Annotated in this window: 63 protein-coding genes (1 of these 63 running past the window's edge); 18 read left to right on the forward strand and 45 right to left on the reverse strand. The window is 61.2% G+C overall.

From position 1 onward, the window contains the following. From rpsD to rpsJ, 26 genes are all read right to left on the reverse strand, one after another. Positions 1-605, reverse strand: partial view of a 30S ribosomal protein S4 gene (gene rpsD / locus ACT5M9_RS10605; protein ID WP_010672568.1) — the 5' portion only. 16 nt of this gene lie to the left of the window's left edge; only the first 605 of its 621 coding nucleotides appear in the window; the start codon lies at positions 603-605; its stop codon lies off the left edge, out of view. Positions 606-645: 40 nt separating this feature from the next. After that, positions 646-1,035, reverse strand: coding sequence for a 30S ribosomal protein S11 (rpsK, locus tag ACT5M9_RS10610; protein WP_005319702.1), 390 nt, complete (start codon positions 1,033-1,035; stop codon positions 646-648). Between the two features lie 14 nt (positions 1,036-1,049). After that, the gene (gene rpsM, locus ACT5M9_RS10615) at positions 1,050-1,406 is read right to left on the reverse strand and encodes a 30S ribosomal protein S13 (protein ID WP_005307991.1); all 357 of its coding nucleotides are present in this window, start codon (positions 1,404-1,406) and stop codon (positions 1,050-1,052) included. A gap of 139 nt (positions 1,407-1,545) precedes the next feature. Then, the gene (gene rpmJ, locus ACT5M9_RS10620; RefSeq protein WP_005319705.1) at positions 1,546-1,659 is read right to left on the reverse strand and encodes a 50S ribosomal protein L36; all 114 of its coding nucleotides are present in this window, start codon (positions 1,657-1,659) and stop codon (positions 1,546-1,548) included. 27 nt (positions 1,660-1,686) lie between these two features. Then, positions 1,687-3,015 carry a preprotein translocase subunit SecY gene (secY, locus tag ACT5M9_RS10625; protein ID WP_349920653.1) on the reverse strand — a complete coding sequence of 443 codons (1,329 nt, stop codon included), beginning with the start codon at positions 3,013-3,015 and terminating at the stop codon, positions 1,687-1,689. A gap of 8 nt (positions 3,016-3,023) precedes the next feature. Continuing rightward, positions 3,024-3,461 (reverse strand): 50S ribosomal protein L15, encoded by a 438-nt coding sequence (rplO, locus tag ACT5M9_RS10630; RefSeq protein ID WP_005307987.1) that lies wholly within the window; start codon positions 3,459-3,461, stop codon positions 3,024-3,026. A 2-nt stretch (positions 3,462-3,463) separates the two neighbouring features. Next, the gene (rpmD, locus tag ACT5M9_RS10635; protein ID WP_005307985.1) at positions 3,464-3,643 is read right to left on the reverse strand and encodes a 50S ribosomal protein L30; all 180 of its coding nucleotides are present in this window, start codon (positions 3,641-3,643) and stop codon (positions 3,464-3,466) included. A gap of 6 nt (positions 3,644-3,649) precedes the next feature. Next, the gene (gene rpsE / locus ACT5M9_RS10640) at positions 3,650-4,150 is read right to left on the reverse strand and encodes a 30S ribosomal protein S5 (protein ID WP_100860714.1); all 501 of its coding nucleotides are present in this window, start codon (positions 4,148-4,150) and stop codon (positions 3,650-3,652) included. 14 nt (positions 4,151-4,164) lie between these two features. Then, positions 4,165-4,518 carry a 50S ribosomal protein L18 gene (gene rplR / locus ACT5M9_RS10645; protein ID WP_025325389.1) on the reverse strand — a complete coding sequence of 118 codons (354 nt, stop codon included), beginning with the start codon at positions 4,516-4,518 and terminating at the stop codon, positions 4,165-4,167. A gap of 9 nt (positions 4,519-4,527) precedes the next feature. Then, positions 4,528-5,061 carry a 50S ribosomal protein L6 gene (gene rplF / locus ACT5M9_RS10650; RefSeq protein WP_349920652.1) on the reverse strand — a complete coding sequence of 178 codons (534 nt, stop codon included), beginning with the start codon at positions 5,059-5,061 and terminating at the stop codon, positions 4,528-4,530. A gap of 13 nt (positions 5,062-5,074) precedes the next feature. After that, entirely contained in the window at positions 5,075-5,467 is a 393-nt protein-coding gene (gene rpsH, locus ACT5M9_RS10655) for a 30S ribosomal protein S8 (RefSeq protein WP_005307980.1), read from the reverse strand. A 19-nt stretch (positions 5,468-5,486) separates the two neighbouring features. Then, positions 5,487-5,792, reverse strand: a complete 306-nt coding sequence (gene rpsN, locus ACT5M9_RS10660) for a 30S ribosomal protein S14 (RefSeq protein WP_005331161.1) — start codon at positions 5,790-5,792, stop codon at positions 5,487-5,489. 10 nt (positions 5,793-5,802) lie between these two features. Further along, positions 5,803-6,342: a 50S ribosomal protein L5 gene (gene rplE, locus ACT5M9_RS10665; protein ID WP_005331162.1), complete on the reverse strand. Its 540-nt coding sequence runs from the start codon at positions 6,340-6,342 to the stop codon at positions 5,803-5,805. A gap of 13 nt (positions 6,343-6,355) precedes the next feature. Further along, a complete protein-coding gene (rplX, locus tag ACT5M9_RS10670; protein WP_025325387.1) occupies positions 6,356-6,673 on the reverse strand; it encodes a 50S ribosomal protein L24 in 318 nt (105 codons plus the stop codon). A gap of 11 nt (positions 6,674-6,684) precedes the next feature. After that, a complete protein-coding gene (rplN, locus tag ACT5M9_RS10675) occupies positions 6,685-7,053 on the reverse strand; it encodes a 50S ribosomal protein L14 (RefSeq protein ID WP_005307975.1) in 369 nt (122 codons plus the stop codon). A gap of 148 nt (positions 7,054-7,201) precedes the next feature. Next, a complete protein-coding gene (gene rpsQ, locus ACT5M9_RS10680) occupies positions 7,202-7,450 on the reverse strand; it encodes a 30S ribosomal protein S17 (protein ID WP_005307966.1) in 249 nt (82 codons plus the stop codon). Further along, positions 7,450-7,641, reverse strand: a complete 192-nt coding sequence (rpmC, locus tag ACT5M9_RS10685) for a 50S ribosomal protein L29 (protein ID WP_005307965.1) — start codon at positions 7,639-7,641, stop codon at positions 7,450-7,452. Before rpmC ends, rpsQ begins: the two co-directional genes overlap by 1 nt. After that, on the reverse strand, positions 7,641-8,054 hold the full coding sequence (gene rplP, locus ACT5M9_RS10690) for a 50S ribosomal protein L16 (protein ID WP_005307963.1): 414 nt from the start codon (positions 8,052-8,054) through the stop codon (positions 7,641-7,643). Before rplP ends, rpmC begins: the two co-directional genes overlap by 1 nt. Positions 8,055-8,067: 13 nt before the next feature. After that, a complete protein-coding gene (gene rpsC, locus ACT5M9_RS10695) occupies positions 8,068-8,781 on the reverse strand; it encodes a 30S ribosomal protein S3 (protein WP_005307962.1) in 714 nt (237 codons plus the stop codon). Positions 8,782-8,784: 3 nt separating this feature from the next. Further along, positions 8,785-9,129 carry a 50S ribosomal protein L22 gene (gene rplV, locus ACT5M9_RS10700; protein WP_005319741.1) on the reverse strand — a complete coding sequence of 115 codons (345 nt, stop codon included), beginning with the start codon at positions 9,127-9,129 and terminating at the stop codon, positions 8,785-8,787. A gap of 10 nt (positions 9,130-9,139) precedes the next feature. Further along, on the reverse strand, positions 9,140-9,418 hold the full coding sequence (gene rpsS, locus ACT5M9_RS10705; protein ID WP_005307960.1) for a 30S ribosomal protein S19: 279 nt from the start codon (positions 9,416-9,418) through the stop codon (positions 9,140-9,142). Positions 9,419-9,440: 22 nt separating this feature from the next. After that, a complete protein-coding gene (gene rplB, locus ACT5M9_RS10710; RefSeq protein ID WP_100292730.1) occupies positions 9,441-10,262 on the reverse strand; it encodes a 50S ribosomal protein L2 in 822 nt (273 codons plus the stop codon). 15 nt (positions 10,263-10,277) lie between these two features. Continuing rightward, positions 10,278-10,580: a 50S ribosomal protein L23 gene (rplW, locus tag ACT5M9_RS10715; RefSeq protein ID WP_005307955.1), complete on the reverse strand. Its 303-nt coding sequence runs from the start codon at positions 10,578-10,580 to the stop codon at positions 10,278-10,280. Then, positions 10,577-11,182 (reverse strand): 50S ribosomal protein L4, encoded by a 606-nt coding sequence (gene rplD / locus ACT5M9_RS10720; protein WP_005340616.1) that lies wholly within the window; start codon positions 11,180-11,182, stop codon positions 10,577-10,579. Before rplD ends, rplW begins: the two co-directional genes overlap by 4 nt. Positions 11,183-11,199: 17 nt before the next feature. Continuing rightward, on the reverse strand, positions 11,200-11,832 hold the full coding sequence (rplC, locus tag ACT5M9_RS10725) for a 50S ribosomal protein L3 (protein ID WP_010672559.1): 633 nt from the start codon (positions 11,830-11,832) through the stop codon (positions 11,200-11,202). 22 nt (positions 11,833-11,854) lie between these two features. Then, entirely contained in the window at positions 11,855-12,166 is a 312-nt protein-coding gene (rpsJ, locus tag ACT5M9_RS10730; RefSeq protein WP_005307944.1) for a 30S ribosomal protein S10, read from the reverse strand. A 355-nt stretch (positions 12,167-12,521) separates the two neighbouring features. Here rpsJ and ACT5M9_RS10735 point away from each other — a divergent pair, with 355 nt between their 5' ends. Next, positions 12,522-13,436, forward strand: a complete 915-nt coding sequence (locus ACT5M9_RS10735; protein ID WP_457982658.1) for a DMT family transporter — start codon at positions 12,522-12,524, stop codon at positions 13,434-13,436. A 37-nt stretch (positions 13,437-13,473) separates the two neighbouring features. Here the strand turns inward: ACT5M9_RS10735 and envZ are convergent, their stop codons facing one another. Both envZ and ompR read right to left on the reverse strand, forming a co-directional pair. Continuing rightward, positions 13,474-14,784, reverse strand: a complete 1,311-nt coding sequence (envZ, locus tag ACT5M9_RS10740) for a two-component system sensor histidine kinase EnvZ (protein ID WP_457982660.1) — start codon at positions 14,782-14,784, stop codon at positions 13,474-13,476. Further along, complete coding sequence (gene ompR / locus ACT5M9_RS10745) at positions 14,781-15,500, reverse strand: osmolarity response regulator transcription factor OmpR (protein ID WP_457982661.1); 720 nt, start codon at positions 15,498-15,500, stop codon at positions 14,781-14,783. Before ompR ends, envZ begins: the two co-directional genes overlap by 4 nt. Before the next feature lie 222 nt (positions 15,501-15,722). On the opposite strand from ompR, the gene greB reads away from it, so the two are divergent. After that, complete coding sequence (greB, locus tag ACT5M9_RS10750; RefSeq protein WP_457982662.1) at positions 15,723-16,196, forward strand: transcription elongation factor GreB; 474 nt, start codon at positions 15,723-15,725, stop codon at positions 16,194-16,196. 203 nt (positions 16,197-16,399) lie between these two features. Beyond that, a complete protein-coding gene (locus ACT5M9_RS10755; RefSeq protein ID WP_457982664.1) occupies positions 16,400-18,730 on the forward strand; it encodes a Tex family protein in 2,331 nt (776 codons plus the stop codon). A gap of 99 nt (positions 18,731-18,829) precedes the next feature. Here ACT5M9_RS10755 and ACT5M9_RS10760 read toward each other — a convergent pair whose 3' ends face one another. From ACT5M9_RS10760 to bioH, 3 genes are all read right to left on the reverse strand, one after another. Then, a complete protein-coding gene (locus ACT5M9_RS10760) occupies positions 18,830-19,594 on the reverse strand; it encodes a putative metalloprotease CJM1_0395 family protein (RefSeq protein WP_457982666.1) in 765 nt (254 codons plus the stop codon). 95 nt (positions 19,595-19,689) lie between these two features. Continuing rightward, complete coding sequence (locus ACT5M9_RS10765; protein ID WP_438550510.1) at positions 19,690-19,923, reverse strand: flagellar biosynthesis protein FlgE; 234 nt, start codon at positions 19,921-19,923, stop codon at positions 19,690-19,692. Between the two features lie 85 nt (positions 19,924-20,008). Continuing rightward, on the reverse strand, positions 20,009-20,773 hold the full coding sequence (bioH, locus tag ACT5M9_RS10770; protein WP_457982668.1) for a pimeloyl-ACP methyl ester esterase BioH: 765 nt from the start codon (positions 20,771-20,773) through the stop codon (positions 20,009-20,011). A gap of 38 nt (positions 20,774-20,811) precedes the next feature. Here bioH and ACT5M9_RS10775 point away from each other — a divergent pair, with 38 nt between their 5' ends. Both ACT5M9_RS10775 and nfuA read left to right on the forward strand, forming a co-directional pair. Then, on the forward strand, positions 20,812-21,540 hold the full coding sequence (locus ACT5M9_RS10775) for a ComF family protein (RefSeq protein WP_457982669.1): 729 nt from the start codon (positions 20,812-20,814) through the stop codon (positions 21,538-21,540). 171 nt (positions 21,541-21,711) lie between these two features. Beyond that, complete coding sequence (gene nfuA, locus ACT5M9_RS10780) at positions 21,712-22,290, forward strand: Fe-S biogenesis protein NfuA (RefSeq protein WP_011704302.1); 579 nt, start codon at positions 21,712-21,714, stop codon at positions 22,288-22,290. 79 nt (positions 22,291-22,369) lie between these two features. On the opposite strand, the gene gpsA is transcribed toward nfuA, so the two are convergent. Genes gpsA through ACT5M9_RS10795 form a run of 3 tightly spaced genes read right to left on the reverse strand, consistent with a single transcriptional unit; the run spans position 22,370 to position 24,326 of the window. Next, the gene (gene gpsA, locus ACT5M9_RS10785; RefSeq protein ID WP_457982671.1) at positions 22,370-23,374 is read right to left on the reverse strand and encodes an NAD(P)H-dependent glycerol-3-phosphate dehydrogenase; all 1,005 of its coding nucleotides are present in this window, start codon (positions 23,372-23,374) and stop codon (positions 22,370-22,372) included. 2 nt (positions 23,375-23,376) lie between these two features. Then, positions 23,377-23,847, reverse strand: coding sequence for a protein-export chaperone SecB (secB, locus tag ACT5M9_RS10790; protein ID WP_438550514.1), 471 nt, complete (start codon positions 23,845-23,847; stop codon positions 23,377-23,379). Positions 23,848-23,894: 47 nt separating this feature from the next. Next, positions 23,895-24,326, reverse strand: coding sequence for a rhodanese-like domain-containing protein (locus tag ACT5M9_RS10795; RefSeq protein WP_457982672.1), 432 nt, complete (start codon positions 24,324-24,326; stop codon positions 23,895-23,897). 347 nt (positions 24,327-24,673) lie between these two features. Here ACT5M9_RS10795 and gpmM point away from each other — a divergent pair, with 347 nt between their 5' ends. Together gpmM and ACT5M9_RS10805 are read left to right on the forward strand one after the other, a co-directional pair. Continuing rightward, positions 24,674-26,203: a 2,3-bisphosphoglycerate-independent phosphoglycerate mutase gene (gene gpmM, locus ACT5M9_RS10800; protein ID WP_457982673.1), complete on the forward strand. Its 1,530-nt coding sequence runs from the start codon at positions 24,674-24,676 to the stop codon at positions 26,201-26,203. 9 nt (positions 26,204-26,212) lie between these two features. Then, positions 26,213-27,613: a peptidoglycan DD-metalloendopeptidase family protein gene (locus ACT5M9_RS10805; RefSeq protein WP_457982674.1), complete on the forward strand. Its 1,401-nt coding sequence runs from the start codon at positions 26,213-26,215 to the stop codon at positions 27,611-27,613. A gap of 141 nt (positions 27,614-27,754) precedes the next feature. Here the strand turns inward: ACT5M9_RS10805 and ACT5M9_RS10810 are convergent, their stop codons facing one another. Then, entirely contained in the window at positions 27,755-28,405 is a 651-nt protein-coding gene (locus ACT5M9_RS10810; RefSeq protein WP_457982676.1) for a Qnr family pentapeptide repeat protein, read from the reverse strand. Positions 28,406-28,491: 86 nt separating this feature from the next. On the opposite strand from ACT5M9_RS10810, the gene ACT5M9_RS10815 reads away from it, so the two are divergent. Continuing rightward, positions 28,492-29,499 (forward strand): substrate-binding domain-containing protein, encoded by a 1,008-nt coding sequence (locus ACT5M9_RS10815; protein ID WP_457982677.1) that lies wholly within the window; start codon positions 28,492-28,494, stop codon positions 29,497-29,499. Positions 29,500-29,608: 109 nt separating this feature from the next. On the opposite strand, the gene ACT5M9_RS10820 is transcribed toward ACT5M9_RS10815, so the two are convergent. From ACT5M9_RS10820 to ACT5M9_RS10830, 3 genes are read right to left on the reverse strand one after another with little or no spacing between them, the layout of a single operon-like run. Beyond that, the gene (locus ACT5M9_RS10820; protein WP_457982678.1) at positions 29,609-30,250 is read right to left on the reverse strand and encodes a bifunctional 4-hydroxy-2-oxoglutarate aldolase/2-dehydro-3-deoxy-phosphogluconate aldolase; all 642 of its coding nucleotides are present in this window, start codon (positions 30,248-30,250) and stop codon (positions 29,609-29,611) included. Positions 30,251-30,259: 9 nt separating this feature from the next. Then, complete coding sequence (gene edd / locus ACT5M9_RS10825; protein ID WP_457982680.1) at positions 30,260-32,056, reverse strand: phosphogluconate dehydratase; 1,797 nt, start codon at positions 32,054-32,056, stop codon at positions 30,260-30,262. After that, on the reverse strand, positions 32,053-32,562 hold the full coding sequence (locus tag ACT5M9_RS10830; protein ID WP_457982681.1) for a gluconokinase: 510 nt from the start codon (positions 32,560-32,562) through the stop codon (positions 32,053-32,055). The genes edd and ACT5M9_RS10830 overlap by 4 nt, the downstream gene beginning before the upstream one ends. Positions 32,563-32,807: 245 nt before the next feature. On the opposite strand from ACT5M9_RS10830, the gene gntU reads away from it, so the two are divergent. The 4 genes from gntU to ACT5M9_RS10850 all read left to right on the forward strand — a co-directional run bounded on the left by gntU (position 32,808) and on the right by ACT5M9_RS10850 (position 40,031). Further along, entirely contained in the window at positions 32,808-34,148 is a 1,341-nt protein-coding gene (gene gntU / locus ACT5M9_RS10835) for a gluconate transporter (RefSeq protein WP_438550523.1), read from the forward strand. A gap of 147 nt (positions 34,149-34,295) precedes the next feature. Beyond that, positions 34,296-35,645: a CDP-diacylglycerol--serine O-phosphatidyltransferase gene (gene pssA, locus ACT5M9_RS10840; protein WP_457982682.1), complete on the forward strand. Its 1,350-nt coding sequence runs from the start codon at positions 34,296-34,298 to the stop codon at positions 35,643-35,645. 210 nt (positions 35,646-35,855) lie between these two features. Continuing rightward, complete coding sequence (gene recG, locus ACT5M9_RS10845; RefSeq protein ID WP_457982683.1) at positions 35,856-37,925, forward strand: ATP-dependent DNA helicase RecG; 2,070 nt, start codon at positions 35,856-35,858, stop codon at positions 37,923-37,925. 27 nt (positions 37,926-37,952) lie between these two features. Then, entirely contained in the window at positions 37,953-40,031 is a 2,079-nt protein-coding gene (locus ACT5M9_RS10850; protein ID WP_457982684.1) for an AsmA family protein, read from the forward strand. 60 nt (positions 40,032-40,091) lie between these two features. Here ACT5M9_RS10850 and ACT5M9_RS10855 read toward each other — a convergent pair whose 3' ends face one another. Further along, positions 40,092-40,994: a bifunctional GNAT family N-acetyltransferase/hotdog fold thioesterase gene (locus ACT5M9_RS10855; RefSeq protein ID WP_457982685.1), complete on the reverse strand. Its 903-nt coding sequence runs from the start codon at positions 40,992-40,994 to the stop codon at positions 40,092-40,094. A 51-nt stretch (positions 40,995-41,045) separates the two neighbouring features. On the opposite strand from ACT5M9_RS10855, the gene ACT5M9_RS10860 reads away from it, so the two are divergent. Next, positions 41,046-41,702, forward strand: coding sequence for a spermidine synthase (locus tag ACT5M9_RS10860; RefSeq protein ID WP_457982686.1), 657 nt, complete (start codon positions 41,046-41,048; stop codon positions 41,700-41,702). Positions 41,703-41,751: 49 nt separating this feature from the next. Here ACT5M9_RS10860 and dtd read toward each other — a convergent pair whose 3' ends face one another. From dtd to typA, 3 genes are all read right to left on the reverse strand, one after another. Then, positions 41,752-42,189, reverse strand: a complete 438-nt coding sequence (gene dtd, locus ACT5M9_RS10865; RefSeq protein ID WP_457982687.1) for a D-aminoacyl-tRNA deacylase — start codon at positions 42,187-42,189, stop codon at positions 41,752-41,754. A gap of 117 nt (positions 42,190-42,306) precedes the next feature. Beyond that, on the reverse strand, positions 42,307-43,179 hold the full coding sequence (locus ACT5M9_RS10870) for a virulence factor BrkB family protein (protein WP_457982688.1): 873 nt from the start codon (positions 43,177-43,179) through the stop codon (positions 42,307-42,309). A 162-nt stretch (positions 43,180-43,341) separates the two neighbouring features. Continuing rightward, positions 43,342-45,153, reverse strand: a complete 1,812-nt coding sequence (gene typA / locus ACT5M9_RS10875; RefSeq protein ID WP_349920624.1) for a translational GTPase TypA — start codon at positions 45,151-45,153, stop codon at positions 43,342-43,344. A gap of 350 nt (positions 45,154-45,503) precedes the next feature. On the opposite strand from typA, the gene glnA reads away from it, so the two are divergent. From glnA to add, 5 genes are all read left to right on the forward strand, one after another. After that, positions 45,504-46,913 carry a glutamate--ammonia ligase gene (gene glnA / locus ACT5M9_RS10880; protein WP_349920623.1) on the forward strand — a complete coding sequence of 470 codons (1,410 nt, stop codon included), beginning with the start codon at positions 45,504-45,506 and terminating at the stop codon, positions 46,911-46,913. Between the two features lie 197 nt (positions 46,914-47,110). Beyond that, a complete protein-coding gene (locus ACT5M9_RS10885; protein WP_457982689.1) occupies positions 47,111-47,668 on the forward strand; it encodes a DUF4124 domain-containing protein in 558 nt (185 codons plus the stop codon). A gap of 86 nt (positions 47,669-47,754) precedes the next feature. After that, positions 47,755-48,822, forward strand: a complete 1,068-nt coding sequence (gene glnL, locus ACT5M9_RS10890; RefSeq protein ID WP_457982690.1) for a nitrogen regulation protein NR(II) — start codon at positions 47,755-47,757, stop codon at positions 48,820-48,822. 9 nt (positions 48,823-48,831) lie between these two features. Further along, positions 48,832-50,250: a nitrogen regulation protein NR(I) gene (gene glnG, locus ACT5M9_RS10895; protein WP_457982691.1), complete on the forward strand. Its 1,419-nt coding sequence runs from the start codon at positions 48,832-48,834 to the stop codon at positions 50,248-50,250. Positions 50,251-50,391: 141 nt separating this feature from the next. Beyond that, complete coding sequence (gene add / locus ACT5M9_RS10900) at positions 50,392-51,399, forward strand: adenosine deaminase (RefSeq protein ID WP_457982692.1); 1,008 nt, start codon at positions 50,392-50,394, stop codon at positions 51,397-51,399. A 69-nt stretch (positions 51,400-51,468) separates the two neighbouring features. Here add and hemN read toward each other — a convergent pair whose 3' ends face one another. The 3 genes from hemN to yihI are packed head-to-tail and all read right to left on the reverse strand — an operon-like array spanning position 51,469 to position 53,899. Further along, on the reverse strand, positions 51,469-52,842 hold the full coding sequence (gene hemN / locus ACT5M9_RS10905) for an oxygen-independent coproporphyrinogen III oxidase (protein WP_457982693.1): 1,374 nt from the start codon (positions 52,840-52,842) through the stop codon (positions 51,469-51,471). 20 nt (positions 52,843-52,862) lie between these two features. Further along, the gene (locus ACT5M9_RS10910; RefSeq protein WP_457982771.1) at positions 52,863-53,306 is read right to left on the reverse strand and encodes a DUF2489 domain-containing protein; all 444 of its coding nucleotides are present in this window, start codon (positions 53,304-53,306) and stop codon (positions 52,863-52,865) included. Between the two features lie 11 nt (positions 53,307-53,317). After that, positions 53,318-53,899, reverse strand: a complete 582-nt coding sequence (gene yihI, locus ACT5M9_RS10915; RefSeq protein ID WP_457982694.1) for a Der GTPase-activating protein YihI — start codon at positions 53,897-53,899, stop codon at positions 53,318-53,320. Positions 53,900-54,419 lie beyond the last annotated feature (520 nt).

Here is a 54,419-nt window from a genome sequence, read left to right on the forward strand (position 1 = left end):
TCGACGATCAGCTGTTCGTTAATGTCGGCAGACAGGTCGGAACGCTCCGGCAGGCGCTTGAAGGCACCTTCCATCTTAGCAGCGTCAACCTCTACCCAAGTCGGCTTCTCGCGCTGACCAGCAACTTCCAGGGAAGCTTTGATACGCGCTTGCTTTTTAGCCTTCTCACGAACGCAGATCACGTCCTCAGGGGATACCTGGAAAGAAGGAACATTTACGACACGGCCGTTTACCATGATGGCTTTGTGGCTCACCAGCTGACGAGACTCAGCACGAGTGGCGCCGAAGCCCATACGGTAGACGACGTTGTCCAGACGACCTTCCAGCAGCTGCAACAGGTTTTCACCGGTGTTACCCTTTTGACGGGCAGCGTCGCGGTAGTAGTTGCGGAACTGTTTTTCCAATACGCCGTAGATACGACGTACTTTTTGTTTCTCGCGCAGTTGCACACCGTAGTCGGACAGACGCGCTTTACGCGCACCGTGTTGACCAGGAACGGTGTCAATCTTGCACTTAGAATCAATCGCACGAACACCAGACTTCAGGAAGAGGTCGGTGCCCTCACGACGGCTAAGCTTAAGCTTAGGACCGATATATCTTGCCATCTTCTTTCTCCAACAATCCTAGACCAAGTAGCTACCAGCGTTACACGCGGCGCTTCTTGGGAGGACGACAACCGTTGTGCGGGATCGGAGTCACATCAGTAATGTTAGTGATGCGGAAACCAGCCGCGTTCAGAGCGCGGATGGAAGACTCACGACCGGGACCCGGACCTTTGACCATGACTTCCAGGTTCTTCACGCCGTATTCTTTGGCGATCTCACCAGCGCGCTCAGCAGCTACCTGGGCAGCAAACGGAGTGGACTTACGGGAACCACGGAAACCGGAACCACCAGAGGTAGCCCAAGACAGAGCATTGCCCTGACGGTCAGTAATGGTCACGATTGTGTTGTTGAAAGATGCATGAACGTGCGCAATACCGTCGCTCACTTGCTTTTTAACGCGCTTGCGAGCACGAGTCGGAGTTTTAGCCATTTTCTACCTTCCCGTTACTTCTTGATAGCCTTGCGCGGACCCTTACGGGTACGAGCGTTGGTCTTGGTACGTTGACCACGAACAGGCAGGCTACGACGGTGACGCAAACCACGGTAGCAACCCAGATCCATCAATCGCTTGATGTTCATGGAAATCTGACGACGCAGGTCACCTTCAACGGTGAATTTACCTACTTGTTCACGCAGACTCTCGATCTGAGCTTCGTCCAGGTCTTTAATTTTCACATTCTCAGCGATACCGGCTGCGGCACAGATGGCCTTGGAGCGGGTACGACCGACGCCATAAATCGCAGTCAACGCAATGACTGCATGCTTATGGTCAGGAATGTTAATGCCAGCGATACGGGCCACTATTCACTCCTACATATAGTAGATAACGACCACCACAAAGCCCGTGAGCGGATACGTGGCGGTCAACCAATACACAACAAAAGTTGGCTGGCTATATTAGCCAGCACAACTATTTGTTGCAAGTACTAACCGTAAAAAATTAGCCTTGGCGCTGTTTATGCTTTGGCTCACTGCAAATCACACGCACCACACCGTGACGCTTGATGATTTTGCAGTTACGGCAGATTGCCTTAACGGAAGCACGAACTTTCATTGCTTAACTCCGTAACTACGCCGACCTTTAGCGGCCGTAGCCCTTCAGGTTGGCCTTCCTCAGGACGTCGCCATATTGATGAGACATCATATGGGTTTGTACCTGAGCCATGAAGTCCATGATAACCACCACGATAATCAGCAGCGAAGTGCCACCGAAGTAGAACTGTACGTTCCAGGCAGTCATCAAGAACTGAGGTACCAGACAGATAAAGGTTATATAGAGCGCACCTGCCAATGTCAGGCGTGTCATAACCTTATCGATGTAACGTGCTGTCTGCTCGCCCGGGCGGATCCCCGGGATAAAGGCTCCACTCTTCTTCAGGTTATCTGCTGTCTCGCGGGGGTTGAACACCAACGCGGTATAGAAGAAGCAGAAGAAGATAATGGCTGCTGCATAGAGCATCTCATACAAGGGTTGACCCGGCTGCAGGACCATAGAGACCTGTTGCAGGATGTCAGCGACCTTGCCCTCGCCCTGACCAAACCAAGAGGTAATGGTCCCCGGGAAGAGGATGATGCTGGATGCGAAAATCGCAGGAATCACACCGGCCATATTCACTTTCAACGGCAGGTGTGTGCTTTGCGCGGCGAATACCTGGCGACCTTGTTGACGCTTGGCATAGTTAACGACGATACGACGCTGACCACGTTCCACGAACACCACAAAGTAAGTCACTGCGAAAACAATCAAGCCCAGCAACAACAACAGCAGGATGTGCAATTCCCCTTGACGTGCCTGTTCGGCCGTAGCGCCAATGGCATGAGGCAGACCGGCAACGATACCTGTGAAGATAATCAACGAGATACCATTACCAATCCCACGCTCGGTAATCTGTTCACCCAACCACATCAAGAACATGGTACCGGTGACCAGACTCACAACGGCTGTGAAATAGAAGCCCAAACCCGGATGAGTCACGAGTCCTTGCATCATATTCGGCAGACCGGTTGCGATACCAATGGCCTGGAAAGTTCCCAAAACCAGCGTGCCCCAACGGGTATATTGGCTAATCTTGCGACGGCCGGCTTCACCTTCCTTCTTGAGTTCAGCAAGAGCGGGGTGAACCACAGTCAGCAGCTGGATGATGATCGACGCCGAAATGTACGGCATGATCCCCAGCGCAAGAATAGAAGCACGCGAGAGTGCACCACCACTGAACATGTTGAACATCTCAATGATGGTGCCCTTCTGTTGTTGGAACAACTCGGCCAGTACGGCGGCGTCAATACCAGGAATCGGCACATAAGAGCCTGCACGGAAAACGATAATCGCCCCGAGAACGAAGAGCAGACGGCTCTTCAGTTCACTCAGACCACCTTGTGCTTTAACATCCAATCCTGGTTTCTTAGCCATTGTACTGATTATTCCTCGATTTTACCGCCAGCGGCCTCGATGGCTGCACGTGCACCCTTGGTGACGGACAGACCACGAACGGTCACAGCACGGTCAATGTTGCCAGACAGAACAACTTTAGCGAACACGATGTTTTTAGTAATAACACCGGCTTGCTTCAGAGTGCTCACATCGACCACATCACCTTCTACCAGGGCGATTTCGTTCAGACGCACTTCGGCAGATACCAAAGATTTGCGGGAGAAGAAACCGAACTTCGGCAGACGGATTTTCAAAGGCATCTGGCCACCCTCGAAGCCGTTGCGAACTTTGCCGCCACCGGAACGAGAAGTTTGACCTTTCACACCACGACCACCAGTCTTGCCCAGACCGGAACCGATACCACGGCCCGGACGGTGCTTAACGCGCTTGGAACCAGCGGCCGGAGACAGAGTATTCAGACGCATGCTTAGCCCTCCACCTTAACCATGTAATAAACCTGGTTGATCATACCGCGTACGCAGGGAGTATCTTCCAGCTCAACGGTGTGACCAATGCGACGCAGACCCAGACCACGCAGAGTCGCCTTGTGCTTTGGCAGACGGCCGATAGAGCTGCGAGTTTGAGTTACTTTTACAGTGTTAGCCATGTCGCATTACCCCAGAATTTCTTCAACGCGCAGACCACGCTTGGCAGCGATCTGTTCCGGCGATTGGCCGTGTACCAGAGCGTCTACAGTTGCGCGAACAACGTTGATTGGGTTGGTGGAACCGTAGGTCTTAGCCAGCACGTTGTGGATACCAGCCACTTCCAGCACGGCACGCATGGCGCCGCCGGCAATGATACCAGTACCTTGGGAGGCCGGCTTCATGAACACGGTGGAGCCAGAGTGAACACCACGCACCGGGTGGTGCAGAGTGCCGTTGTTCAGCTCAACCTTGTTCAGGTTACGCTTAGCCTGTTCCATTGCCTTTTGAATGGCAGCCGGAACTTCACGGGCTTTACCGTAACCGTAACCTACACGGCCGTTACCATCACCCACCACGGTCAACGCGGTGAAGGACATGATACGACCACCTTTAACAGTTTTCGAAACACGGTTTACTGCAATCAGCTTTTCTTGCAGTTCGCCGGCTTGAGATTCGATTTTAGCCATCTTCGACTCCTAGCTTAGAACTGAAGACCAGCGTCACGAGCAGCGGCAGCCAGAGCGGCTACACGACCGTGATACTTGAAACCGGAACGATCGAAAGATACGTTCTGAACGCCTTTGGCAATAGCACGCTCAGCGATAGCTTTACCTACAGCGGTAGCTGCATCAGCATTACCGGTGTATTTGATAGCTTCACTGATGGCTTTCTCTACTGTGGAAGCAGAGGCCAGAACTTCGGAACCGTTGGCTGCGATAACCTGCGCATAGATATGACGCGGAGTACGGTGAACAACCAGACGGGTGGCTCCCAGTTCCTGCATCTTTTTCCGAGCACGAGTAGCACGACGGAGACGAGCTGCTTTCTTGTCCATAGTGTTACCTTACTTCTTCTTAGCTTCTTTAGTACGCACTTGCTCGTTAGCATAGCGTACACCCTTGCCCTTGTAGGGCTCCGGAGCGCGGTAAGAACGGATATCGGCGGCGACTTGGCCAACCAGCTGCTTGTCCACACCACGGAGAACGATCTCAGTAGCGGTCGGGCATTCAGCGGTGACACCAGCCGGCAGCGCATGCTCTACCGGGTGAGAGAAGCCCAGGGCCAGCGCGACAGCATTGCCCTTGATGGAGGCTTTGTAACCTACACCAACCAGCTGCAGCTTGCGCTCGAAGCCTTGGGTAACACCGATTACCATGTTGTTGACCAATGCACGTGCAGTACCGGCCTGAGCGTCAGCACCAGCGATGCCGTCGCGCGGGGCGAACTTCAGTACATTGTCTTCTTTGGTCACTTCTACACCGGCGTGGATGGAACGAACCAGGGAACCTTTACCACCTTTGATGGACAGTTCCTGACCGTTCAGAGTCACCTCTACGCCAGCAGGAATAGTGACGGGTGCCTTAGCAACGCGAGACATTTCCGACCTCCTATTAAGCGACGTAGCAGATGATCTCACCACCCATGCTTGCCTTGCGGGCAGCACGGTCGGTCATCACACCTTTAGACGTGGACACGATAGCAACACCGAGACCGCCCATGACTTTCGGCAGATCAGTAGTGCGCTTGTAAATACGCAGGCCGGGACGGCTCACGCGTTGGATCAGTTCTACAACCGGCTTGCCCTGGAAATATTTCAGTTCAATTTCCAGTTCCGGCTTCACGTCACCAGCTACGGAGTAGCCAGCGATGTAACCTTCTTCTTTCAGCACTTTGGCAATAGCCACTTTCAGCTTGGAAGAAGGCATGGAAACCGCAACTTTGCTCGCCGCCTGACCGTTACGGATGCGGGTCAGCATATCCGCGATCGGATCTTGCATGCTCATAGTCTAACTCCCGAGATTCTTACCAAGAGGCCTTTTTGAGGCCTGGAATTTCGCCCTTCATGGCATGCTCACGCACCTTGATGCGGGACAGACCAAACTTGCGCAGGAAACCGTGCGGACGACCAGTAATATTGCAACGGTTACGCTGGCGGGACGGACTGGAATCACGGGGCAGCTGTTGCAGTTGCAAGACAGCGTCCCAACGCGCTTCTTCAGAAGCGTTCATATCAACGATGATAGCTTTCAGCTCGGTACGCTTGGTCGCGAACTTGGCTGCCAGCTTCGCACGCTTTGCTTCGCGCGCTTTCATGGATGTTTTAGCCATAACCCTAACCTTACTTGCGGAATGGGAAGTTAAAGGCAGCCAGCAGAGCACGGCCTTCTTCGTCGGTATTCGCGGAAGTGGTGATGGTGATATCCAGACCACGGACGCGATCGACCTTGTCATAGTCGATTTCCGGGAAGATGATTTGCTCACGCACGCCCATGGAGTAGTTACCACGGCCATCGAACGCCTTGGCGTTCAGACCACGGAAGTCACGGATACGCGGTACGGAGATGCAAATCAGCCGTTCCAGGAACTCCCACATACGCTCGCCACGCAGGGTTACTTTACAACCTATCGGGTAGCCTTCACGAATCTTGAAGCCCGCAACAGATTTGCGTGCTTTGGTGATCAGCGGTTTCTGACCGGAAATGGCAGCCATATCGGCAGCAGCATTTTCCAGCAGTTTCTTGTCAGAGATCGCTTCACCAACACCCATGTTCAGGGTGATTTTCTCGATCCGAGGGACTTGCATGATAGTCTTGTAACCGAACTGCTTGGACAGTTCATTTACTACATCGGATTTGTAGTAATCATGCAGTTTCGCCATCGTTAAACTCCAATTACTTCACAAGTTCGCCGGTGGATTTGAAGAAACGGACTTTCTTGCCGTCTTCAATCCGGAAACCAACGCGGTCAGCCTTGCCAGTGGCAGAGTTGAACAGCGCGATGTTTGATACATCGATGGGGGCTTCTTTGGTGACGATACCGCCAGCCTGACCCAGTGCGGGTACCGGCTTCTGGTGTTTCTTCACCTGGTTGATGCCTTCAACGATTACCTTACCTTTTGCAATCAGGACTTGAGTGACTTTGCCACGCTTGCCCTTGTCTTTGCCGGTAAGAACAATTACTTCGTCTTCGCGACGGATTTTAGCTGCCATCGTTCGACTCCTTACAGTACTTCGGGTGCCAGGGACACAATCTTCATGAACTTCTCATTACGGAGTTCACGGGTCACCGGGCCAAAAATACGAGTACCGATTGGCTGTTGGTTGTTGTTAAGCAACACAGCCGCATTGTTGTCGAAACGGATGACAGAGCCGTCCGGACGACGAACGCCTTTACGGGTGCGTACGACCACCGCGTTATACACATCACCTTTCTTCACTTTACCGCGAGGAATGGCTTCCTTGATGGAAACCTTAATGATGTCGCCGATGCCGGCGTAACGGCGGTGCGAACCACCCAGAACCTTAATACACATTACACTGCGAGCGCCGGAGTTGTCGGCAACACCCAGCATACTTTGCATCTGGATCATCTTAGTGCTCCGCTTTGTTTACTTCTTATCCCTTGCGGGGATCTGGCTGCCTTCAAAAGGCGCGAAACTATAACACAGCTGTTTTTGAAAAGGTAGCCTAAAAAACAAACGGCCCCGATAAGGGGCCGTTTGAGCTAAAAAGTACCGATTAGGCCTTTTCTACGACAGCAACCAGGGTCCAGGACTTGGTCTTGGACAGCGGGCGGCACTCGCGGATTTCCACGAGATCGCCAGCTTTACACTCGTTGTTCTCGTCGTGTACGTGCAGCTTGGTAGTGCGCTTGATGATCTTACCGTAGATCGGGTGCTTTACCTTGCGCTCGATAGCAACAGTGATGGACTTGTCCATCTTGTCGCTGATTACACGACCTTGCAGAGTACGGATCTTGTCAGTCATTACGCACCTGCCTTCTCAGTCAGTACAGTCTTGATACGTGCGACGTCACGACGCACTTGTTTCAGAGTGTGAGTCTGAGCCAGCTGGCCGGTGGAAGCTTGCATGCGCATGTTGAATTGCTCACGCAGCAGACCCAGCAGCTCCTGGTTCAGTTCTTCGACGCTCTTTTGACGCAGATCTTGGGCTTTCATCACATCACCGTCTTGATTACGAAAGTGGTCTGAACGGACAGCTTAGCAGCGGCCAGGGCGAATGCTTCACGGGCCAGAGCCTCGGGAACACCGTCCATCTCGTACAGAACTTTGCCAGGCTGGATCGGGCATACCCAGTATTCGACGTTACCCTTACCTTTACCCATACGAACTTCGAGGGGCTTTTCGGTAATCGGCTTGTCCGGGAACACACGGATCCAGATTTTACCCTGACGCTTAACGTGACGGGTCATGGCACGACGGGCTGCTTCGATTTGACGAGCAGTCAGTTGACCACGGGATGTCGCCTTCAGGCCGAAGGTACCGAAGGATACTTCGTTACCGGAGTTGGCCAGACCGCGGTTACGACCCTTATGGGTCTTGCGGAATTTAGTACGCTTTGGTTGCAACATTTACCGAATCTCCTTACTTGGCAGCGCGGCGCTTGTTGTCACGCTTGGGCTTCGCAGGAGCTTGCTCTTGAGCAGCGGCAGCATTGACTGCAGCCAGACCGCCCAGAACTTCGCCCTTGAAGATCCAAACTTTAACGCCGATCACACCGTAAGTGGTGTGGGCTTCAGAAGTTGCGTAGTCGATGTCGGCACGCAGGGTGTGCAACGGCACACGACCTTCACGGTACCATTCGGTACGCGCGATTTCAGCGCCGCCCAGACGACCGGACACTTCAACTTTGATGCCCTTGGCACCCAGGCGCATGGCGTTCTGTACGGCGCGCTTCATGGCGCGACGGAACATTACGCGACGTTCCAGCTGAGAAGTGATGCTGTCGGCAACCAGTTTGCCATCCAGCTCCGGCTTGCGGACTTCGGAAATGTTGATCTGAGCAGGCACGCCAGCAATAGTGGCTACAGCTTTGCGCAGTTTCTCAACGTCTTCGCCTTTCTTGCCGATCACGACACCCGGACGAGCGGTGTGAATGGTCACACGGATGCTCTTGGCCGGACGCTCGATGGTGATCTTGGACAAGGAAGCGTTTTTCAGCTCCTTGGTCAGGAACTGGCGTACTTGGAAATCGCTGTACAGGTTGTCAGCGAAGTCTTTGGTGTTCGCGAACCAGGTAGAATTCCAAGGCTTGGTAATACCCAGGCGAATGCCATTAGGATGTACTTTCTGACCCATTGCTTATCTCCCAGCCTTAGCGTCGGATACCACTACAGTGATGTGAGCGGTACGCTTGAGGATACGATCCGCGCGACCTTTGGCACGCGGGCGGATGCGCTTCATGGAGGGACCTTCGTCTACCATGATGGTGGCAACACGCAGGGCGTCGATATCGGCGCCTTCGTTGTGCTCAGCGTTGGCAATGGCAGATTCCAGCACTTTCTTCACCAGAACAGCAGCCTTTTTCGGGCTGAAGGTCAGGATGTTCAGAGCCTTGTCTACGGACAGACCACGTACTTGATCGGCTACCAGACGAGCTTTCTGGGCAGAAGTACGGGCATAACGGTGTTTAGCGATAGCTTCCATCATTTATCCCTTAGCGCTTCTTAGCCTTCTTATCAGCAGCATGGCCGCGATAAGTACGAGTCGGTGCGAATTCACCCAGTTTGTGACCGATCATTTCTTCGGTAACGAAAACCGGAACGTGCTGACGACCATTATGGACAGCGATGGTCAAACCGATCATGTTCGGGATGATCATTGAACGACGGGACCAGGTCTTAACCGGCTTTTTATCCCCGCTTTCCACCGCTTTCTCTACCTTCTTCAGCAAGTGCAGGTCAATAAATGGACCCTTCTTGAGAGAACGTGGCATGGTGATTCCTCTATGTTAACAATTACTTGTTACGACGACGTACGATGTACTTGTCGGTACGCTTGTTCTTACGGGTCTTGAAGCCCTTAGCCTTCTGGCCCCATGGGGACACAGGCTGCATGCCCTTGTTACGACCCTCACCACCACCGTGCGGGTGATCAACCGGGTTCATCGCCATACCGCGAACGGTCGGACGAATACCACGCCAGCGGTTTGCACCGGCTTTACCCAGTTGACGCAGCATGTGCTCGGAGTTACCCACTTCACCGATGGTAGCGCGGCACTCGGCCAGAACTTTACGTACTTCGCCGGAACGCAGACGCAGAGTTACATAGTTACCTTCGCGAGCCAGGATCTGGATGAAAGTACCAGCGGAACGAGCCAGCTGGGCACCTTTACCAGGCTTCATCTCTACGGCGTGAACGGTAGAACCGACCGGGATGTTACGCATCGGCAGGGTGTTACCTACCTTGATCGCAGCATCAGCACCAGAAGCGATAGCATCACCTGCTTTCAGGCCTTTCGGGGCCAGGATGTAACGACGCTCACCGTCTGCATACAGCACCAGGGCGATGTTTGCGGTACGGTTAGGATCGTATTCCAGACGCTCTACTTTGGCCGGAATGCCGTCTTTGTCGCGCTTGAAGTCGACCAGACGGTAGTGTTGCTTGTGACCACCACCGATATGACGGGTGGTGATGCGGCCGTTGTTGTTACGACCACCGGACTTGCTTTTGCTGTCCAGCAGAGCGGCGAAGGGCTTGCCCTTGTACAGCTCTTGGTTGACGATCTTGACGACGTGGCGGCGGCCCGGAGAAGTAGGCTTGCACTTAACGATTGCCATTTTTGAGAACTCCTCTTACTCGGCTGCGCCCATGAAGTCGATGTCCTGACCCGCTTTCAGGGTGACATAAGCCTTTTTCCAATCGGAACGACGGCCTACGCGTGCACCTGCGCGCTTGGTCTTACCCTTCATGTTCAGGGTACGGACGGTCTCAACTTCGACCTCGAACAGTTTCGCAACTGCAGCTTTGACTTCCGCCTTGGTAGCATCAACAGCAACTTTGAACACGATAGTGTTCTGCTTTTCTGCAACCATGGTGCTCTTTTCAGAGATGTGCGGAGCCTTCAGAACTTTCAACAGACGTTCTTCGCGGATCATGCCAGCATCTCCTCGATTTGCTTCACTGCATCAGCAGTCATCAGAACCTTGTCGAAGGCGATCAGGCTGACCGGGTCGATACCGGCAACGTCACGCACGTCAACTTTGTACAGGTTGCGAGCAGCCAGGAACAGGTTCTCATCGACTTCAGCGGTCACGATCAGAACGTCAGTCAGTTCCATCTCTTTCAGCTTGGCGATCAGTTCTTTGGTCTTCGGAGCTTCGATGCCGAATTTCTCAACAACGATCAGACGCTCTTGACGTACCAGCTCGGACAGGATGCTACGGATAGCGCCGCGGTACATCTTCTTGTTTACTTTTTGGCTGTGATCTTGCGGCTTAGCAGCAAAGGTCACACCACCGGAACGCCAGATGGGCGAACGGATGGAGCCAGCACGGGCACGACCAGTACCCTTCTGACGCCACGGCTTTTTGCCGCCACCAGACACTTCAGAGCGAGTCAGCTGCGCACGAGTACCCTGACGGGCACCAGCGGCATAAGCAACGACAACCTGGTGAACCAGGGCTTCGTTGAATTCGCGCCCGAAGGTAGTCTCGGAAACTTCAAGAGCGCTCTTGGCGTCTTTCATTACCAATTCCATTACTATCTCCTCAGACGTTACGCTTTGACGGCAGGTTTAACGATCACGTTGCCGTTGGTTGCACCCGGTACTGCGCCTTTGATGAGCAGCAGGTTGCGTTCAGCGTCAACACGAACCAGTTCCAGGTTCTGAGTCGTTACACGCTCAGCACCCATGTGACCAGCCATCTTTTTGCCCTTGAATACACGGCCCGGGGTCTGGTTTTGACCGATGGAGCCAGGTACACGGTGGGACAGAGAGTTACCGTGGGTCATATCCTGGGTACGGAAGTTCCAGCGCTTAACAGTACCGGCAAAACCTTTACCCTTGGATGTGCCGGTAACGTCTACCAGCTTAACGTCAGCGAGAAGATCTACTTTCAGCTCGCTACCAACAGTGAAAGTTTCACCGTTGTTCAGGCGGAATTCCCACAGACCGCGACCGGCTTCTACACCAGCTTTGGCGAAGTGGCCAGCTTCCGGCTTGGTCACACGGCTGGCTTTCTTGGCGCCAGTGGTAACCTGAATAGCGTTGTAGCCGTCGGTTTCTACAGATTTGACCTGAGTTACACGGTTAGCTTCAACTTCGATAACAGTCACCGGGATAGAAACGCCATCTTCGGTGAAGATGCGAGTCATACCCACTTTGCGACCTACAAGACCGATTGTCATTGTTATCAACCTCTTTCCGTAATTAACCCAGGCTGATCTGGACGTCTACACCAGCTGCCAGATCCAGACGCATCAGAGCGTCTACGGTCTTGTCAGTCGGCTCAACGATGTCTACCAGACGCTTGTGAGTGCGGATCTCGTACTGATCACGCGCGTCTTTGTTGACGTGCGGGGAGATCAGAACGGTGAAGCGCTCTTTGCGAGTCGGCAGCGGAATAGGACCGCGAACCTGCGCGCCGGTGCGCTTTGCAGTTTCAACGATTTCCGCAGTGGATTGATCGATCAGGCGATGATCAAAAGCCTTCAGGCGGATACGGATTCTTTGGTTCTGCATTGACAGAGCTCCAATAGATAAAAGAACATAAATCAACACCGCCCGACCGGGAATATTCCCGCCAGAGGTGTGATTTTTCACGTTTCCTCCCATATCGGGAGGACTGTATGGCTGGCACCCGTAAACGAGAAGCTCAGCAAGCAGACATATCGTCTGGCTTACCTCATGGGTAAGCGGAGGGGATTATACGGATTTTTTCAATTCATGCAAGGGATGGTGAACAGATTGTGCACAATCATCCGTCGCGGACGGATCTCGTCAAAACGACCCTGAATGACACCCACACTGCAGTGACGACAAGGGGTCGATCCGGCTGTTAGACTGCGCCCTCGCCTCTGTCAACGGAACGACTTCGATGCTCAAAGATCAGAAAAAAGCCTACCAGTATGGACTCTGCGCCGTGGCGCTCTGGTCGACGGTGGCCACCGCCTTCAAGATCTCCCTCACCTATTTCGAACCGGTGCAGCTGCTGCTCGTCGCCGCCTTCACCTCGACCCTGACCCTCACCGCCATCGTCGCCAGGCAGGGCAAGCTGCCCCTGCTGCTGAATTACATCAAGGCCCGCCCCTTTTACTACCTGGCCCTGGGGGTGTTGAACCCCTTCCTCTATTACCTGCTGCTGTTCAAGGCCTATGATCTGCTGCCCGCCCAGCAGGCCCAGACCCTCAACTACACCTGGGCCATCACCCTCAGCCTGCTGGCGGTACCCTTCCTCGGCCAGACGCTGCGCCGCCGTGACGGGGTCGCCATCGTGCTGGGTTACTTCGGCGCCCTGGTCATCGCCACCAAAGGGGACGTGTTCGGCCTGCAGTTCGACAGCCCGCTCGGGGTAACGCTGGCGCTGGTGTCGACTCTCATCTGGGCCGGCTACTGGATCCTCAACACCCGCAATCAGGGGGATCCCATCGTCAGCCTGCTGCTCGGCTTCATCATCAGCCTGCCCTTCATCGTCGTGGCGACCTGGCTGATGGCCGACTTCGCCATGACCGCCTGGCAGGGCTGGGCCGGCGCCATCTATGTGGGGCTGTTCGAGATGGGCTTTGGCTTCGTGCTCTGGCTGATGGCCCTACGTCACGCCACCAATACGGCCCCCATCAGCAACCTCATCTTCATCTCCCCGTTCGCCTCCCTGGTGCTGCTGAACCTGCTCATCGGCGAGGCCATCCACCCGGCGACTCCCATCGGGTTGGCGCTGATCGTGGCGGCCCTGCTCATCCAGCAGCTGAAATACGGCAAGCGCTACCGCAACAAGGCCGAACCCGAGATCTGAGAAAGCAGAAGGGCGCATCCATCGATGCGCCCTTCTCTCAATCTATCCACTCCAGCGGCTGCTGCTTGGGCAACCGTATCTCCACCAGCAGACCTCCGAACGCCGAACCGCCGAGCCTGATGGTGCCGTGGTGCTGGGACACTATCTTGGCGACTATGGCCAGCCCCAGCCCGCTGCCACCACCGGTGCGCGCCACATTGCCCTGCATGAAGGGCTTGAGTACCCGCTGATAGTCCTGCTCGGCGATGCCGGGACCGTTGTCCGAGAGCCGCAACCGCACCCAGTGGCCGTCGTCCCTCAGCTCTGCCTGCAGCCGGCTCGCCCCGTAGCGCAAGGAGTTGCCAGAGAGATTGTTGAGGATGCGCCTCAGGCTGACGGGGTTGCAGGCCACCCGCACCGCCTGCTCCGGCAGCAGCAGCTCCACCTCCAGCCCCTGATCCGTCTGCATCAGCAGGGCGTCGTGGATCAGCTGGGTCAGATCGATCTGCTGGATATCCAGCCCCTCGTCCGGCCGGATGTAGTCGATGAACTGATCGATGATGGCATTGGATTCGTCGATGTCCGCGTTGATGCTCTCCTTGAGGTACTCATCCCCGGAGGACATCATCTCGGTCGCCAGCCGGATGCGGGTCAGCGGCGTGCGCAAGTCGTGGGAGACCCCCGCCATCATCAGGTTGCGCTCCTCGATCAGGCTCTTGATGGAGCTCGACATGTGATTGAAGGTGCGGGTCAGCCGGCGCACCTCCCGGGAGCCCTGCTCCCCCAGTGCATCCGGGAAGTTGCCCCGGGCCACCGCCACGGCCCCCGCCTCCAGATCCTCCAGCGGGCGCACCAGCTGACGGGCGAAGCGCCAGGCCGCGAACAGGGTCACCACCAGCAGCACGCTCATATAGAGCAGCAGCGGCTCTATGTCGTCATCCTCGATCTCGGTCAGGGGGATCCGCACCCACATCTGGTTCGCCTGGGGCGGCTGGATCCAGATGATGTAGTGATCCTGGATCTCGACCCTGACCCGGGTCTTGCCCTTCAGCTCGCTGCTGATGTTCTCTTCGAGGAAGGGATAGGGTTTGGAGTCGTTCAGTCCATGCTGCTCCGCCTCGCTCTGGGTATAGATGTCGCTGCCGGTCGCCACATAGACCAGGGCCTCGGCATCGTCGCTCAGGGCCAGCTGATTGTTGTCCACGGGGAAGATGAGTTTGACCTGGTTGGCCAGCAGGTGGCTGATCTGCTTGACGGTGGGCGACAGCAGGTAGTTGTAGAAGGTGACGTAGGAGACAAACTGATAGACCACCAGCACGGCGGCCAGAAACCAGAGCATGCGGGAGAACATGCTGCTCACTTTCTTCATGCGCCCTCACCGTCCGGCACGAACACATAGCCCAGACCCCAGACGGTCTGCAGGTAGCGCGGCTGGGCCGGATCCTGCTCCAGCAGGCGGCGCAGGCGGGAAACCTGCACGTCTATGCTGCGCTCGGTGGCGGTGTATTCCCTGCCACGGGCCAGGTTCATCAACTTGTCGCGAGAAAGCGGTTCGCGGGGATGGCTCACCAGCACCTTGAGCACGGCAAACTCGCCGCTGGTCAGGGAGACGGGCTCACCGTCCCGGCTCAGCTCCCGGGTCGCCAGGTTCAGCTGATAGGCACCGAAGGTCACCATCTTCTCGGCGGCGGAGGGGGCGCCGGGCAGCTCGACGGTATGGCGGCGCAAGACGGCACGGATCCGGGCCAGCAGCTCGCGGGGGTTGAACGGCTTGGGCAGGTAGTCGTCGGCTCCCATCTCGAGGCCGACGATGCGATCCACCTCATCCCCCTTGGCGGTGAGCATGAGCACAGGGATCTGGTTGCCCGCCTCCCGCAGTCTGCGGCAGATGGAGAGGCCATCCTCCCCTGGCAGCATCAGATCCAGCACCATCAGGCTGAAGTTCTCGCGCGTCAGCAAGCGATCCGCCTGCTCCCCGTTGGCCACGCCCCGCACCATGAACCCCTGTTCGGTGAGGTAACGCTCCAGCAGGGAACGTAATTTCAGGTCGTCGTCGACCACCAGGACCTTGTATTGCTGACTCATGCTTGCCACTCCTCTCTGTCTGATCCCAATACTAGGGCTCCCCCTCCCGGGGGCAAAGCATAAATATGTTACCGGTTATTACCCCGACCTCGCTCGGAGACCCGGACTATGGTCAGGGGCCGGGGCTCTCTGATACCTTTGCGCTCACAACCGGGGCGCCATGACAGAGGTCCCGGGCAGTACAACCTCCCTTACCCAGTCGTAACAGGGGCTGATTACGCCATGAAAACCAGACTCATCACGCGAGAAGGCTACAACAGGCTGCGACAAGAGCACGACATGCTGTGGCGAGAGGAGCGGCCCGAGGTCACCAAGAAGGTCGCCTGGGCCGCCAGTCTCGGGGATCGCAGCGAGAATGCCGACTACCAGTACAACAAGAAGCGGCTGCGAGAGATAGACAGACGGGTGCGTTACCTGCGCAAGTGTCTGGAGGAGCTCACCATAGTCGACTACTCCCCCTCCCAGGAGGGCAAGGTGTTCTTCGGCGCCTGGGTCGAGGTGGAGAGCGAGGAGGGAGAGATCAAGCACTTTCGGATCGTCGGCTATGACGAGATCTTCGGTCGCAAGGATTACATCTCCATCGACTCCCCCATGGCCCGCGCCCTGCTCAAGAAGGAAGTGGGGGATGAGGCCATAGTGCGTACGCCAGTGGGTGACGCCTGCTGGTATGTTAACGAGATAAGCTACCCCAAATAAACCGGCGAGGGGCCGGCCTCCCCGGCCCCCCATTCGGGTCGACCCGCCGGCTACGCCCCGGCCGTGCTGGCATCCACCGCCTCGAGCCCATATAGTGCTCCCACCCGGCGCCCCAGGGCGCAAACCGGCCGAGTCGTGCCCTCTTCCTGAGCCAGGGCACCCCCTCAGGCCGGTTGGATAGAACCGACCATTAGAGATCCCCGATGCAGAGCCAACTCATAGAGAGACAGATCGCCACCGAGCTCAATGCTCGCCCCGAACAGGTACAGGCCGCCGTACGCCTGCTGGATGAAGGTTCGACCGTGCCCTTCATCGCCCGTTACCGCAAAGAGGTGACCGGCGGTCTGGACGACAGCCAGCTGCGCACCCTGGAGAGCCGGCTCGGCTACCTGCGGGAGATGGAGGATCGCCGCCAGGTGATCATCCGCTCCATCGAGGAGCAGGGCAAACTCACCCCGGAGCTCGCCCGCGAACTGCGCGAGGCGGACAGCAAGACCCGGCTCGAGGATCTCTACCTGCCCTACAAGCCGAAACGCCGCACCAAGGGGCAGATGGCCATCGAGGCCGGGCTCGAGCCCCTGGCGGATCTTCTGCTCACCGACCCCATGCAGGATCCGGAGCAGGCGGCGGCAGCTTTCCTCAACCCCGAGCAGGGCATCGCCGATACCAAGGCCGCCCTCGACGGCGCCCGCTACATATTGATGGAGCGCTTCGCCGAGCAGGCCGACCTGCTGGAGAAGCTGCGGGACTACCTGTGGCACAACGCCACCCTGCGCGCCCGTGTGGTGGCGGGCAAGGAGCAGGAGGGGGCCAAGTTCAAGGACTACTTCGAACACGACGAACCGCTGCATAAGGCCCCCTCCCACCGGGTACTGGCCATGCTGCGCGGCCGCAACGAAGGGGTGCTCAACCTGGCGCTGGTGACCGGCGAGGACGAGAGTGCCAGCCCCTGCGAGGGGATCATCGCCCATCACCTCAAGTTGAATCTGCAAAACCGCCCGGCGGACAAGTGGCTGCAGGGGGTGGTGAGCTGGACCTGGAAGATCAAGCTATCCCTGCAGATGGAGACCGAGCTCATCGGTCGGGTGCGCGAGAGCGCCGAGGAAGAGGCGATCCAGGTGTTCGCCATGAACCTCAAGGATCTGCTGATGGCGGCCCCGGCCGGCATGCGCTGCACCATGGGGCTGGACCCCGGCATCCGCACCGGGGTCAAGGTCGCCGTGGTCGATGCCACCGGCAAGCTGGTCGATCACGCCACCATCTATCCGTTTGAACCGAAGCGCCAGGTCGATCAGAGCCTCAAGACCCTGAGCGAGCTGTGCCAGAAGCACGGGGTCGAACTCATCAGCATCGGCAACGGCACCGCCTCCCGGGAGACCGACCGCCTGGTGAGCGATCTGTTCGAGCGTTACCCCGCTGCCAAGGCGCAGAAAATCGTGGTGAGCGAGGCGGGCGCCTCCGTCTACTCCGCCTCCGAGCTCGCCTCCCAGGAGTTCCCGGATCTCGACGTCTCCATCCGTGGCGCCGTCTCCATCGCCCGCCGGCTGCAGGATCCCCTGGCCGAGCTGGTCAAGATAGATCCCAAGAGCATAGGTGTGGGCCAATATCAGCACGACGTGGGTCAGAGCCAGCTGGCGCGCCGACTGGACGCCGTGGTCGAGGATTGCGTGAACGCGGTCGGGGTGGATGTGAACACCGCCTCGGTGGCCCTGCTGAACCGGGTCTCCGGCCTCTCCCAGACCCTGGCCCAGAACATCGTCGCCTACAGGGATGACAACGGCGCCTTCCACAACCGCCAGCAGTTGCTGAAAGTTAGCCGGCTCGGTCCCAAGGCGTTCGAGCAGTGCGCCGGCTTCCTGCGCATCCGTGGCGGCAGCAACCCGCTGGACGGCTCGGCGGTGCACCCGGAGTCCTACCCCGTGGTGGAGCGGATCCTGGCGCGGCTGCAGCAACAGGTAGAGGGCCTGCTCGGCAACACCAGCCTGCTCAAGAGCCTGAGGCCCGCCGACTATACGGATGAGCGCTTCGGGATGCCCACGGTCACCGACATCATCGGCGAGCTGGACAAGCCGGGCCGCGACCCGCGCCCCGAGTTCAAGACCGCCACCTTCAGGGAAGGAGTGGAGAAGATCAGCGACCTGGTGCCCGAGATGGTGCTGGAAGGGGTAGTCACCAACGTCACCAACTTCGGCGCCTTCGTCGACATCGGGGTCCATCAGGATGGGCTGGTGCATATCAGCTCCCTGACCGACCGCTTCGTCAAGGATCCCCGCGAGGTGGTCAAGGCCGGCGACATAGTGCGAGTCAAGGTGCTGGAGGTGGATGCTCCCCGCAAGCGGATCAGCCTCACCATGCGCCTGCAGGAGAAGGCTGGCGAGAAGAGCGGGCCGGGGCGCAAGCCGGCGGAACCACGCCAGGGCAACGCCGGCAGAGACAAGCCGCGCAGCGAGTCGCGTCAGAGTGCCCCCCAGACCGGAATGGGTGGCGCCATGGGCAACGCCTTCGCCGCCGCCCTCTCCAAGGCCAAGAAGTAAGAAGCCCAATATACAAAAAGCCCCGCGAGGGGCTTTTTTATTGCCAGTGCCTGACGGGGCATATCATCACAGGCGGCAGAGGTTGCATACCTACATCACTCAGATATCCAGGCCGAAGCTCTGGCGCGGAGCAGGCCGGCTTGCCTGTTGATAGTGATGGGCGATGACCCGATTGCGTTTGTCCATATAGAGGCCAAGCGGGCTGGACTGTCCCTCTGGTTCTGCCGCCATCAGCTCCTTGCGCGCCTGCGCCTCCTTGACCGTGGCGCTGCGGGCCACGCTCAGATCCTGAGAGGAAGGCTCGTCCGGTGCCAGGGCGGCGGCACGCACCTGCTGCATCTTGGCCAGGGTCGCGGCGGGATCCCCGTGGATGACGCCGATATCGATGGCTACCTCGCCCCCCGTGGCGTAGCGCTTGCCATCCGGCCCCTGAGCATATTCATAGGTCGGGCTGCCCGCATGTTCGCCGCCGGCCGTCTGATGGGCCTGCTCGTGCTTGCGCACCTCCAGATCCCGCTCCGCCAGCACCTCGATCTGCCGCTGCTGCTTCTGTTGCTCCTGCTGACCGGACTCCTGCTGCTGCCTGCGCCTCCCCTCCTCGTCCGTGGCCTCCACGAAACGATGAGGCAAGGCCGCCGGATTGCCGGTCTGGGCATTGTCTCTGGACAGGGATTGCGGGTTGGGATTGTTGGGGGCAGATCTGGCGCGGTCTTTCTGGGAGGCGACACCGGACTCGGCGTTGGCGGCCTCCCCCTGCCGCAGCTGGGGGACCAGCTCGGCACGGCGATTGTCAGTCTGCGCCGCTTCCGTCTGCGGATGCAGCTGGTTCGGAATAATGGGCGGCAGGCTGACGTTGATGTTCATCTCAGGCCCGGATGGCGATCAAGGCACCCATCCATGCCGTCTGCGGATGCAGCGGATCGGCAATGATGGGTGACGGGTTGACGTGGATGTTCATCTCAGACCCGGATGTCGATCAGGGTGCCCATCATGTCACTGGCGGTCTGGATCACCTTGGCGGAGGCGCCGGCCTGCAGCTCGGCGACCTTGAGATTGACCAGCTCATCCGGCAACTGGACCTGGTCACCCGCCGGGGTATTGAGGCGGGCTATCTGGCTGGAGGCCTGGGCGGCCTGCTGCTCCGCCCGCTGGAACCCCTGTACGCCCGTGGTCATGGCTGAATCGATACGCATTGCATCACTCCTCTGCTGTTGGCCAATTATCAACCAGAACGAGGCGTTATTGAAGCCTGCGGCTCACTATTTAGCCAGATGAGGCTCAGCCGATGAATTGTCGCACCAGGGTGATGAACTGATCCGGATGGGAGATGAAGGGGGCGTGGGAGGCCTTGTCCAGCACCCGGCTCTGGCTATGGGGGTAGCGCTCGTCCAGCAGCGGTATGCTGGCCTTGGGCACCAGCGAGTCCAGCCGGCCATAGATCCGCAGCCAGGGCAGGCTCAGTGCCGCCAGCTCATCGCGCAGGTCGATATCCGCCAGCAGACCGAGACCCGATTCCAGCGCGGCCAGCTGGGGGGCCGGGCGTTCCGCCAGCCAGTGGCGCAGTTGGCGGATGTCGTCACGGGCGTGCTCGCTGCCCATGGCCTGGATCGCGAGGAAGCGCTCTATGGTCTGCTTGAAATCCCCTGCCAGCATCTGGTTGAAACCGGCCAGCACCTTGGGGGCTATGCCGGGCCACACCTCCCGCGCCATGAAGCAGGGGGAGCTGGCCACGGTGATCAGGGACTGCAACCGCTCTGGCCGGGTCAAGGCCAGCTGGCTCGCCACCAGACCACCGAGGGACCAGCCGAGCAGATGACAGCGCGCCGGCAAGACGGCAGCAACCTGCTCCACCAACCAGGGCAAGGAGTAATCACTGCCTTCCTGCAGGGGACTGTTACCAAACCCCGGCAGATCGATCAGGTGCAGACGATAGTGCTGAGACAGCGCCGGGACTATGCCGTGCCAGACGGCCCCGTTCATCCCCCAGCCGTGCAACAACGCCAGGTCAGGGCCCTGGCCAAACCGTTCAACCGATATGCTCATCTAGACTCAAGATCCTGTGTATCTGCGTGGATGCCCGCATGTTAAAGCGGCTGCTCGGCAAAGCAAGCCCGATCCTCGGCCGCCCCTCCGACTGGCTGGGGCTGTGCCAGCTCTGCCGCCAACCCTGCGATGAGCATCCCCTGCTGTGTCACTGGTGCCGAGCGGCACTGCGTCAACCCCAGTGTCGCTGTCGACTCTGCGCCGCCCCGTTGCCGGAATATATAGAAAAAGCGGAGCGGGTCTGCGGTCGCTGCCAGCACAGGCCGCCCCCCTGGCAGCGGCTGCAGGTGATCGGGGACTATCTGCCCCCCTACCCCCTGCTCATCCCCGGTTTGAAGTACGGGGGCCAGATCCTGCTGGCGCCGCCGCTCGCCCGCGTGCTGGCGGATCACCTGGATCTGGCACAGCCTCCCGAGGTCATACTGCCGGTGCCCCTGCACTGGTGGCGCCAGTGGTGGCGCGGCTTCAACCAGGCGGAGGAGATTGCGCATGCCCTCAACGAGATCACCGGCATCCCCTGTGACACCAGGCTGCTGCGCAGAGCCAAGGCCACCCCGCAGCAGACCCACCTCAACGCGGGTCAGCGTCGGCGCAACCTGCGCGGCGCCTTCCGGATTGCCCCCCACGCCTATCGCCATGTGGTCCTGCTCGACGATGTGGTCACCACGGGGGCCACGGCGGGGCAACTCAGCCGGTTGCTTCGTGAGAGCGGTGTCGAACGGGTGGAGGTGTGGGCGCTCTGCCGCACCCTGAGGCACATCAAATAGGAATACTGAGGGGATAGCGGCCAGATGCGGCTTAGTTGCGGGACTGCCAGGCCAGCGTCGGCGGCGATCTTTCGCCGCGCATCACAAGCTGCCGCCGCCATGCTACCCAAGCCCTGCCAAGAGAGTTATCATGAATACCTTAGTCGTACACTCAGGTTTATGAGGATAGTGATGATCAGCATTTCCGACACCGCCCAGGCCCACTTCCGCAAGTTGCTGGAGAAGCAGCCTGATGGCACCAACATCCGGGTGTTTGTGGTCAATCCGGGAACCCAGAATGCCGAGTGCGGCGTCTCTTACTGCCCACCCGACGCGGTCGATCCGGAAGATCAACACCTGCCCTTCAGCGGCTTCGACTGCCTGGTCGATCCCCTGAGCGCCCCCTTCCTGGTGGACGCCACCATCGACTTCGTCACCGATCAGATGGGCTCCCAGCTCACCCTGAAGGCGCCGAACGCCAAGATGCGCAAGGTGGCCGACGATGCCCCCCTGATCGATCGCATCGAATACGTGCTGATGTCCGAGGTGAACCCCATGCTGGCCGGTCACGGCGGCAAGGTGACCCTGGTCGAGCTGACCGAGGACAAGCTGGCCATCCTGCAGTTCGGCGGTGGTTGCAACGGTTGCTCCATGGTCGACTACACCCTGAAAGAGGGGATCGAGAAGCAGCTGCTGGAGAAATTCCCGGGCGAGCTGAACGGCGTTAAGGATGCCACCGAGCATCAGCGCGGCGATCACTCCTACTATTGATCTCCCCGCCCTGACCATGAAAAAGGCCCTGCCAATTGGCAGGGCCTTTTGCTATCCGGCGCACCGAGCACCATGACGGCTACTCGTCCTTCTTGTCCCGGCTGAGCAGGGCGATGGCGGCCTCTTTCGGGTTCTTCCCCTCGTAGAGTACCTTGAAGATCTGCTCGCAGATGGGCATCTCGACGCCGCAGCGGGCCGCCAGCAGATGCACCTCCTTGGTGTTGCGATAGCCTTCCACCACCTGACCGATCTCGGTCATGGCGGTGTTCACGTCCTTGCCGGCACCCAGTGCCAGGCCGAAGCGGCGGTTGCGGGACTGGTTATCGGTACAGGTCAGCACCAGATCCCCGAGCCCCGCCATCCCCATGAAGGTCTTGGCATCGGCACCGAGGGCGGCGCCGAGGCGCTGCATCTCCACCAGACCCCGGGTGATGAGCGCGGTTCTGGCGTTGGCGCCAAAGCCCAGCCCGTCGGAGAGACCGGCACCGATGGCGATGACGTTCTTGACCGCGCCACCGAGCTGCAGACCGATGAAGTCCGGGTTGGTATAGACCCGGAACGAGCGGCCACAGTGCAGCAGCAGGGAGAGATCGTCGGCGAAGTCGTCGTGGGTCGAGGCGACCGAGATGGCGGTCGGCAGACCGGCGGCCAGCTCGCGGGCGAAGGTCGGGCCCGAGATCACCGCCAGCGGTATATCGTCACCCAGCACCTCGCGGGCCACGTCCTGCAGCAAACGACCACTGTCCGGTTCCAGCCCCTTGGTGGCCCAGGCGATGCGGGTGTCCGGGCGCAGGAAGGGCTTGACCCGGGTCAGCACCTGGCCGAACACATGGCTCGGCACCACCAGCAGCAGCACGGGGGCCGCCTGTACCGCCGCCTGCAGATCCGACGTCAGTTGCAGATCCACGGGGAAGGGCACGTCCGGCAGGAAGGCCTTGTTGCAGCGATCCTGTTCCAGCTCGGCGACGTGGGCGGCATCGTGACCCCACAGCAGGGTCGGATGACCGTTGCGCGCCAGAGAAATGGCAAGGGCGGAGCCGTAAGACCCCGCCCCCAGGACCGAGATAGCGATCTGGTCGGCCATTATCAGGCTTCCGCAGCCGCCTGCTGGGCCTGTGCTTGCGCCATGTGCTGGGCAAACAGGGCATCGAAGTTGACCGGTGCCAGGTTCAGCTGCGGGAAGGAACCCTTGCTCACCAGGTTGGCCACGGCTTCACGGGCGTACGGGAACAGGATGTTCGGGCAGAAGGCGGCCAGGCAGTGAGCCAGCTGGGCTTCCGGCAGGTTGCCGATGGTGAAGATACCGGCCTGCTGCACTTCACACAGGAAGGCGGTCTCGGTTTCCAGCTTGCAGGTCACGGTCAGGGTCAACACCACTTCGTACACGCCGTCGGCCAGGACGTTGGTCTTGGTGTCCATGTCCAGCTTGACGTCCGGTTGCCACTCTTTCTGGAAGATGTGCGGGGTATTCGGCGCTTCGAAAGAGACATCCTTGGTGTAGACGCGCTGGATGTGGAATTCCGGTTGTACTTCCTGGTTGTTGATTTCGTCAGCCATTTCGTTTGATTCCTTTTTAAGAAAATGAGTGGGCGCGGGCCCTTAAATCAGCGTTTTTTGGTCACCGGCAGATTCTCTGCCCGCCATTGGGCCATGCCACCGCTGAGGGTATATACCTGCTTGAAGCCGGCCTTGCTCAGTTGGCGACCCGCACCACCAGCGGTCATCCCCGACTCGCACACCACTATGATGGGGGCGTCTTTGTGCTTTTCAACCGGGCCCAGATTGTTGGCCTGGATCTGGGTGAGGGGCAGATGGTGAGCACCGGCCAGATGACCCTTGGCGAACTCATCCTGACTGCGAATATCCACCACTGTGGCATTTTCACGGTTGATCAGCAGGGTGGCCGCGTGGTTGTTCACCGACTTCACCGGAGACAAACGAGCACGCACAGTGGTGTAGACCAGGGTGCCTGCCAGACCGAACCAGGCTGCGGTCAGCAGCGGGTTGCGGGTCGCAAAATCCAAATACTCTTGCATCTTCTACTATCCAGGGACCAAGACAAGTGCCCGAGTATACATGGGGCCCTTGATAAGATCAGCCACCTTGGCGGTAAAGCGAGAGCAAGCTCCCATCAGGGATTGGCCGCCGTTTGCGGGGAGAAAATGGCGGCCGTCAGGCCATGAAAATCACGAAGTGAATCCCGTGACAGGACGAAAAAACCGATGGGCAGGCAAGCCGGCAACATGCTGAATACAGCGGGGTAACAGTTAAAAACCCAGGCCACAGAGGGACTTGGCTATCAGGTGACTATTTCGGCAGATGTAGTAATATTACGCTAGTTTCAGTTCCCGCAATTCATTCCTATCCGAGAGGACATAGCCTTATGTCAACAGCTAAGAAACCGTTGGTTCTGGTCATCATGGACGGTTGGGGCTACAGCACCAAGCAAGAGTACAACGCCGTCGCTGCCGCCAAGACCCCCAACCTCGACCGCCTCGCCCGTGACTACACCAGCACCCTGATCTCCGGCTCCGGCCTGGACGTGGGCCTGCCCGATGGCCAGATGGGTAACTCCGAAGTGGGTCACGTCAACATCGGCGCCGGTCGCATCGTCTATCAGGAGCTGACCCGCATCTCCAAGGAGATCCAGGACGGTGACTTCTTCCAGAACGTCGAGCTGGCCAAGGCTGTTGACTCCGCAGTGACCAAGGGCAAGGCCGTGCACATCATGGGCCTGATGTCCCCGGGTGGCGTGCACAGCCACGAAGAGCACATCATGGGCATGATCGAGATGGCCGCCAAGCGTGGCGCCGAGCAGATCTACTTCCACGCCTTCCTGGATGGCCGCGACGTGCCACCGCGCTCCGCCCAGTCCTCCATCGAGCTGTTCGACGCCCTGTTCGCCAAGCTGGGCAAGGGTCGTTTCGCCTCCATGATCGGCCGTTACTATTCCATGGACCGCGACAACCGTTGGGATCGCGTGCAGCAAGCCTATGACCTGATGACCCAGGGCAAGGGCGAGTTCACCGCCGACAGCGCCACCGAGGCCCTGGCCAACGCCTATGCCCGCGACGAGAACGACGAGTTCGTCAAGGCTACCCGCATCGGTGCCGCCGCCCCCATGCAGGATGGCGATGCGCTGATCTTCATGAACTTCCGTGCCGACCGTGCCCGCGAGATCACCCGTGCCTTCGTCGACAGCGACTTCACCGGCTTCGCCCGCACCGCCACTCCCAAGCTGAACTTCGTGATGCTGACCGAGTACGCGGCCGACATCAAGACCGCCTGCGCCTATCCGCCCACCGCCCTGGTCAACACCCTGGGTGAATGGCTGGCCAAGCAGGGCAAGACCCAGCTGCGCATCTCCGAGACCGAGAAGTACGCCCACGTCACCTTCTTCTTCAACGGTGGCGAAGAGGCCTGCTTCACCGGTGAGGATCGCGAGATCGTCGCCAGCCCGAAAGTCGCCACCTATGACCTGCAGCCCGAGATGAGCTCTGGCGAGCTGACCGACAAGCTGGTCGGTGCCATCAAGAGCGGCAAGTACGACGTCATCATCTGCAACTACCCGAACGGCGACATGGTCGGCCACACCGGCGTGTTCGATGCGGCCGTCAAGGCCTGTGAAGCGGTCGACCACTGCATCGGTCGCGTCACCGAGGCCCTGGCCGAAGTGGGTGGCGAATGCCTCATTACCGCCGACCACGGCAACGCCGAGAAGATGATGGACGAAGAGACTGGTCAGGCCCATACCGCCCACACCAATCTGCCGGTTCCCCTCATCTACTTCGGTCGCAAGGCCGAGGTAGCTGAAGGCGGCAAACTGTCCGATCTGGCCCCCACCATGCTGACCCTGATGGGTCTGCCTGTGCCGCCGGAAATGACTGGCAAGCCCCTGATGATTCTGAAATAATCCTTCCCCATGCGGGGATGCGAAGTTATTTCAACCAAAACCAGTCGCGTCGGCCTGTTGGCCGGCGCGCTGTTTTTTTGCCTGCTCGGCGGTGCCGGCAAGGCGCAGGCTGCCAATCAGCAGCTTGGGGCCATGCAGAGCGAGATCAAGGCGCAGCAGAAGACCATCAGGCTGAGCAAGCAGGAGCTGGCCAAACTCAACACCCAGCTCAAGGCGGATGAACAGGCCATCTCGGCCGCCGCCGCCAAACTCGATCAGACCAAACTGCAGTTGAAACAGAACCAGCAGAAGCTGGTGAAACTGCAACAGGACAAGCTGGAGCTGGAACGACAGGCCAGCCATCAGAAACAGTTGCTGGCCAAACAGGCGGAGAGTGCCTTCCAGGCGGGCAACCACGACTACCTCAAGCTGCTGCTCAATCAGCAGGATCCGGCCAAACTGAGCCGCGCCCTCGACTACTTCGACTATCTCAACAAGGCCCGTATCGAGGCCATCGAAACCCTGCGCGCGACCCGCACCAAGCTGGCCCACAACCAGCAGGCCACCAGAGAGACCGAGAGCAAGCTGCAGAGCCTGCTCGCCGATCAACAGGCCACCCATCAGAGCCTGCTGGCCAGCCAGCAGAGCCGTGCCACAGTGCGCAACCAGCTGCAGCAATCGGTGCAGGATGACGAGCAGAAGCTGAGCAAGCTGGTAAAGGCGGAGAAGGCCCTCAAGGCCCGGCTGGAAGAGCTGCGCCGGCAGCAGGAAGAGAAGGAGCGGCGCGAGCGGGCGGAGCGGGAACGCCTCGCCAAGCTGAAAGCCGAGCAGGAGCGCCAACGCCGGCTGGAGGCACAGCGCCTGGCCGCCGAGCAGAAGCGCATCGCGGAGCAGCAGCGGATCGCGGCTCAGCAGCGACAAGTCGGCGAGCAGCAACGACTCGCCGCCGAGCAGAAGAGAGTCAGCGAACAGCAGAACAGGGTGGAGCAGCAGCAAGCCGCCGCCCGCAACAGCGCCAAGGCGAGCAATGGCTACGGTGGCCTCAGCACCAACGGCAGCTTGCGCTGGCCGGTGCAGGGCCCCATCCTCATCGCCTACGGCTCGCCGCGCACCGCCGAGCTCAAGTGGAAGGGCACCCTGATCGGCGCCAGTGAAGGCACCCAGGTCAAGGCGGTCGCCCCGGGTCAGGTGGTCTACGCGGACTGGCTGGACGGCTTCGGCATGCTGCTGGTCATCGATCATGGCAAGGGCTACATGAGCCTCTACGGTCACAATCAGTCGCTGCTGCGCCAGGTCGGCCAGAAGGTGGAGCAGGGGGAACCCGTGGCCCTGGTGGGCGACAGCGGCGGCCAGGAGCGATCCGGCCTCTACTTCGAGATCCGCTATCAGGGTGAGGCCATCAATCCCACCAAGTGGCTGGCCAGGCGCTGAGCCATCCCCATTCCATCAAGGACCCGCGTCCCCGATAAAAAAAGCCTGTATGATGCAGGCTTTTTCGATCCGGCGGATGGCCCGGGATGATGAAAACTTACCGAATATTCGGCCTATCCCCCTGTCCCACTCTCCTGCCCATCAGGGGAAGACGATCAGCCCTATCTGCTCCAGCAACCCCTGCTGCTGCTGCTCGCTGATCTGCACCCCATCCAGGTTGACCCGCCGCAGATCCAGCCCGGGCAGATCGCACTGGCGCAGGTCGCAGCCCTGCAGGTTGAAGCTGGTCCAGTCTATTTGCCCGAATTCGGAGCCGATGAGATCCGATCCCGCCAGGGAAGCCCCCAGCAGGTTGGCCCCCTGCCAGCGGTTGCCGCCGAGTTCACACTTCTCCAGCAGGCAGCCCTCGAAGTTGCCGTAGCTGAAGTTGTTGCCCGTCAGGTGCGCCTCGCAGAAGTAGCTCTTCGGGGTGATCTGGTTCGCGAAGCTGGCGTTGGCGAAGTTGATGCCCATGGCCTGGCACTCCCGCAGCTCCAGCCCCAGGCACTGGCTGCGGCTCATGTCCGCCAGGGTGAGATCGCAGCGCAGGAAGCTGGCCTCCCGCAGATCGCAGCCCTGCAACTGGCAGCCCTGCTCGCGCTCCCTGTCGTAGAAGCTGCAGTCGACGAAACGGCTCTCGCTCAGATCCAGCCAGGAGAAGTTGCAGTCGATAAAGCGGCAGTCACTGAAGTCTTCCTCATCCACCTCCCGCTGCTCGAACCGCTTCCCCTCGAAGCGCTTGCCCTTGATCATCGGGATCCTCCTCCCATGGTGTCATATGCTGACTTTGTTGCGCAAAACCGGTAATGTTACCTGTAACATTTTCGCCGGATCCCGAGATGAACGACACCCGCAAGCGCCGCCCCACCCTGCAAGACATCGCCGATCTGACCGGCGTCACCAAGATGACCGTCAGCCGCTATCTGCGGGATCCCCAAGCCGTGGCCGAAGGCACCCGCGAGCGGGTCGCCGCCGCGGTGGAGGCCCTCGGCTACATTCCGAACCGGGCGCCGGAGATCCTCTCCAACGCCACCAGCAAGGCCATCGGCATCCTGATCCCCTCCCTCTCCAACCAGGTCTTCTCCGCCGTGGTGCACGGCATCGAATCGGTGACCCGGCCCGCCGGCTACCAGACCCTGCTGGCCCACTACGGCTACAGCCCCCAGCGGGAGGAGGAGCAGGTTGCCTCCCTGCTCTCCTACAACGTGGATGGCCTCATCCTGTCGGACAGCCAGCACACGGAGCGCACCCGCAAGATGATCGCCACCGCCGGCATCCCCGTGGTGGAGACCATGGATCTGCCCCAGGATCCCATCGACATGGTGGTCGGCATGGATCACAGGGCCGCCGCCCGGGCCATGGTAACAGAGATGCTGCACCGGGGGCGTCGCAAGGTGGTCTATCTGGGGGCTCGGCTCGACGTGCGCACCCAGTTGCGGATGGAGGGCTACTACCAGGCGATGAACGAGGCCGGTCTCGAGGGGCGGCACCTGCTGACCGAACAATCCTCCACCTTCACCCTGGGGGGCCAGTTGCTGGATCAGGCGCTCGCGCGCTATCCGGATCTGGACGGCCTGTTCTGCACCAACGATGACCTGGCGGTGGGGGCCCTGCTGCAGTGCCAGGCCAAGTGGATCCCCGTGCCCCAACAGGTCGCCATCGCCGGCAGCAACGCCCTCGACATCGGCCACGCCATGACCCCCAAGCTCGCCAGCATAGTCACCCCGCGCCAGGCGATAGGCCGCGAGGCGGCGGCCATGCTGCTGGCCCGGCTGAGCGGCCAACCCCAGCCTGAGCGCCGCAGGGATATGGGCTTCTCCCTCTATGAGGGGGAGAGCCTGGGCTAGACGACTCCGGGCCTCGCCCTCTGGGGGAGACATGCGCCCTCACTCCCCTCCGAATAAAAAAACAGGCCACCCCGGGGTGGCCTGTTTGATTTTTCTAAACTGTGAAGGCTTAGCGTTTAACCAATTCAACCGCTTCACGGGAGAGGCGGGTCACCTCGTCCCAGTTGCCGGCCTTGACCGCGTCAGCCGGCAGCATCCAGGAGCCGCCGACGGTAGCCACGCATTTCAGCGCCAGATAGTCGGCCACGTTCTTCGGGCCTATGCCGCCGGTGGGGCAGAATTTCACCTGGGGCAGGGGCGCCGCGATGGCGGACAGCGCCTTGGTGCCACCGTTCGCCTCGGCCGGGAAGAATTTCAGGTGGTCGTAGCCTGCCTCCAGCGCCTGCATCACCTCGGACGGCGTCGCCACCCCGGGGATCAGCGGCGCCGTGCTCTGGGCCGCGTGGGCCAGCAGGGCCGGGGTCATGCCCGGGGAGATGACGAAGCGGGCACCGGCGGCCACGGCGGCGTCAAACTGGGCGCAGTTGAGCACAGTCCCCGCACCCACCATGGCTTCTGGCATCTCGCGGGCGATGAGGGCGATGGCGTCCAGCGCCACCGGGGTGCGCAGGGTGATCTCGAATACCGAGATGCCGCCGGCCAGCAGCGCCTTGGCCATGGGCAGGGCCTGCTCCAGGTCGCTGATGACCATCACGGGAACCAGGGGGGAGGCGGCAAACACCTCGGCGGGAGTCACTTTCCAGTTTTGCATAGCTCTTCCTTAATCAAAGATGGTGGCGCCACACTCGGCGCTCGATACCGCGCGACGCATCACGCTGAACAGTTCACGACCCCAACCCTCTTGCTCCAGGGTCAGGTCAATCTCGGCCTGAGTGCGGCCACTCAAGTCGGTCAGGCAATCCAAGCGGCCGGTCTCGGCATCCACCCGCAGCAGATCCCCGTCTCGCAGCAGGCCGATGGCACCGCCGTGCAGGGCTTCCGGGGTGACGTGGATGGCGGCCGGGATCTTGCCGGAGGCGCCGGAGAGGCGGCCGTCGGTGACCAGGGCCACCTTGTGACCCGCCTTCTGCAGGTTGCCGAGCACCGGCATCAGCTTGTGCAGCTCCGGCATGCCGTTGGCAGCCGGGCCGTTGTGACGCACGACGATGACCGCATCCTGATTGAGATCCCCGGCCTTGTAGGCCGCCTCCACGGCATGCTGGGAGGAGAATACCCGGGCAGGGGCCTCGATGACGCGGTATTCCGGTGCCACGGCGGAGACCTTGACCACGGCGCGACCCAGGTTGCCCGCCAGCAGCTTGGTGCCGCCGGTGGCCTGGAATACGGAGCCTGAGGGGGACAAGACGCTGGGATCCTGGCTCTCCCCCACCGGCTGCCACACCAGCTCGCCATCCCGCAGTTGCGGACGGCTGAGGTAATCCTCCATCTCGCCGAAGGTCGGGGTGGCATCCATGTGGATCAGCCCCTCCTGGGCCAGACGACGCATCAGACCCGGCACGGCGCCGGCCTGCTCGAAAGCGTTCACGTCCGCCGGGCCGTTCGGGTACATACGCACCAGCAGCGGCACCACGTCGGAGAGGTCGCTCAGGTCATCCCAGGTCAGCTCCAGGCCGGCGGCCCGGGCCAGCGCCACCATGTGGATGCTGTGGTTGGTGCTGCCACCTGAGGCGAGCAGGGCCACCAGGCCGTTCACCAGGGCGCGCTCGTCCAACACCTGACAGAGGGGGCGATAGGCCGGGGAGCCCGGGATCATGGCGCTGATGCGACGGGCCGCCTCGGCGGTCAGGGCCTGGCGCAACTCGCTGTGCGGGTGCACGAAGGCGGAACCCGGCAGCATCAGGCCCATAGCCTCGAACACCAGCTGGTTGGTGTTGGCGGTGCCGTAGAAGGTGCAGGTGCCGGCCGAGTGGTAGGCGCCGCACTCCATCTTGAGCAGGGCGTCGCGACCCACCTCGCCGGCGGCGTACTGCTGGCGCACCTTCACCTTCTCGTCGTTGCTGATACCGCTGGCCATGGGGCCGGCGGGGACGAAGGCGGTGGGCAGGTGGGCATGGGAGAGCGCCCCCATGATCTGGCCCGGGGCTATCTTGTCGCAGATGCCGAGCAGCAGGGTGGCGTCGAAGGTGTTGTGGGACAGCGACAACGCCGTAGCCTGGGCGATGAGATCCCGGGAGAAGAGGGACATGTCCATCCCAGGCTGCCCCTGGGTGACGCCGTCGCACATGGCGGGCACGCCGCCGGCGACCTGGGCACTGTGGCCCAGCTCCGCCAGCACCGCCTTGATCTGGTCCGGATAGCCCTGATAGGGCTGATGGGCGCTCAGCATGTCGTTGTAGGCGGTGACTATGCCGACGTTGGCACGGGTCATGTCGAGGATACGCCCCTTCTCGTCACAGCTGGAAGCCGCCACGGCGTGGGCCAGGTTGCCGCAGGCCAGGGCGGCGCGGGTCTTGCCCTGCTCGGCCTGGCGCTGGATGCGGGCCATGAAGGCGGCGCGGCGGGCGCGGCTGCGCTCGCGAATGCGGTCGGTGACGCTGGAAATTACCTGATGGATCATTGGGCTTGCTCCAATGCTGTGACGGCGCGATCAACCACCTGTTCGAAGGTTCCGTCTATATCGATATGGAATACCCCGGCCTCGCCATCCGGCCGCTCCAGGGTATCAAACTGGCTCTGCACCATGCCTTCACGCATGAAGTGGCCCTTGCGGGCGCGCATCCGCTCGAGGATCAGGGGCTGGCTGCCGTCGAGGAACAGGAAATGCACCGAGTCGTTGCCCTCGCGGATCTGATCCCGGTACTGCTTCTTGAGGGCGGAGCAGACGATCACCCCCAGCTCGTTCTTCTGCTCGAGGCTGTAAGCCGCATCACGGATCCGCTCGAGCCAGGGAGCGCGATCCTCATCGTTGAGGGGATTGCCCCCCGCCATCTTCTGGATATTGGCGCGGGGGTGCAAGTCATCACCGTCGATGAACTTGGCGCCGAGGAGTTGGGCCACCCGAAGGCCGACGCTGGACTTGCCGCTACCACACACACCCATCACGATAATGCTCTTACCCGCCATTGTTTGACCTCTATCTCATTTTTCAAAAAACGTGCTGTCGATGGGTTCTAACTTAGCACGTTACCGGTAACATGTTACCGGTAACAACGAGAAATGTGAAGTCTGCCACAGACTGGACACACTCGGCCAGCCCCGCCATCACGGGTTGGTGAGTGAAAAAATAAATATAAATAAATCATGTAGATATGCTTGCTGCCCGCGCACCAGGCTATCGCTATCGAACTTGGAATAAGGAACGCATAACAATGTCAGACCTCTCCCTGATCATGACGGCAGCCGGCTCCATAGTGCTGCTGCTCTTTCTGGTGATGAAGGCCCGCCTGCACGCCGTCGTCTCCCTCATCTTGGTCTCCATGGTCGCCGGCCTCGCCGCCGGCATGAACCCGGCCGAGATCGCCGCCACCATCCAGAAAGGGATGGGAGGCACCCTCGGCTTCGTGGCCGTAGTGGTGGCGCTTGGCGCCATGTTCGGCAAGGTCATGGAAGTGACCGGCGCCCTCGACCGGGTCGCCCACACCCTGCTCGGCACCTTCGGCGTCAAGCGCGCCAACTGGGCCATGACGCTCACCGGCTTTGTATGCGCCCTGCCGCTCTTCTTCGACGTGGCCGTGGTTCTGCTGATCGGGGTCGCCTTCGCCATCGTCCGCCGCGGCGGCGGCAGCGTGGTGAAAATAGGCATCGCCCTGCTGGCGGGCATCGCCACCTGCCAGGCCTTCCTCATTCCCGCCCCGGGCCCCATCCTGGTGGCCTCCCAGCTGGGGGCCGACTTCGGCTACATGATACTGTTCGGCCTGGTCGCCGCCATTCCGGCCATGATCCTAGCGGGCCCGCTGTTTGGCCAGCTGATCAGCAAGGTCGTGGACGTGCCGCTCCCCGCCGATGCCCAGAACAGCATTCACGACGACAGCAAGACACTGCCCTCCTTCGGGCTGGCCATGGGCCTCATCGGCCTGCCGCTGCTGCTGATCGGCCTCAAGACCATCGTCAGCCGCTTCGTGGAGGCGGGTTCCACCCTGCACGACTGGCTGGAGTTCATCGGCCACCCCTTCACCGCCATCATGGTCGCCTGCCTGGCCGCCTTCTATCTGCTGGGGGTGCGTCGCGGCATGTCCCGTGACGAGGTGATGAACGTCTGCAACAGCGCCATCCAGCCTGCCGGCGTCATCATCCTGGTGACGGGTGCCGGCGGCGTGTTCAAGCAGGTGCTGGTGGATTCCGGCGTCGGCGCCGCCCTCGGCAACACCCTGGCGGACTCCGGCCTGCCCATAGTCGCGCTGGCCTTCATCCTGGCCGCCGCGGTGCGGGTCATCCAGGGCTCCGCCACCGTCGCCATGCTGACCGCCTGCGGCCTGGTACTGCCCATGCTGGAGCCCCTTGGCCTCAATGGTGCCCAGCTGGCCGCCATCACCATCGCCATCGGCGGCGGTGCCATCGTCTTGTCCCACGTCAACGACTCCGGCTTCTGGCTGGCCAACCGCTACCTCGGTCTCAGCGAGAAGCAGACCCTGCAGACCTGGACCGTGATGGAGACCATCATAGGCACCACGGGTGGGGTCATGGCGATGATCATCTACAGTTTCCTGTAAGGCAGCGACCCATCGAAAAGGCCTCCCATGTGAGGCCTTTTCAACTTCTTGATGATTCTTTTACTTTGGCTGAGGGAGTGAGGTTGCTAGAATCGCCTATTCATTGCCCCGAGTGGAACGCTTAACCCCGTGATTTCAGGTTTCTCTATGCATTCATCGGCACATTATCGACAGTCGCTGACACGTTTGCCCCAGATCGCGGTCTCCGCCGATCAGTTTCAGGTACTCAGCAGCGCCAAGGAATTCAAGAGCCGGATCCTCTCCCTCATCGCCGGCGCGACTCAGCGCATCTATCTGATCGCGCTCTACCTGCAAGACGATGAGGCGGGACGGGAGATCCTCTCCGCTCTCTATGCCGCCAAGCAACGCAACCCGGCCCTCGACATCAAGGTCTTCGTCGACTTCCATCGCGCCCAGCGCGGCCTCATCGGCAAGGGCAAGCAGGGTGGTAACCACCTGATGTATCAGGAGATGGCCGCCCGCCACGAGCACCCGATCGAGATCTACGGTGTGCCGGTGAAGGGGCGTGAGCTGCTCGGGGTCTTGCACCTCAAGGGCTTCATCTTCGACGACACCCTGCTCTACTCGGGCGCCAGCCTGAACGACATCTACCTGCACCAGCAGGATCGCTACCGCTTCGACCGCTATCACCAGATCCGCAGCCAGGCGCTGACCCGCAGCATGGTCAACTACGTGGACGATGTCTTCCTGCGCAGCGACGCCGTCCAGCGGCTGGATCGCACCGGCATCCCGGGTGCCAAGCAGCTGAAGGGGCAGATCCGCCGCTTCAAGCAGGCCCTGCGCACCAGTCAGTACCGCTTCGAGACCATACTGCCCAACAGCCAGGAGGTGGCCGTCACCCCCATGGCAGGCCTGGGCAAGCGCGGCAACCAGCTGAACCGGATGATCCGCAACCTGGTGCGGGCCACCGATCGCGAGATCTTCATCTGCACCCCCTACTTCAACCCCCCCAAGGAGTTGAACAAGGATGTGGAGGCGCTGCTCAAGCGCGGCTGCAAGGTGACCATAGTGGTCGGCGACAAGACGGCGAACGACTTCTTCATCCCGCCGGAGGAGAAGTTCTCCACCATAGGCGGCCTGCCCTATCTGTACGAGACCAACCTGCGCAAGTTCGCCGAGCGCAACCAGCGCCACATCGACAGCGGCCGTCTCAACCTGATGCTCTGGTGCTGCGAGAAGAACTCCTATCACCTCAAGGGGATCTTCGTGGACGAGGAGTGGGCACTGCTCACCGGCAACAACCTCAACCCCCGCGCCTGGGCGCTGGATCTGGAGAACGGCCTGCTGGTGCACGATCAGCACCATCACCTGCGGGCGCGCTTCGCCGAGGAGCGGGAGAACATCCTGGCCCATACCCGTCGCATCAGCCGCTTCGATCAGATAGAGCAGATCCAGGACTACCCGGATCAGGTACGCAAGCTGCTGGCCCGGATCCACAGGGTCAAGGCCCATCTGCTGCTCAAGCGCATCATCTAGGTCAGCACACCAGCCGCTGACGGGTCAGAGCGCATTATCCAGGGTGCGAAGCGCGCCCCGTCTCGCCCCCCTCAAAGGCCTGCCGATCTCGGCAGGCCTTTGTCATTCATGGCGCGCCCCCGTCACACCCGGGCAAGGCGCGGCTTGCATCGCAACATCAATAACCCCTATCATCTGGACATATTTACAGTGTTTCCGGGCATCTAATTGATGAAATTGGATAAAATCTCCCTCGACAGCCTCAAGGGCGTCGGCAGCAAGATGCTGGAGAAACTCGAACGGCTGGGACTCGCCACCGTGCAGGACCTGCTGTTCCACCTCCCCTTGCGTTACGAGGATCGCACCCAGGTGTGGCCCATCGGCGATCTGCCGCCGGGTCTGCACGGCGCGGTCGAGGGGGAGATCCAGGATACCCAGCTGGTCATGGGTCGCCGCCGCATGCTGGTGTGCCGCATCAGCGACGGCACCGGCACCCTGACCCTGCGCTTCTTCAATTTCACCGCCGCCCAGAAGAACAGCCTGGCCCAGGGCCGCCTACTCCGCTGCTTCGGCGAGGTGCGCCCCGGCAAATACGGGCTGGAGATGGCCCACCCCGAGTACAAGCTGCTCGGCGAGGAGCAGGCCGGCCAGACCGAGGAGGCCCTCACCCCCGTCTACCCCACCACGGAGGGCTTGCGCCAGCTGACCCTGCGCAGCCTCACCGATCAGGCCCTAGCCCAGCTCGATCTCTATGGGGTGGAGGAGCTGCTGCCCGCCGGCCTCTATCCGCACCAGATCGAACTCGCCGCCGCCCTGCGCCTGCTGCACCGGCCGCCCCCCTCGGTGGCGCTGGCACTGCTCGAGAGCGGCCAGCATCCGGCCCAGCAGCGGCTGGTGCTCGAAGAGCTGCTGGCCCACAACCTGTCGGTGCTCAAAGTCCGAGCCCAGGCCCAGACCCAGCTCGCCCGCGCCCTCAAGCCCGCCCCCACCCTGGTCAAGCAGCTGCTCGGCGCCCTGCCGTTCAAGCCGACCGGGGCCCAGAACCGGGTGGTGGCGGAGATCAGCCAGGACTTGCAGCGCACCTATCCCATGATGCGGCTGGTGCAGGGGGACGTTGGCTCCGGCAAGACGCTGGTGGCGGCGCTCGCGGCCCTGCAGGCCATCGGCAACGGCTGCCAGGTGGGGCTGATGGCGCCGACCGAACTGCTGGCCGAGCAACATGCCATCAACTTCGCGAACTGGCTGGAGCCGCTCGGCATCCAGGTCGGCTGGCTGGCGGGCAAGCAGAAGGGCAAGGCGCGGGAAGAGGCGCTCGCCGCCATTGCCGATGGCAGCGTCAAGATGGTGGTGGGCACCCACGCCATCTTCCAGGAGCAGGTGGTATTCCAGCGTCTGGCCCTGGTCATCATCGATGAACAGCACAGGTTCGGGGTGCACCAGCGCCTCGCCCTGCGGGAGAAGGGGGAACGGGAGGGGGTTCATCCCCATCAGCTGATCATGACCGCCACCCCCATACCCCGCACCCTGGCCATGACCGCCTACGCGGATCTCGACACCTCCGTCATCGACGAGCTGCCGCCTGGGCGCACCCCCATCACCACGGTCGCCCTGCCGGACAGCCGTCGCGGCGACGTGATCGAGCGGGTCAGGCTGGCCTGCGAGGAGGGCAAGCAGGCCTACTGGGTCTGCACCCTGATCGAGGAGTCCGAGGTGCTGGAGTGCCAGGCCGCCGAGGACACAGCCGCCGAGCTGCAGGCCAAATTGCCCGGCCTGCACATCGGCCTGGTGCACGGTCGCATGCGCCCCATCGAGAAGCAGCGGGTGATGGAGGAGTTCAAGGCCGGCATACTGCAACTGCTGGTCGCCACCACAGTCATCGAGGTGGGGGTGGACGTGCCGAATGCCAGCCTGATGATCATCGAGAACCCGGAGCGGCTCGGGCTGGCCCAGCTGCACCAGCTGCGCGGCCGGGTCGGCCGGGGATCCGTCGCCTCCCACTGCGTGTTGCTCTACCACGCCCCCCTCTCCAAGACGGCCCAGAGCCGGCTCGGGGTATTGAGAGAGACCAATGACGGCTTCCTCATCGCCCAGCGGGATCTGGAGCTGCGGGGCCCGGGGGAACTGCTCGGCACCCGCCAGACCGGGCTCGCGGATCTCAAGATAGCGGACCTGGTGCGGGATCAGCCGCTCATCCCCCAGGTACAGAAGATGGCTCGCTTCTTGATGGACAGGCATCCCAGCCATGTCGATCCCCTGATCCGACGCTGGCTCGGCCTGCGAGATCACTATTCCAACGCCTGACGACACCCCGAGGGAGGAAAAGCACCGATGAATTCCTGGCTACGCGCCCTGCTCTATCTGTTTGCCTTCCTGTTGCTGTTCGTCTGGGTGGGTCTCGGCCTGTTCGATGCCGAGCGCGCCAAAGGCCCCATCGCCAACTGGCTGAGCCAGCAGACCGGGGTGCAGGTCAGCATAGGCCGGCTGGTGTTCAACCCGCTCCACCCCTACACATTGCTGGCGGAGCAGGTGCACTACGGGGACGCGGTGCAACTGGACAAGATCTACCTGGAGATAGACAAGATCGACTGGCTGAACCGGGACGTGCGCATCGCGCATCTCGACCTCATCCGCCCCATCATCAAGCTGCCGCTCCCCAACCAGCTGCCCACCCTGCCGGTACGTTCGCTGACCATCGGCGACAGCACCATAGACAACCTCAGCCTGCTGAGCCCGGATCTCACCCTGCGCGGTCTGAGCGCCACCCTGAGCGACTGGGAACTGATCGATCCCAAGCGCCAGCCCCAGGCCAACCTGACCCTCGGCATCAATCAGCTGGAGATCCCCCAGCTCACCCTGGCCCGCCTCAGCCTGAAGGGTAGGCTGGAGGGCCAGGTGCTCAGCACCGACAAGCTGACCACCAATCTGTTCGACGGCCTGCTGGAGACCGGCATGGTACTCAACTGGCCGGAACGCAGCCTGCAGTTGCACGATCTCAAGGCCCGCGCCCTGCGGGTCGAGCTCGGCGACATACCGGAGGGTGAGTTCCCCCTGCGCAAGATCAGTCTGGATCGGGGCCAGTTCGAGCAGAGCAGTGTCAACGCCATCGGCCAGGAGATCGCCCTCAACAACTTCAGCGGCCAGCTGACCGGTTTCGACTGGCAGGCCGGCAGCCGCCCAAGCGGCTACCTCAGCGGCACCCTGGCCGACTTCGGCCGCGGCCTGTTCCAGTTGGAGCAGATCAAGGGGCGGCTCGCCTTCTCCCCCCAGCAATACGATGCCGAGCTGCAGGGCAAGGCCTACGAGGGGGTGTTCAACCTGGAGCTGGCGCTGGACCCGGATCTGCAACGGCTGACCCTCAAGGAGATGAGCCTGAGCGGCATGGACATCAGTCTGCCGGACGGTTGGTGGCAGGATTGGCAGGGCTGGCGCCCCCGGCAGATCGACGTGCGCAAGCTGACGTTCGACCGGCTGAAGGTACTCTCCTTCGACGACGCCCTGCCGCTGTCCCTGACCGGCTGGCAGCTCTACCTGACCGACCTCAGCCTGCGCGGCAGCCAGCCTGGCCCCCTGCTGGGCCGTGCCAGGATGGAGAGCAAGTGGTTCGAACTGGTGTGGGACGGTCTCAACGCCCGCAACGGCGAGCTGGACGGGGAGCTCACCCCCAGCGCCTGGCAGCTCAACAAGCTGACCAGCACCCTGCCGGACGAGGGCTCCCTCACCCTGAGCGGCCAGTGGGGCAAGGAGCCGGGCCAGAACAGCAGCCTGCAGCTGCAGGGCAAGCAGCTGGATCTGGAGCAGTGGAACAAGCTGCTGCACCCCAGCTCTCCATCACCGGTTTCGCTGGCGGGCAAGCTGGACATCAACACCGATCTGCAGGCCGTCGTGGGGGAGACCCCGGACAGCTGGCGCAGCACCCTGCAGGGCAGTCTGAGCCTGGATGCCAAGGACCCCTTCTGGGACAAGGTCGCCATCGATCCCCTGCTGGACGAGTGGTTCAAGGGAGCCCAGCCGCCGACCCTGACGCCGGAGGCGTTGTGGCAGGCGCTGCAGAAGGGGGACACCCCCTTCTACCGCGTCAAGTTGCAGGCCAAGGCAGAGCAAGGCCAACTCAAGATCGAGCAGGCCGGCGCCTCCACCATCACCCACCTGCTCGCCCTTCGGGGTGGGGTGGATCTCGCCAAGGGGGAGTGGCAGCTGGACCTCGGGGTGCTGAACAAGCAGCGCTGCGCCGAGCTGCTGGCCCAGTGGCGCGGCCCCCTCGATACCCCGACCCTGGGGTGGGGCTTCCCGAGCGGGCAGAGCGAGTGCGGCTGGGATCCCGGCGTGCGCTACCCGGCCCAGGGCAGCAGCAGCCCGCTCTGGCGGCCAGTGCAGCCCAAACCGGCGCCACAGGCGGCAACGCAATAAACGAACAAGGCCTCATCACGAGGCCTTGTTGCTATGGGTAATACAGGTTCGGCGATGCTATTAGCCGCGCTTGATGGGCTGCACCACGTACTGGCCGGCGAACTCCACCGCCAGTTTGCGACCGCTGAACAGCTGCACCCGCAGGCTGAATTTGGCGGACTCCTTGTTCTTGAGGGGATCGAGCACGGCGGGCATGCCTTCACGGGCCACCCTGGCCTCCGGCTCCTCGCTCACCGGCCTGTAGTATTTGATGTTCCCCTCCGCGAGGACTATGTCCCCCCCGAGCCCGGCCTCTTTCAATTGCAGCCAGATGAGGCCCCAACCCGCCAGCACACACTGGCTGTAGATGCTGCCGGCGAACATGGTGTCGTGCACGTTGAGGTTGGCCGCCAGGTTGGCCTTGAGGTGGAAAGTCTGGCCGTCGTAATGGGTGATGTGGACTCCCATCTTCTCGCTGATGGGGATGCCCCGAGACCAGCGGGTGGTGAGATCCTGACACCACTCCGGCCGGTACTGGATGGTCTGCAGCGGGCTCAGGGACTTGATCATCTGGCGATGGGGGATACGGCCGAAGGAGACGGGACCTTCCCCCACCTCCAGGAAGCCGCAGCGACGATAGAACTCCACCGCCTCCTGGCGGGCGTTCATCACCAGCCGCTTCACCTTCTCGTCCCGGGCCAGCTGTTCGAGATCCTCCACCATGCGCGCCCCCAGCCCCTGGCCCCGGTACTCGGGCCGCAGCGCCATGAAGCGGATCTGGGCCTCGTCACCGCCGACGAACAGGCGACCGACGGCGATGGGGGTACCGTCCTCGGTCAGCATCAGGCGGTGGATGGCGACGGTGTCGTATTCGTCCCGCTCGGAGCCGACGGGCAGATTGAAGGGCTTGCGCAACAGCTCCCAGCGTAGCTTGTAGTAAGCATCCAGCTCGGCTGCCGTTTGGGGGGTGACCACCCGGTACATAGATACATCCTTGAGTTACACTGGTCGAAATCCATCTTGCCGTGCAAATTCATGGACTTCAATCTGCAAGCGTACCAAGCCGATCACTTATTGCACCTCAGCGTCAAACCCGAACGCCGCCTCAGCATCCTGGAAAACAAGCAACACCGCTGGCTGGAGATGGACGGCGTGGTGCAGTCGGCCATGAGCCTGGCCGAGCCTGGCAGCCTCTGCCTGCCCCATCAGCAGAGCATCGCCGAACGGCTGCCCGCACGGGCGAGCCGGATCCTGGAGCTCGGGCTCGGCGGCGGGGATCTCACCCGCCATCTGGCAGCACGCTGGCCCGAGGCACGGCACGATTGCGTGGATCTGGACGCCGAGATCCTCACCCTGTTCCAGCAGTTCTTTCAACCATTGGCACTGCGGGCTCCGCGGCTGCACCAGGCCGATGCACTCCACTTCCTGCTCCAGAGTCGTGAGCGCTATGATCTGGTACTGCTGGATCTGTTCAGCCAGGACGGCAACCCGCTGCTGCTGTTCCAGGCCCCCCTCTATCAGGCCCTGGCCCAGCGCCTCGAGGGCACCCTCATCGTCAACCTGCTGCCGCGCACCCGTCTCGAGCAGGATCAGGCCCTGCGGCTGGCCCGGGAGTGGATCGGTCCCACCGAGGCCCATGCCGTGCCCGGTTACCACAACGTGATTTTGCACTGCCGCCGCCAGCATCCCTAGGATCGGCCGCCGATCCGCCGAGGGAGGCCGCCGACACCTCGACAGTTTTTCAGGCATGCAACCAGAAGGTCACCGGGCCGTCGTTGAGCAGTCTCACCTTCATGTCGGCGGCGAAACGGCCGGTCTCGGTCGGCAGACCGCCCGCCCGCGCCCTGGCGACGAAATACTCATACAACCGCTCGGCCTCCACCGGATGGGCGCCGCCGGAGAAGCTCGGCCGCATCCCCTTGCCGGTATCCGCCGCCAGGGTGAACTGGGAGACGACCAGCAGACTGCCGCCGGCCTGGCTCACGTTGAGGTTCATCTTGCCGTTCTCGTCGGAGAAGATGCGATAACCGCTCACCTTGTGCAGCAGCTTGTCGGCCTTGGCCTCGTCATCCCCCTGCTCCACCCCGAGCAGCACCAGCAGGCCCCCGTCTATGGCCCCCACCACCTCGCCGTCCACCGTCACGCTGGCCTCGGCAACCCGTTGGATCAATGCAATCACCCGCGACTCCTCTGTCTGTGGGAAAGAAACGACCGCCAGAAGGCGGTCGTTGATGTTAGCAATAAGGGATGGGGTCAGGCCAATGTCTCGGCACGACGCCCATAGGGACGTGCGGGCTTAGCCCAGCTCCTCGGCTCCCGGCTTCTCGTACTCCCCGAGGCAGGCGGTGGTCTCGGCACCGAGCAGTATCACCAGCCAGCTCAGATAGACCCAGACGAACAGGATCGGAATGGTCGCCAGGGCGCCGTAGATGGCCTGATAGGAGGGGAAGTTGGTGATATAGATGGCGAAACCGCGCTTGGCCAGCTCGAACAGGGTGGCCGCCACCAGGGCGCCGATGAAGGCGTGGGTCAGCCGCACCTTGCAGTTCGGCACGACCGTGTAGATCAGCAAAAAGGTAAGCACTGAGAACAGGAACGGCAGGCTGCGCAGCAACAGGTAGCCGGCACCGAACAGGCTGTCGGCGGCAAACAGCTTGAGGGACAGGATATAGGAGGAGATGGCGAGGCTGGCGCCGATGAGCACGGGCCCCAGGGTCAGGATCATCCAGTACATGGCGAAGGCCTGGGCCAGGGGACGGTTCTGGGTGGAGCGCCAGATGTAGTTGAGGTTCTTGTCGATGGCCGAGATCAGCATCAGGGCCACCACGATCAGGGCGCCTATGCCCACCGCCGTGGTGTTGGTGGCATTGGCCACGAAGCCGTCTATGTACTCCTTGAGCATCTCGCCGGCGGTGGGCACGAAGTTGTGGTAGACGAACTGCTCCATCCCCTGTTTCAGGCTCTGGAACACCGGGAAGGCGGACATCATACCGAACACCACGGCGATCATGGGAACCAGGGAGAGCAGGGTCACATAAGCCAGGTAGCCGGCGGTGACGGTCAACCTGTCCTGCTGGAAACGGCCCCAGACAAAGTGGGCGAAGTGGCTACCATCGTGGCGCAAGAAGGAGAGAGCATGGCCCAGACGGCCACGAATTTTCTGCAACATCGCAATTCTCGAACAATTCATCATGGGGATATTGTGTCAGATAGGGTGGCCATTTGGCCACCTGCCTGCCCTCCTGACCCGTCAGAGCCGTGGATGCAGGGATCTGGCGCCCATAAAAAAAGAGGCCATAAGGCCTCTCTTTGGTCTGTCGATGAACAGATATCAAGCACGACCGGCGCGCTTGCGATCCATCTCGGTCAGCAGCTTCTTGCGGATACGGATCGCCTTGGGGGTGATCTCGACCAGCTCGTCGTTGTCGATGAACTCGAGGGCCTGTTCCAGGGTCATGCGGATCGGCGGAGTCAGCACCTGGGCTTCGTCGGTACCGGAGGCACGCATGTTGGTCAGCTGTTTGCCCTTCAGGCAGTTGACGGTCAGGTCGTTGGAGCGGGAGTGGATACCGATCACCTGGCCTTCGTACACCTCGGTCGCGTGACCGATGAACAGACGACCGCGATCTTGCAGGCCGAACAGGGCGAAGGTCAGCGCCTTGCCGGTGGCGTTGGAGATCAGCACGCCGTTCTGGCGCTCACCGATGCTGCCACCCTTGTGCGGACCGTAGTGGTCGAAGGTGTGGTACAGCAGACCGGTACCGGAGGTCATGGTCAGGAACTCGGTCTGGAAGCCGATCAGGCCACGGCTCGGGATCATGAAGTCCAGACGGACACGGCCCTTGCCATCCGGGGTCATGTTGGTCATCTCGCCCTTACGCAGGCCGAGTTGCTCCATCACGGAACCTTGGTGGATCTCTTCCACGTCGACCGTAACGGTTTCGAACGGTTCTTGCAGAACGCCGTCAACGGTGCGCAGGATAACTTCCGGACGGGATACGGCCAGCTCGTAACCTTCGCGACGCATGTTTTCGATCAGGATGGACAGGTGCAGTTCACCACGGCCGGAGACGCGGAACTTGTCCGGATCTTCGGTCTCTTCCACGCGCAGGGCCACGTTGTGGACCAGCTCCTGGTTCAGACGCTCCAGGATGTTGCGGGAGGTCACGAACTTGCCTTCTTTACCGGCGAACGGGGAAGTGTTGACCTGGAAGGTCATGTTCACGGTCGGCTCGTCGACGGAGAGCGGCGGCAGGGCTTCGACGGCGTTGTTGTCACAGACGGTGTCGGAGATCTTCAGCTCACCCAGGCCGGTGATGGCGATGATGTCGCCCGCTTGCGCGTCGGCCACTTCGGTACGGGAAAGACCCAGGTAACCCAGCACCTGACCGACCTTGCCGGTACGGCTCTTGCCGTTGGCACCGACTATGGTGACCTGCTGGTTGGTCTTGACGCGACCACGGGTGATGCGGCCGATACCGATAACACCGACGTAGGAGTTGTAGTCCAGCTGGGAGATCTGCATCTGGAAACCGCCGTCGGCGTCAGCCTTGGGGGCTTCCACGTTGTCGACGATGGCCTGGAACAGGGGTTCCATGTTCTCGGACGGCACGTCCTGATCCATGGTGGCCCAGCCGTTCAGTGCAGAGGCGTAGACAACCTTGAAGTCCAGCTGCTCATCGGTGGCACCCAGGTTGTCAAACAGGTCGAATACCTGATCCATTACCCAGTCAGGACGAGCACCCGGACGGTCGATCTTGTTGATGACCACGATCGGCTTCAGACCCTGGGCGAACGCCTTCTGGGTCACGAAACGGGTTTGCGGCATCGGGCCGTCGACGGCGTCGACCAGCAGCAGCACGGAGTCAACCATGGACAGTACGCGCTCAACCTCACCACCGAAGTCGGCGTGACCCGGGGTATCAACGATGTTGATGCGGTAGTCGTTCCAGCGGATCGCAGTGTTCTTGGCGAGAATGGTGATGCCACGTTCCCGTTCCAGATCATTGGAGTCCATGATCCGTTCCTGACCTTCGCTGGTGCGATCCAGAGTGCCGGATTGCTGCAGCAGCTTATCAACCAGAGTCGTTTTGCCGTGGTCAACGTGCGCAATAATCGCAATATTGCGTAAATTCTCTAACATTCTCGCCTCAAATCACCGGGTAAAATTGGGCGCTAATTGTACTCTCGCCTTTGTGATCTGCCTAGCAGAATTGCAGACCATTCGTGCACAACAGGGGATCAGGATCATAGACCCCGGGTGAAAAGCCTGCTTAGATGGCGTTGGAACGCTGGCGCACCACATTGGTGCACCAAAACGATCCAAGGTTGCACCACTATGAGGCGCAACTCTGCACGAGAGCGGGTGACCCGACAGCCTGAAACGGTGCAAATGCCCTGAAATCAAGCTGTCACAAACTTGGCACGATACTGGCTTATGTGAATGTGACGACGCATTCACCCAAAGAGTTTTAACACCGGAGGTTACTTAGCATGTCAGCCCAGAACGTTTTGGCCCTGATCCAGGAACACGAAGTCAAGTTTGTTGATCTGCGCTTTACCGACACCAAGGGTAAAGAACAGCACGTATCCATTCCTTCCCATCAGGTCGATGAAGACTTCTTCGAAGATGGCAAGATGTTCGATGGTTCCTCCATCGGCGGCTGGAAGGGCATCAATGAGTCTGACATGGTGCTGATGCCGGACCCGGCCTCCGCCAAGCTGGATCCCTTCACCGAAGAGACCACCCTGAACATCGTCTGTGACGTGCTCGAGCCCGCCACCATGCAAGGCTACGACCGCGATCCGCGCTCCATCGCCAAGCGTGCCGAAGATTTCCTGAAGTCCAGCGGCATCGCCGACACCGTGCTGTTCGGGCCGGAGCCGGAATTCTTCATGTTCGACAACATCACCTTCTCCAACACCATGGGCCACAGCTTCGTGAAGATCGAATCCGAAGAAGCGGCCTGGAACTCGGGTACCGACTACGAGCACGGCAACAAGGGTCACCGTCCCTTCGTCAAGGGTGGCTACTTCCCGGTTGCGCCGGTTGACTCCTCCCAGGACATCCGTGCCGCCATGTGTCTGGTGCTGGAAGAGATGGGTCAGGTGGTCGAGGCGCACCACCACGAAGTGGCAACCGCCGGTCAGAACGAGATCGCGACCCGCTTCAACACCCTCACCCTGAAGGCTGACGAAGTGCAGGTGCTGAAGTACGTGATCCACAACGTGGCCCACGCCTACAACAAGACAGTCACCTTCATGCCGAAACCCATGTTCGGTGACAACGGCTCCGGCATGCACTGCCACCAGTCCCTGGCCAAGAACGGCGTCAACCTGTTCGCCGGCGACCTGTACGGCGGTCTGTCCGAGATGGCGCTGCACTACATCGGCGGCATCATCAAGCACGCCAAGGCCATCAACGCCTTCGCCAACCCGACCACCAACTCCTACAAGCGTCTGGTACCGGGCTACGAAGCACCGGTCATGCTGGCCTACTCCGCCCGCAACCGCTCCGCCTCCATCCGCATCCCGGTAGTACCGAGCCCGAAAGCCCGTCGTATCGAGGTTCGCTTCCCGGATCCGGCTGCCAACCCCTACCTGGCCTTCGCCGCCCAGCTGATGGCCGGTCTGGACGGTATCATCAACAAGATCCATCCGGGCGATGCCATGGACAAGAACTTGTATGACCTGCCGCCGGAAGAAGCCGCCGAAGTGCCGACCGTTGCCGGCTCTCTGGATGAAGCCCTGTCCGCCCTGGACGCGGATCGCGAGTTCCTGACCCGCGGTGGCGTGTTCAGCGACGACTTCATCAACTCCTACCTGGAGCTGAAGCAGCAGGACGTGGACCGCGTACGCATGACCCCGCACCCGCTGGAGTTCGAGCTGTACTACTCCGTCTAATTGGGTGTCCTCGCGTCATCATGATGAAAACCCGCCGGCTGGCGGGTTTTTTTATGGCCTATGGACCGCCCCTGAAGGCGCCGCAGACGGGGGAAGCATCTAACTTATCGATCTATGTCAGCACCATATCGCCGACAATCGGTCTGACCGTTTTTTTCTCTGATAGGATTAAGCTGAACCCCGTCAAGGAGAGATGGATGAACAGAGTTCCATGGATACTGAGCCTCTTGCTGATGCTGCCTTGCGCCGCCCAGGCCGCCAGAGTCTACTCCTGGGTCGATGCCAACGGCGTGACCCACTACACGGACGCCCCTCCCCCGGGCAAGAGCGCGAAAGAGATAGACCTGCGGGTCTCCCCCCTCATCGGCACCGCCCCCCACTCGGTCCAGGTCGACAACTTCAACCACCTGACCGGGGTGGATGAGAAGAAGGCGAAAGAGGCCGCCAAGCTGGCGATCGAGCTGATCTCCCCCGAGCCGGGCAGCACCCTGCGCGACAACACAGGCAACATCGTCTTCCAGGCCGAGGTCAGCCCCCAGCCGCCGGTGCAGTTCGATCTGCGCCTGCTGCTCAACGGCAAGGCCGCTCCCCTGGTCCACAACAGCCTGGCCATCCGGGTGGAAAACCTGGATCGCGGTGCCCATCAGGCACAGCTCGAACTGCTCGCCAAAGACGGTACGATCCTTGCTAAATCCAAGCCAACCACCTTCTACCTGCACAGAACCACGGTGGATCAGGCTCCCAAGGCCAATTAGGGGTGATGTGATGCACCGATGCGGGTAAACTCAATGCACCATATCGGTGCATAACCGGTGAGCAGCACCGTTTTAGGGAGAAACCTGTGCCAACCCGCTCGGACAACGCCAAGACCCTCTTGGACAACCTGCTGACCGCCGTCATCCTGATGGACGAGCGGCTCTGCATTCAATTCGTCAACCCGGCGGCCGAGCAGCTGCTCTCCCTCAGCGAACGGCGCCTGATCGGCATCGAGCTGCCCTATCTGCTCGAACACATCTCCCTCGATCTGCAGCGTTTCAAGCAGTGCCTCATTTCAGGGCAGGGCTTCACCGACAGCGAAGTCACCCTGGTGGTGGAAGGGGAGCCCAGGCTGGTGGAGATCAGCGTCAGCCCCATGGCCGATACCCTCTCCAACAGCGAGCAGCGGCTGATGGTGGTGGAGCTGCGCAAGATCGATCAGCAGAAGAAGATCAGCCAGGAGCTGCAGCAGCACGCCCAGCAGCAGGCGGCCAAGGAGCTGGTGCGCGGCCTGGCTCACGAGATCAAGAACCCCCTCGGCGGCCTGCGCGGCGCGGCCCAACTGCTGCAAAAGGAGCTGCCGGATCCTGCCTTGCGTGAATACACCGGCATCATCATCGAGCAGGCCGACCGGCTGCGGGCCCTGGTCGACCGTCTGCTCGGCCCCCAGCGCCCCGGCCGCCACCAGATGCACAACGTGCACTCGGTGCTGGAGCAGGTGCGCCGTCTGGTGGATCTGGAGCTGCCGCCCCAGATCCGGATCGAGCGGGATTACGATCCCAGCATTCCGGAATTCGAGATGGAGGCGGATCAGCTGCAACAGGCCTTCCTCAACATGGTGCGCAATGCCGCCGAGGCGCTGGGGGAACAGACCGGGCTCATCCGCATCAAGACCCGCACCGCCTTCCAGATCACTATCCACGGCCAGCGCTACCGGCTGGCGGCGGAGATCAAGATCATCGACAACGGCCCCGGCATTCCCGACGCCATCCGCGACACCCTCTTCTACCCCATGATCACCGGCAAGGAGGGGGGCACCGGCCTTGGCCTCTCCATCGCCCAAAATCTGATCGATCAGCACAAGGGGCGCATCGACTGCATCAGCTGGCCGGGCCACACCGAATTCACCATCTATCTACCGCTTCGCAAATAAGGGAACCTCATGACAGCAAAAGTGTGGATCGTCGATGACGACAGCTCCATCCGGTGGGTCCTGGAGCGCACTCTGGGTAGCGAAGGCTTCGACTGCGAGAGCTTTGCCGACGGCGAGGCGCTGCTGAGCTCCTTGGAGATGCGCTCGCCGGACGTCATCCTGTCCGATATCCGTATGCCGGGCATCGACGGCCTCAGCCTGCTGGAGCAGATCCATCGCCGCCAGGCGGACCTGCCCATCATCATCATGACGGCCCACTCGGATCTGGACAGCGCGGTCAACGCCTACCAGCGTGGAGCCTTTGAATACCTGCCCAAGCCCTTCGACATCGACGAGGCGGTCAGCCTGGTGCGCCGCGCCGAGAATCACCTGAAAGAGCAGCGTACCAAGCGCAAGGGACGTCAGCAGGAACCCGGCAACAGCCCGGAGATCATCGGCGAGGCCCCCGCCATGCAGGAGGTGTTTCGTGCCATCGGCCGACTGTCGCGCTCCAGCATCTCTGTGCTCATCAACGGCCAGAGCGGCACCGGCAAGGAGCTGGTCGCCCACGCCCTGCACAAGCACAGCCCCCGCTCCCACAAGAACTTCATCGCCCTCAACATGGCGGCCATCCCCAAGGATCTCATCGAATCCGAGCTGTTCGGCCATGAGAAGGGGGCCTTCACCGGCGCCAACAACATCCGTCACGGCCGCTTCGAGCAGGCCGACGGCGGCACCCTGTTTCTCGACGAGATAGGGGACATGCCCCTCGAGGTGCAGACCCGGCTGCTGCGGGTACTGGCGGATGGCCAGTTCTACCGGGTCGGTGGCCATCAGCCGGTGCAGGTGGATGTGCGGATCATCGCCGCCACCCACCAGAATCTGGAGAAACGGGTCGCCGATGGCGAGTTTCGGGAGGACTTGTTCCACCGTCTCAACGTCATCCGCATCCATATCCCGGCCCTCAAGGAGCGCCGTGAGGACATTCCCCAGCTCGCCCAGCACTTCCTGCTGCGCGCCGCCAAGGAGCTGAACGTGGAGGCCAAGAGCCTGCACCCGGATACCCAGGCCTATGTCAGCCGCCTGCCCTGGCCGGGCAACGTGCGCCAGCTGGAGAACGTCTGCCGCTGGCTGACCGTGATGGCCTCGGGCCAGGAGGTGCTGGTGAGCGACCTGCCCCCCGAGCTGTTGACGCCGGTCACCAGTGCGGCGGAGCCGGGCCAGCCGGCGCTGTCCGGTGGTTGGCAGCAGCAGTTGCAGGACTGGGTGGCCAGCAAGCTGGCGCTGGGGGAGACCGACATCCTGGCCGATGCCCTGCCCCAGTTCGAGCGGATCATGCTGGAGACGGCGCTGGAGCACACCCGTGGCCACAAGCAGGAGGCCGCCCGCCTGCTCGGCTGGGGCCGCAATACCCTGACCCGCAAGCTCAAGGAACTCGACATTCCCTGAGCCGCCGGGAAAAACGATTCCCATCACGCCTTGACGAATCCCTAGCCAATCAGACCCCGTTTGCGCGCAAACGGGGTATCTTTTTCAGGAGTCCTGCCTAGAATGGCAGGCTTTCCAACCCGACTCGCAGAAGGCGCCACCATGATTGACAGATCCCTCCCCCTGACCGACCTGCACCGCCATCTGGACGGCAACATCCGTCCCCAGACCATTCTCGAGCTGGGTCGGCAACACAACATCCAACTGCCCGCCGACGAGCTGGAGGCGCTGCGCCCCCACGTGCAGATCGTCGAGAACGAGCCGAGCCTGGTCGCCTTCCTGAAGAAGCTGGACTGGGGCGTGGCCGTGCTGGCCGATTACGATGCCTGCCGCCGGGTCGCCTACGAGAACGTGGAAGATCTGCTGCACGCCGGTATCGACTACGCCGAGCTGCGCTTCAGCCCGTCCTACATGGCCATGGCCCACAAACTGCACCCCCAGGGCGTGGTGGAAGCCATCATAGACGGCGTGGCCGCCGGCAGCCGCGACTTTGGCATCAAGACCAACCTCATCGGCATCATGAGCCGCACCTTCGGCACCGAACAGTGCCGGGTCGAGCTGGAGGCCTGCCTGGCCCATCGTGACCGCCTGGTCGCCGTCGATCTGGCGGGGGACGAGCTGGGCTTCCCGGGCGAGCTGTTCACCGACCACTTCCGCCGGGTGCGGGATGCGGGTATGCGCGTGACCGTGCACGCCGGCGAGGCGGCGGGCCCTGAAAGCATGTGGCAGGCCATTCGCGATCTGGGGGCCGAGCGCATCGGTCACGGCGTCAAGGCCATCCAGGATCCGGCCCTGATGGCCTACTTGGCGGAGCATCGCATCGGCATCGAGTCCTGCCTCACCTCCAACCTGCAGACCACCACGGTGGCGAGCCTGGCCCAGCACCCCATCCGCCAGTTCCTGGCCGCCGGCGTGCTGGCCTGTCTCAACACAGACGACCCCGCTGTGGAAGGCATAGATCTGCCCTATGAATACGAGGTGGCAGCCCCGGCCGCTGGCATGAGTGCGGATGAAATCCGTACCGCACAGCGCAATGGCCTGACACTGGCCTTCCTGAGCGAGGCCGAGAAGGCCGAACTGAGCGCCCGCGCCGCCAGCCGCCAAGGCTAGTCGCCATCCCGCTCCCAATAAAAAAACCGCCGAGAGGCGGTTTTTTTATTCTTCCCAACAGGTAATCGCTCAGATCACCCGGGAGAACTGCTGCTGGCGCGCCTTGTTGCGCAGGTAAACGTCGAAGCACATGCAGATGTTGCGAATGAGCAGCTGGCCGGTGGAGACCACCTCCAGGCCGTCATCGTTCATGCGCACCAGACCATCGTCGACGAAGGTCTGCAGCAGCTTGAGATCCTCGGCGAAGTACTCCCTGAACACCAGGCCGTGGGCCCGCTCGACGGCGGCGAAGTTCAGGGAGAAGTCACAGATGAGGCGCTTGATCACCTCCCGGCGGATCAGGTCATCCCGGTTGAGGGAGCACCCCTTCCACTGGGCGTGGCCCAGCTCGTCCACCTGGGCGTAATAGGCCTTGAGATCCTTCTGGTTCTGGGAGTAGGCGTCGCCAATCATGCTGATGGAGGAGACGCCGAGGCCCAGCAGATCGCAATCCCCCTGGGTGGTGTAGCCCTGGAAGTTACGGTGCAGCTTGCCTTCGCGCTGAGCCACCGCCAGCTCGTCGTCGGGCTTGGCGAAGTGATCCATGCCGATGAACTGGTAACCCTGGCCGGTGAGGAAGGCGATGGTGTCCTGCAGCATGGCCAGCTTCTCGCGGGGGGCCGGCATGTCCGCCTCCTTCAGCTTGTGCTGGGCGGCGAAGCGGCTCGGCAGGTGGGCATAGTTGAAGATGGAGAGGCGGGCCGGATCCGTTTTGAGCACCTCTTCCAAGGTGTGGTGGAAGCTGTCACGGTTCTGGTGGGGCAGGCCGTAAATCAGATCGAGATTGGTGGAGCGGAAACCGAGTGCGCGGGCGCGCTCCAGCATGGCGCGGATGAAGTCATTGTCCTGCTCACGATTGACCGCGACCTGGACCGCCTTGTTGAAGTCCTGCACACCGAGGCTGATGCGGTTGAAGCCCACTTCTCGCAGCACATCCAGCATGGAGAGTTCTATCTCCCGCGGATCCACTTCGATGCTGATCTCCCCTTCCTCGGCAAACTGGAAGTGCTCCCGCAGCATGGCCATCAGGCGCCGGGTCTGGGCTTCGTTCAGATAGGTCGGCGTGCCACCGCCCCAGTGCAGCTGGGTCACCAGCCTGTGTTTGAACAGCGGGGCCTGGGCCTTGATCTCCTGCTCGAGGAAGTCGAGGTACTGATCGGCCTTGTGCTGGTGACGAGTGATCACCTTGTTGCAGCCGCAGTAGTAGCAGAGCTTGTGGCAGAAGGGGATGTGCACGTAGAGCGACAGGTTGCGGGCCGGGTACTGGCCGGCGGCGTGAACGAAATCCGGGTAACCGAACCCTTCGTTGAACTCCAGCGCGGTGGGATAGGAGGTATAACGCGGGCCGCTGTAGTTGTATTTCTCGATCAGGGCCTGGTCCCACACAATCTGTTCTACTTGCACGCTTGCTTCCTCTCTCTTTTTTATCGACGGCTTAACTGAAAGTCCTTCAACAGCGCGACATCCTTGAGGATCTGCGCCTCCAGCTCGGCTTCATAGCCGCTGCGCTCGAGATCCATCCTCATCACTTCGTTGCGCTTGAGCGCCCGCCTCGCCTCGTGAGTCGGCATCTCCTTCACCTTCTCGTAGAGGCCGTACAGACCGGGGAACTCCTCGATGAAGGCTCGCCCCCCCTTGATCTGCAGGGCATCCAGCAGATTGGTCAGGCGAATGGCCCCTTCCGAGTAGTCACACTGACCGTCCCGTACCGCATGGGCGATCACCCTGACGCTCTCGAGGATCCGTTCATTGCGAGCCGCGATGGCCTGTTGCTGCATGTCGTGCTGACGCTTGAGGCGAGCCAGCAGGGTGCCGGCATAGACCGCCAGCCCCAGCAAGACAAGGCCACCCAGCAGGGCGGCCAGCATCCATCCACTCATCACTTCTTCTTCGGCTCTGGCTTGGGCTCAGGCTGATAGTCAACCTGGGTGAAGCGCTCCCACAGCTCCTCTTCGGAGGCGGGCTGGCTCGGCTCGTCGAAGTCGGCGTCATCGAAGTCGCCGTCTTCGTCTTCGTCTTCATCGGTGTCTATGATGCCGAGCTCGTCCATCAGCTCCTGGTAGCGATCGACGCGCTGATCGACCCAGGCCTGTTCGTCCGCCGCCAAGGTCTCGCCGTTATCCAGGCGATCCAGCAGATCGTTCAGACGATCGTCGTTCTCGATGGAGGCGAGCTCCTGCTCCGGCGTCATCACCAGCTTCTTCTCTTTCAGTGGCTTGGGGGCCACCGGCTTGCTCTTCTTATCTTCAACGATCAGCACGACCGGCTTGCGAGAGCCGATGCGCGGATCCTTGGCCTGCTTGCCGCTGCCTTGCTTCTGCTCAGACCCTGCCTGCTGGCGGGAACCTGCTTTCAAACCCTTGCGCTTGGCGGCGCGCTTGCGCTCGCGGCCTTCCTGGGCACTGGCATCTGATTCTTTGCGCTTGCCGGTGGGCTTGCGGGTGGGTTGTTTGGCCGACATGAATGACTCCGACAAATATCTGGATTGAAGCCCGATCCCGTGATTGCTTGGTGCGGGAAGGATGCTGGGGCGGGAACAGTAAATCTGGGACAAGAGGGGAATCCTGCACCAATTCGGCCATATTGACCGCTGAACACCGCAGGATCGGCATCCTCTGGGCATGTTGCTGCTATTTTGACACAGAATGCCTGAGCGGGTTAATCACCCAATGGAAAAAAGGCAGCCGAAGCTGCCTTTACATGTTTATGCGAGTCCCATTCCCTGGTTGCAAAACGCCTTGTCCCTGGGCGTACTTCTGCGCATCGTGTTGTGGGGTCTTCCTGACCCTTATAGGTCGTCCTGAATGTGCGTGTGCTTGCCTGACCCGTCTCGACGACATCCTGCCATCCATCCGGGGTGGTTGCCTCCCGCAGCCTCGCCCATCCCGGGCGATCACCATCCTGGTCTTGCTATCCCGTGCTCATCACCTGTGCATGCTGAGCCGACTTCCTGTCCAACCCGATGAGACATGCGCCCAGGG

The organism is Aeromonas sp. AE23HZ002T15 (genome assembly GCF_054165525.2).

Bases quoted from the DNA above. Each gene is read 5' to 3' on its own strand.
- rpsK (WP_005319702.1), bottom strand. From the start codon at position 1,035: ATGGCTAAAACTCCGACTCGTGCTCGCAAGCGCGTTAAAAAGCAAGTG.
- rpmJ (WP_005319705.1), bottom strand. From the start codon at position 1,659: ATGAAAGTTCGTGCTTCCGTTAAGGCAATCTGCCGTAACTGCAAAATC.
- secY (WP_349920653.1), bottom strand. From the start codon at position 3,015: ATGGCTAAGAAACCAGGATTGGATGTTAAAGCACAAGGTGGTCTGAGT.
- rplO (WP_005307987.1), bottom strand. From the start codon at position 3,461: ATGCGTCTGAATACTCTGTCTCCGGCCGCTGGTTCCAAGCGCGTTAAG.
- rpmD (WP_005307985.1), bottom strand. From the start codon at position 3,643: ATGGCTAACACTGTAAAAGTAACTCAAACTCGCAGCTCTATCGGCCGT.
- rpsE (WP_100860714.1), bottom strand. From the start codon at position 4,150: ATGGCTAAAATCGAATCTCAAGCCGGCGAACTGCAAGAAAAGCTGATT.
- rplR (WP_025325389.1), bottom strand. From the start codon at position 4,518: ATGGACAAGAAAGCAGCTCGTCTCCGTCGTGCTACTCGTGCTCGGAAA.
- rplF (WP_349920652.1), bottom strand. From the start codon at position 5,061: ATGTCTCGCGTTGCTAAGGCACCCGTCACTATTCCTGCTGGCGTAGAG.
- rpsH (WP_005307980.1), bottom strand. From the start codon at position 5,467: ATGAGCATGCAAGATCCGATCGCGGATATGCTGACCCGCATCCGTAAC.
- rpsN (WP_005331161.1), bottom strand. From the start codon at position 5,792: ATGGCTAAAACATCCATGAAAGCGCGCGAAGCAAAGCGTGCGAAGCTG.
- rplE (WP_005331162.1), bottom strand. From the start codon at position 6,342: ATGGCGAAACTGCATGATTACTACAAATCCGATGTAGTAAATGAACTG.
- rplX (WP_025325387.1), bottom strand. From the start codon at position 6,673: ATGGCAGCTAAAATCCGTCGCGAAGACGAAGTAATTGTTCTTACCGGC.
- rplN (WP_005307975.1), bottom strand. From the start codon at position 7,053: ATGATCCAGATGCAAAGTATGCTGGGTGTTGCCGACAACTCCGGCGCT.
- rpsQ (WP_005307966.1), bottom strand. From the start codon at position 7,450: ATGACTGACAAGATCCGTACTCTGCAAGGTCGTGTAATCAGCGACAAG.
- rpmC (WP_005307965.1), bottom strand. From the start codon at position 7,641: ATGAAAGCCCAAGATCTGCGTCAAAAGAGCGTCGAAGAACTGAACCAG.
- rplP (WP_005307963.1), bottom strand. From the start codon at position 8,054: ATGTTGCAACCAAAGCGTACTAAATTCCGCAAGACCCATAAGGGTCGT.
- rpsC (WP_005307962.1), bottom strand. From the start codon at position 8,781: ATGGGTCAGAAAGTACATCCTAATGGCATTCGCCTGGGTATTACCAAG.
- rplV (WP_005319741.1), bottom strand. From the start codon at position 9,129: ATGGAAGCTATCGCTAAACACCGTTATGCCCGTACTTCTGCCCAGAAA.
- rpsS (WP_005307960.1), bottom strand. From the start codon at position 9,418: ATGCCACGTTCTCTCAAGAAGGGTCCATTTATTGACCTGCACTTGCTG.
- rplB (WP_100292730.1), bottom strand. From the start codon at position 10,262: ATGGCAATCGTTAAGTGCAAGCCTACTTCTCCGGGCCGCCGCCACGTC.
- rplW (WP_005307955.1), bottom strand. From the start codon at position 10,580: ATGATCCGCGAAGAACGTCTGTTGAAAGTTCTGAAGGCTCCGCACATC.
- rplD (WP_005340616.1), bottom strand. From the start codon at position 11,182: ATGGAATTGGTAATGAAAGACGCCAAGAGCGCTCTTGAAGTTTCCGAG.
- rplC (WP_010672559.1), bottom strand. From the start codon at position 11,832: ATGACAATCGGTCTTGTAGGTCGCAAAGTGGGTATGACTCGCATCTTC.
- rpsJ (WP_005307944.1), bottom strand. From the start codon at position 12,166: ATGCAGAACCAAAGAATCCGTATCCGCCTGAAGGCTTTTGATCATCGC.
- ACT5M9_RS10735 (WP_457982658.1), top strand. From the start codon at position 12,522: ATGCTCAAAGATCAGAAAAAAGCCTACCAGTATGGACTCTGCGCCGTG.
- envZ (WP_457982660.1), bottom strand. From the start codon at position 14,784: ATGAAGAAAGTGAGCAGCATGTTCTCCCGCATGCTCTGGTTTCTGGCC.
- ompR (WP_457982661.1), bottom strand. From the start codon at position 15,500: ATGAGTCAGCAATACAAGGTCCTGGTGGTCGACGACGACCTGAAATTA.
- greB (WP_457982662.1), top strand. From the start codon at position 15,723: ATGAAAACCAGACTCATCACGCGAGAAGGCTACAACAGGCTGCGACAA.
- ACT5M9_RS10755 (WP_457982664.1), top strand. From the start codon at position 16,400: ATGCAGAGCCAACTCATAGAGAGACAGATCGCCACCGAGCTCAATGCT.
- ACT5M9_RS10760 (WP_457982666.1), bottom strand. From the start codon at position 19,594: ATGAACATCAACGTCAGCCTGCCGCCCATTATTCCGAACCAGCTGCAT.
- ACT5M9_RS10765 (WP_438550510.1), bottom strand. From the start codon at position 19,923: ATGCGTATCGATTCAGCCATGACCACGGGCGTACAGGGGTTCCAGCGG.
- bioH (WP_457982668.1), bottom strand. From the start codon at position 20,773: ATGAGCATATCGGTTGAACGGTTTGGCCAGGGCCCTGACCTGGCGTTG.
- ACT5M9_RS10775 (WP_457982669.1), top strand. From the start codon at position 20,812: ATGTTAAAGCGGCTGCTCGGCAAAGCAAGCCCGATCCTCGGCCGCCCC.
- nfuA (WP_011704302.1), top strand. From the start codon at position 21,712: ATGATCAGCATTTCCGACACCGCCCAGGCCCACTTCCGCAAGTTGCTG.
- gpsA (WP_457982671.1), bottom strand. From the start codon at position 23,374: ATGGCCGACCAGATCGCTATCTCGGTCCTGGGGGCGGGGTCTTACGGC.
- secB (WP_438550514.1), bottom strand. From the start codon at position 23,847: ATGGCTGACGAAATCAACAACCAGGAAGTACAACCGGAATTCCACATC.
- ACT5M9_RS10795 (WP_457982672.1), bottom strand. From the start codon at position 24,326: ATGCAAGAGTATTTGGATTTTGCGACCCGCAACCCGCTGCTGACCGCA.
- gpmM (WP_457982673.1), top strand. From the start codon at position 24,674: ATGTCAACAGCTAAGAAACCGTTGGTTCTGGTCATCATGGACGGTTGG.
- ACT5M9_RS10805 (WP_457982674.1), top strand. From the start codon at position 26,213: ATGCGGGGATGCGAAGTTATTTCAACCAAAACCAGTCGCGTCGGCCTG.
- ACT5M9_RS10810 (WP_457982676.1), bottom strand. From the start codon at position 28,405: ATGATCAAGGGCAAGCGCTTCGAGGGGAAGCGGTTCGAGCAGCGGGAG.
- ACT5M9_RS10815 (WP_457982677.1), top strand. From the start codon at position 28,492: ATGAACGACACCCGCAAGCGCCGCCCCACCCTGCAAGACATCGCCGAT.
- ACT5M9_RS10820 (WP_457982678.1), bottom strand. From the start codon at position 30,250: ATGCAAAACTGGAAAGTGACTCCCGCCGAGGTGTTTGCCGCCTCCCCC.
- edd (WP_457982680.1), bottom strand. From the start codon at position 32,056: ATGATCCATCAGGTAATTTCCAGCGTCACCGACCGCATTCGCGAGCGC.
- ACT5M9_RS10830 (WP_457982681.1), bottom strand. From the start codon at position 32,562: ATGGCGGGTAAGAGCATTATCGTGATGGGTGTGTGTGGTAGCGGCAAG.
- gntU (WP_438550523.1), top strand. From the start codon at position 32,808: ATGTCAGACCTCTCCCTGATCATGACGGCAGCCGGCTCCATAGTGCTG.
- pssA (WP_457982682.1), top strand. From the start codon at position 34,296: ATGCATTCATCGGCACATTATCGACAGTCGCTGACACGTTTGCCCCAG.
- recG (WP_457982683.1), top strand. From the start codon at position 35,856: ATGAAATTGGATAAAATCTCCCTCGACAGCCTCAAGGGCGTCGGCAGC.
- ACT5M9_RS10850 (WP_457982684.1), top strand. From the start codon at position 37,953: ATGAATTCCTGGCTACGCGCCCTGCTCTATCTGTTTGCCTTCCTGTTG.
- ACT5M9_RS10855 (WP_457982685.1), bottom strand. From the start codon at position 40,994: ATGTACCGGGTGGTCACCCCCCAAACGGCAGCCGAGCTGGATGCTTAC.
- ACT5M9_RS10860 (WP_457982686.1), top strand. From the start codon at position 41,046: ATGGACTTCAATCTGCAAGCGTACCAAGCCGATCACTTATTGCACCTC.
- ACT5M9_RS10870 (WP_457982688.1), bottom strand. From the start codon at position 43,179: ATGTTGCAGAAAATTCGTGGCCGTCTGGGCCATGCTCTCTCCTTCTTG.
- typA (WP_349920624.1), bottom strand. From the start codon at position 45,153: ATGTTAGAGAATTTACGCAATATTGCGATTATTGCGCACGTTGACCAC.
- glnA (WP_349920623.1), top strand. From the start codon at position 45,504: ATGTCAGCCCAGAACGTTTTGGCCCTGATCCAGGAACACGAAGTCAAG.
- ACT5M9_RS10885 (WP_457982689.1), top strand. From the start codon at position 47,111: ATGAACAGAGTTCCATGGATACTGAGCCTCTTGCTGATGCTGCCTTGC.
- glnG (WP_457982691.1), top strand. From the start codon at position 48,832: ATGACAGCAAAAGTGTGGATCGTCGATGACGACAGCTCCATCCGGTGG.
- add (WP_457982692.1), top strand. From the start codon at position 50,392: ATGATTGACAGATCCCTCCCCCTGACCGACCTGCACCGCCATCTGGAC.
- ACT5M9_RS10910 (WP_457982771.1), bottom strand. From the start codon at position 53,306: ATGCTGGCCGCCCTGCTGGGTGGCCTTGTCTTGCTGGGGCTGGCGGTC.
- yihI (WP_457982694.1), bottom strand. From the start codon at position 53,899: ATGTCGGCCAAACAACCCACCCGCAAGCCCACCGGCAAGCGCAAAGAA.